Origin of the sequence: Streptomyces amakusaensis, assembly GCF_039532665.1 — a bacterium.
In the GTDB taxonomy this organism is placed as follows: domain Bacteria; phylum Actinomycetota; class Actinomycetes; order Streptomycetales; family Streptomycetaceae; genus Streptomyces; species Streptomyces amakusaensis.
In genome coordinates this window covers 1-56,203 of the sequence record NZ_BAAASB010000015.1, presented here as the reverse complement: position 1 = coordinate 56,203, position 56,203 = coordinate 1, and the positions used below count along the sequence as shown (strand labels likewise).

Sequence of the window (56,203 nt, the reverse complement as noted above, 5' to 3'; positions counted from 1 at the left end):
GGACGAGGAGATCGTCCAGGATCTGATCTCGATCATCGCGGCGGCCCAGCAGCCGACCGCCAACTGGATCTGCAACTCGCTGCGGCTGCTGCTGACCGACGACCGCTTCGCGCTCAATGTCTCCGGCGGCCGGCTCAGCGTCGGCCAGGCGCTGAACGAGGTGCTCTGGCTGGACACCCCCACCCAGAACTTCATCGGCCGGTGGGCGGTGCGCGACACCCAGCTCGGCGGCCGTCAGATCCGGGCCGGGGACTGTCTGGTGCTGGGGCTCGCGGCGGCCAACACCGATCCGCAGATCTGGCCCGAGGGCCATATCGGCGCGGAGAACTCCGCCCATCTCTCCTTCAGCAACGGCGAGCACCGCTGCCCCTACCCCGCGCCGCTGCTCGCCGACGTCATCGCCCGCACGGCGGTCGAGACGCTGCTGGAGCGGCTGCCGGACGTGGTGCTGGCGGTGGAGCCGGAGGAGCTGACCTGGCGTCCGTCGATCTGGATGCGGGGGCTGACCGCGCTCCCCGTGAGCTTCACCCCGGTGGTGCGGTGAGTCTCACGGGGAGCGGCCGGCTCAGTCCCGTACGGGGGTGAACCGCACCGGCAGCGAGGCCGGGCCCCGGGTGAAGACGCCCTGCTCCCTGGGTTCGAAGCCCTCGGCGAGCCGCAGACCGGGCATGGCGTCGAGCAGGCGTCCGACGCCGATCTCCACCTCGGCCTTGGCGAGCAGCGCCCCGACGCAGAAGTGGCGGCCGAGCGCGAAGGCGAGATGGTCGGCGGCGGCGGAGAAGGCCGTGGACGCGGTGAGGTCGTCGCGGAAGATGTCGAAGGAGTCCGGGTCGCGGTAGCGCTCGCCGTCCCGGTTGGCGGAGCCGATCAGACAGGTGACGGTGGATCCGGCGGGGATGACGCCACCGCTGACGGTCACCTCGGCCGCCGTCTGACGCATGATCATATGGACCGGCGGGGTGTACCGCAGCGTCTCGGCGAAGGCCCGGTCGATCAGGCTCCGGTCCTCGCGCACGGCGGCGAGCTGCTCGGGATGGGCGAGCAGATTGGCGAAGATTCCGGCGATCGCCTTGTCGGTGGTCTCGCCGCCGGCCGCGAGCAGCAGGCTGCAGAAGGCCTTGATGTCCTCGTCGTTCATCCGCACCCCGTCGATCTCGGCGGCGCAGAGGGTGGAGAGCAGATCGTCGCCGAGGTTCTCGCGGCGCTCGCGGATGATCGGGAACATGTACTCGGCGAATTCGACGCGGGTGCGCTCGCCCGCAGCCGCGACCTCCGGGTCCCCGGCGAGGTTGCCGAGGAAGGCGATGACGGCGGTGTACCAGCCGTGGAACCGCTCGTGGTCGGCCTTGTCGAGGCCGAGCATGTCGGCGATGACATTGACGGGGAAGCGGGTGGCGAAGGACCGGACGAGATCGGTCTCGCCGCTGTCGCGGAAGGCGTCGATCAGTTCGTCGGCGTTGCGCTCGATGACCGGGAGGAACTTCTCCCGCAGATCCGCGCCCCGGAAGGCGGGGGCGACCAGGGCCCGGCGTACCGAGTGTTCGCGCCCGCTGAGCTGGAGAATCGTTTTGCCGTGGACGGGCTCGATCTGCCAGTCGTAGTTGTCGGTGGTGTAGAGCGACTCCTTGTCCTTGAAGGCGCGCTCGATGTCCGCGTAGCGGGAGAGGAGATAGCTCTGGGTGGGCTCGTGCCACAGGAGGGGGGCGCTCTCGCGCATCGCGCGGTACACCGGGTAGGGGTCCTCGGCGAACTCGGGCGACAGGATGTCCGGAATCTGCTGTGCGGTGACCATGAACGCTCCCTCGGCGGTAACGGAGTACGCACACCACGTTAATGATCATTCATCGGCCACGTATAGAGGGGTCCTGGCCGAATCTGATTGCTTACTGTCGTTTCGGGGCGGCGGGGGCGGCGGCGGGCCGCACCGGGACGGCCTCGCGGTGCGCGGCGGCCAGCTCCCGGTACAGGGCGGCGTTACGGGTGATCCCGGCCCGCTCCTCCTCGGTCAGCTCCCGTCTGACCTTCGCGGGCACGCCCGCGACCAGGGAGCCCGGCGGGACCCGCATGCCCTGCGGCACCAGCGCCTGGGCGGCGACGAGCGAACCGGCCCCGATGTGCGCGCCGTTGAGCACGGTCGCGCCCATGCCGATCAGCACGTCGTCCTCGACCTCACAGCCGTGCAGGACCGCGTTGTGACCCACGGAGACCCGCTCGCCCACGGTCACCGGGAAGCCGGGGTCGACATGGACCGTGCAGTTGTCCTGGATGTTGGAGTCGGCCCCGATGACGATCGGGCCGCAGTCGGCCCGGAGCACCGCGTGGTACCAGACGCTCGCCCCCGGGGCCAGCGAGACCTCGCCGACGACCACCGAACCGTGCGCGGTGAACGCCTCCGCCGCGATCTCCGGCTCCAGCCCGCCCACTCCCGCGATCCACGCACCGGCCGTCATCGTCAGCTCCCCTCCCGGCGCGCGCCCCTCCGGCGCACGCCGGGCAGCCTACCCAGCGGATGATCAGGAGTGCGGGCGCAGGGTCCAGAGGATCGACATCTCGCCGGTCACCGCGCCGTCCGCGCGCCGGATGGCGATGTCGACGGGGAACTCCGGCCGGCCGCCGGCGTCCAGTTCGGCGACGATGTCGGCGATCGGCCTGCCGAGGGTCGCGGTCGCCGTCACCTCGCCCATCGCGAGCTTCTTGTAGCCGATCTCCGCCTTGACGGCGAGCGGCACGGCCCGGTCCAGCAGCTTCCCGAAGGCGGCGAGGACGATCGCGCCGCTCGCGGACTCGGCCAGGGTGAACATCGCGCCGGCGTGCGGCCCGCCGACATGGTTGTGGAAGTCCTTCTGGTCCGGCAGTCTCAGCACCGCGCGCTCGGCCGTGGTCTCCAGGAACTCCAGATTGAGGGTTTTGGCCATGGGGACGGTCGCGGCGAGCATCTCGCCGACGGACATCTGATCAGCGCTCATGGCGGCAGATGTTACCGACGGGTAGTCGACTTGGCCATCCCTTCCCAGGCCCGGGAGGCGGCTGGTACACGGCGAACGGCCGGAACTTCGGCGGCACGAACTATGGTTACTGGCCATGTGGCCAGAACAGCAGCCGCCCGGGGGCCAGAACCCGCAGCAGCCCAACCCGTACCAGCAGCCGGGACAGCCTGCGAATCCCTATCTCCAGCCGGGATATCAGCAGCCCAACCCCTACACGGCGCCGACCGTCGCGCCGTACGGAGCCGGGCCCCCGCCCGGCTCCCCCGAGCCGCCGCGTGAGGGGCGGAGGCGGACCGCGCTGATCGCGGCCGTCGCCGCCACGGCCGTGGTCGCCGCGGCGGCCGTCACCTGGGTGGTCGTGCTCAAGGACGACGGAGCGCCGGACGGGGGGCCTTCGTCCGGCAAGGGCGGCGTCGCGGCGGCCTCGGACCCCGCGCCGTCCGAGCCGTCCGAGCCGGGCGACGGGGGAACCGTCGGCGCCACGGAGGAGAACCCGCGCAGCGCGACGGACGCGGACGCCGTGCCGACGGTCAAGGGCTGGAAGGTCGTCACCAACCCCAAGCACGGCACCCGGTTCGACGTCCCGGCGGAGTGGGAGATCCCCTCGTCGGGGATGAGCACCTTCCTGGAGGACCAGAAGAAGGGCGGCGGCGTTCCGCTGGTCACCATGTCGGCCCCGGCCCATCTCGCCCCCTCGTGGTGCACCGCCGACGCGAACAAGGACGGGGTGCCGGAGACCTCCGGGCTGGCCTCGGCCGGCACCAAGGGCGGCAAGGGGGCCAGGGACACCGGGACCGCCGCCTACAACGAGGCGGGCATCTGGGTGTGGGGCGCGTACGCGCAGAAGGAGCCCAAGGGCACCGTCGACATCACCCCGGCCAAGCCCCACACCACCGCGTCCGGGCTGAAGGGGAGCATCTCCACGGCGACGGCGACCGGGGTGCGGAAGACCTCGAAGTGCGCCACCGACGGCAAGTCGGTCGCCTTCACCTTCAAGGACGCCACGGGCGAGTTCCGGACCTGGGTGCTCTACGCCGCCAAGGGTGTCCCGGACGAGATTCCGGACGCGACGGTCCTGCGGATCCTGAGCACGCTCCGGACGGCGGGAGAGGCGACGAACTGACGGTCGCGGGCGCTGTCGCGGGTCGCGGGTCGCGGGTCAGCCGATGCCGAAGGAGCCGGCGGGCGGCTCCGGCGAGGCCCGCGCGTCCAGATCCACGACGGGGGACGCGCCGCCCGCCAGCCGGGCGATCGCGGGGCCGTCCTCGACCCGCGCCGGGAAGGGGTCGGCCGCGGCGAGGCGGGACAGCGCCGCGAGGTCGACGGGGGCGTGCGAGGCGAGCAGCACGACATTGCCGAAGCGCCGGCCGCGCAGCACGGCGGGTTCCGCGATCAGCGCGAGCTGCGGGAAGACCGCCCCGAAGGTCGCGAGCTGGGACCGGAGGAAGCCGAAGGGCGCGCCGTCGGCGAGATTGGCCGCGTGGACGCCGCCGGGGCGGAGCACCCGGTCGGCGGCGCGCGCGTACTCGACCGAGGTGAGCTGCGCGGGGATCCGTGAGCCGCTGAAGACGTCGGCGACGACGATGTCGGCGGAGTCGGCGGGGGCCCGCTCGATCCACTCCCGGGCGTCGGCGGTGTGCAGCTCGGTCGCCGATCCCCCGGGCAGCGGCAGCACCTCCATGACCAGCGCGAGGAGTCCTCGGTCCGCCTCCACGACCTGCTGGCGGGAGCCGGGCCGGGTGGCGGTGACATAGCGCGGCAGGGTCAGCGCGCCGCCGCCGAGGTGGAGCACGTCGAGCGGCTCTCCGGCGGGGGCGTGGCAGTCGATGACGTGGGCGAGCCGCCGGGTGTACTCGAACTCCAGGTCGGTGGGGTCGTCCAGGTCGACGTACGACTGGGGCGCGCCGTCGACGGTCAGCAGCCAGGCGCGCGCCCGGTCGACATCGGGCATCAGTTTGGCGGTGCCGTGATCCACCGGCCGGGTCACGGGTACGGGCTCGTCCACGGCCCCATTGTCATACGCCGGGCGGCTCCGCCTCCCACGGGGTGCGCGGGAGGCGGAGCGCGTGCCGTCCCCCTCCTACAGGAGCGCGGTGACGGTGCCCGCGCCGACGGTTCGGCCGTCCTCGCGGACGGCGAAGCCGAGTCCGGGCTCCAGGGGGACGGCGCGGTCCAGCTCCACGGTCATCGAGACCGTCTCACCGGGCCGGGCGGTGCCGTTCCCGGCGCTCCCGCCGAGGTCGACGCCGCCGGCGACCCCCGCGGTACGGAGGAGGAACCTCGGCCGGCGGCCGGTGGCGATCGGGGCCGTACGGCCGCCCTCGCGGGCGGAGAGCAGCTGCACCCGCGCGGTGAAGCGCCGGCCGGGGGTGACGCTGCCGGGGGCGGCGACCGTGTGTCCCCGGCTCAGGACGCCCGCGGGCAGGCCGGGGAGGAACAGGGCGACATCGTCGCCCGCCCCGGCGGACTCCACGGGTGTGCCGGAGGTCTCCAGCGCGGTGACGACCGTCTCCAGTCCGGGGCCCAGGAGCTGGACGCGGTCGCCGACGCGGACGGTGCCGCGTTCGACGGCTCCGGCGACGGCGGTGCCGCGCCCGGCGACGGTGAGCGCGCTCTCGACCGGGAGGAGGAAGGGCGCGTCGACGGAGCGCGTCGGGATCGGCACATAGGTGTCGGCGGCGTCGAGGAGCGCCTCGACGGAGGCGGTCCAGCGGGGGTCGCCCTCCAGCGCCCGGAGCGCGGAGACGCGGACCACCGGGGTGGTGGCGCCGCCGTACCCGTGGGCGGTGAGCAGCTCGCGAACCTCCCGTTCGACCAGGTCGGCCGGTTCGTCGTCGGCCGCGTCGGCCTTGTTGAGCGCGACGACCACATGGTCGACGCCGACTTGGCGGGCGAGCAGGACGTGTTCGGCGGTCTGCGGCATGACGCCGTCGGGCGCGGAGACCACGAGGATCGCCCCGTCGAGCCGGGCGGCCCCGGCGACCATGTCCTCGACGAGGTCGGCGTGGCCCGGGAGGTCGATGTGGGTGTAGCGGCGGGTGTCGGTCTCGTACGCGACCCGGGTGATGTCGGTGGTGCCGTCGCGCCGGACCGCCTCGGGGGCCCTTCCGGCCCTCCGGCCGCCGAGGGTTTCGACGATGGCGGCGGTGAGCGCGGTCTTGCCGTGGCTGGCATGGCCGATGGCGCCGATGTTCAGGTGGGGCTTGGCAAGGGCGTGGGCGGTGGTGGACATGGCTCTTCCTCGGATGCGTCGTGCGAAGCGTGCTGAGGACCCCGAGGCCTTGCCGACCCTCCCCCTGTGGGGTCCCGCCGGACGATCCGGAAAGGGTCAGCCTCGGACGGTGGGGGGCAGCGCCTGGGCGAGTGCGGCGGCGACCGCCGTACTGGCGGCGAGGAGGACGGCGGCCTTCGGCGCGTCCGCGACTGCGGATCGCGCTGCGGGGAAGGCATGCCGGGTCATGCTCACGATGATCTCGGACCCGGCGTCGGGCGTCGAGCCGTTTTCCCCGCGGGGCCGCCCGGCCGGAGCCGGCACGTCCGGATTCGGCGCGCCGGGGGTGGGGAGGGGGTAGTGCGGCTCACATTACGGCGATCACATCCGCCTTCGGCTAGTCTCCCCGGATGTTCGAGCCCGTCCCCAGGCCGTCCTCCGGTCTCGCCGTCCGCTGCTCCCGGGTGCTGCTCTCACCCTGGTCGCGATTCTCCCTGCTCATGCTCATGCTGGCGTCGGCCGGGGCGATGGTGCTGCTGTACGAGCCACAGCGGCTGCTCTCGGACGGCTGGCCCGTGGCCCGGCTGAGCGGCGCGGCGGCGGTGGTGCTGTACGCCGTGGCGTACGGGGCGTGCACGGCGGCGTTCGTTCCGAGGCCGCTGCTGAATCTGGCGGCGGGCGCGCTCTTCGGTTCGCAGGCCGGGCTGGTCTCGGCTCTCGCCGGGACGGTGCTCGGCGCGGGGATCGCCTTCACCCTGGGCCGGCTGCTCGGCCAGGACGCGCTGCGTCCGCTGCTGCGCGGAAAGGTGCTGACGGCCGCCGACGGGCAGTTGAGCCGGCACGGTTTCCGTTCGATGCTGGCGATACGGCTCTTCCCCGGCATCCCGTTCGCGGCGGCCAACTACTGCGCCGCCGTCTCCCGTATGGGTTATACGCCTTTTCTGCTGGCCACGGCTCTGGGGTCCATTCCCAATACGACGGCTTACGTGGTGGCGGGGGCCAGAGCGGGATCCCCGACCTCTCCCGCCTTTCTGATCTCCATGGGTTTCATCGTGATCACGGGAATGGCGGCGGCGGTGCTCGCCTGGCGCAAGCGGCAGGCCCTGAGCCGGGGCTGACGGAGGGTCGCTCCCGTCACCCGGTCCGGCTGCGCCCCGTACAGACGACCGCACTCCTCCCGTAGGCAACACGGCACTCCGTGTTCACCTGGGAACGCTACGCTGCCTGACACACTGGCGCATGAACGGGAATCACTACGCGCCGTCAGACATGAACTTTTCTTGGGTGGCGTAGTTTTCCATGTCGTGGTTCGAAGCACTGATCCTTGGGCTCGTCCAGGGGCTGACCGAATTCCTGCCGATTTCCTCCAGCGCCCATCTGCGGCTCACCGCCGCGTTCGCCGGATGGCACGATCCGGGTGCGGCATTCACCGCGATCACTCAGATCGGCACCGAGACCGCCGTACTGATCTATTTCCGCGAGGACATCGCCAGAATTCTGTCCGCCTGGTTCCGCTCGCTCACCGACAAGAGCATGCGGAGCGACCACGACGCCCGGATGGGCTGGCTGGTGATCATCGGATCGATTCCGATCGGGGTGCTGGGCGTCACGCTCAAGGACCAGATCGAGGGGCCGTTCCGCGATCTGCGGCTCATCGCCACCACGCTGATCGTCATGGGCATCGTCCTCGGCGTCGCCGACCGGCTCGCCGCCCGCGACGAGTCGGGCGGGCGGCACCGGGCGGCCAGACCCCGCAAGACGCTCCGGGAGCTGAGCGTCAGGGACGGCCTGATCTACGGCTTCTGCCAGGCCCTGGCCCTCATCCCCGGGGTCTCCCGCTCCGGCGCGACCATCAGCGGCGGACTGCTGATGGGCTACACCCGCGAGGCCGCCGCCCGCTACTCGTTCCTGCTGGCCATCCCGGCGGTGCTCGCCTCCGGCGCGTACGAGCTGAAGGACGCGGGCGAGGGCCATGTGTCCTGGGGGCCCACGATCTTCGCGACAGTTGTCGCCTTCTTTGTGGGATATGCGGTAATCGCATGGTTTATGAAGTACATCACCACCAAGAGCTTCATGCCCTTCGTGATCTACCGGGTACTGCTGGGGATCGCGCTGTTCATCCTGGTCGGAACGGATGTGCTGAGCCCCCACGCGGGCGAGTCGGGCTCACCGGCCTCCCCGTGACGCCACGTCATGTCCGCGTGTCCGCAAGGGGAGACGCGGAGCCGGGGAACCCCGGACCGAGGACACAGTGAGCGAAGCCACAGCAAGCGACCCATGAGTTACATCACCACCGAAAGCCCCGCGCCCTCGGCGATCGGCCGCCCACCGCCGGGAATCCCCCTGTTCACCCTGGTGGGAGCGGGCGGAGCGGCTCACGGCGCGGACGGAACGGGCCGGGACCGGCCGCCGTCACGGGGGAGACGGCTCCACCGGCAGGCCGTAATCTGTTCGCATGTCCCCCCTTCCACGCGAGTCAGAGACTGCTTTGTCCTCCTTGTCCGCAGCCGAGCTCAACGCCCGCATCCGCGAGCTGTGGGCCGACGGACGGCTGCCCGAGGAGCGGCGAGGGGAGTACGAGGCGCTCGTACTGGAGTGGGCGGCGGCGGCGCTGGAGCGCGGCGGGGACGCCACGAGCGTCGAGCGCGCCGCCTGAGGATCCGCCGGGAGCACGGCTCGGGCGCGGCACTCGGCTAGCCTGGCTCACGATGAACCGTTTGAGCACGTCTTGGGGCGACTACACGCTCGCCCGCTTCCCCGAGGATCCCCGCGACGCCCTCCGCGCCTGGGACGCCGCCGACGAATACCTCCTCCGCCGGCTCGACGAGAGCGCCCCGGACCTCTCCGGGACGCTGGTCGTCCTCGGCGACCGCTGGGGCGCGCTGGCCACCTCGCTGGCCGCGCACCGCCCGGTGCAGATCACCGACTCCTTCCTCGCCCAGCGGGCGACCCTGGCGAATCTGGCCCGCAGCGGCGCCGATCCCGGCGCGGTACGGATGCTCTCCGCCCGCGACACCCCGCCCGCGCGGATCGACGTGCTGCTCGTACGGGTGCCCAAGAGCCTGGCGCTGCTGGAGGACCAGCTGCACCGGCTCGCGCCCGGCATCCACCCGGGAACCGTGATCATCGGGGCCGGCATGGTCAGCGAGATCCACACCTCGACGCTGCGGCTCTTCGAACGGATCATCGGCCCGACCAGGACGTCGCTCGCGGTGCGCAAGGCACGGCTGATCTTCTGCACCCCCGATCCGGCGCTCGCCCCCACGCCCAGCCCCTGGCCGCTGCGGTACGCGCTCCCCGCCGACGTCGGCGTCGCCTCGGGCCGGACCGTCACCAACCACGCCGGCATCTTCTGCGCCGACCGGCTCGACATCGGCACCCGGCTCTTCCTGGGCAGCCTGCCCGAGCGGGTCGGCCCCCAGAAGGTCGTGGACCTGGGCTGCGGCAACGGCGTGGTCGGCACGGCCGCCGCGCTCGCCAACCCCGGGGCGTCGGTGACCTTCGTCGACGAGTCGTTCTCCGCCGTCGCCTCCGCCGAGGCGACCTACCGGGAGAACGTCCCCACCGGCCGGGAGGCCGAGTTCCTGGTGGGCGACGGGCTCTCCGGGGTGCCCGACGGCTCCGTCGACCTGGTGCTCAACAACCCGCCGTTCCACTCCCACCGGGCGACGACCGACACCACCGCCCTCCGGATGTTCACCGGAGCCCGCCGGGCGCTGCGCCCCGGCGGCGAGCTGTGGGTGGTCGGCAACCGTCACCTCGGGTACCACCAGCGGCTGCGCCGGATCTTCGGCGGCTGCCAGGTCATGGCGAGCGACCCGAAGTTCGTGGTCCTCAGGGCGGTCAAGCGGTAGCTCAGCCTCCGGCGGTCCGGCACGGCTTCGCCCGTTTGCCCGACACCCGTGCGCGCCGGGCGTGCACAGCTCTTGGCCTGGGGCCCCCGCTGCCGGAAACTGAGCCGATGACGCAGCGCGTGGATCTCGCAACGGTGATGGACCGGCTGGCCATCGATGAACTGGTGACCCGCTACGCGGTGGCCGTGGACGACGCCGACCGGGACGGCTATCTGGCGCTCTTCACGCCACAGGGCCGGGTCGACCATCGCGGCTCGGGCGGGGTCGAGGGCCCGGCGGCCGAGGCCGCCGACCGGCTGGCGGAGACGGCGCGGGCCTTCCCCGTACAGCAGCATCTGATCCTCAACCGGCTGCTGCGCCTCCAGGACCTGGGCGGATACCCGGGCGACGGCGCGGAGGTGCGGGCCGACTACCTCACCACCCTGCGCGGGGACTCTGGCGGCGATCGCGTCCTGGGCGGGCGCTGCGCCTTCGCGCTGCTGCGGACGGACGAGGGCTGGCGGCTGACCGGGGTGAGCACCCGGGAGAAGTGGCGGCGCGAAGGCGTCGGGTAGACCCCGGCGAAGGGCCGCCCCACACTGGAGAGGCACTGCTCGCCGTCCCTTCGAGGCAGGACGAGGAGGCACGGGATGCGGACACCGGCGGACCGGCCCCGACGGCGGGAACCCGGCCCGGAACCGGACACCGGCCCGGAACCGGGCCCGGACACGGCTCCGGACGGCGGCTCCGCGCGGGCGGACCGGGCCTCCCGGCGGCCCCCGGCGCGCGCCGTCGCCGCCCTGCTCGCGGGCGCGCTCCCGGCGCTCGCCTTCCCCGAGCCGTCGCTCTGGTGGCTCGCGTACGCCGCCCTCGTCCCGTGGATGCTGCTGATACGCACCGCGCCGACGGGCCGGCGGGCCGCCTTCGAGGGCTGGCTCGGCGGCATGGGCTTCATGATCGCCGTCCATCACTGGCTGACGCCGAGCCTCCATGTCTTCCTGGTGGTGGTGGCGGCGCTGCTGGCGGTGGCGTGGGCCCCCTGGGGATGGCTGGTCCGCTCGATGACGGGCGGCGTCCCCTCCCCGGCCCGCGCCCTCGCGGCGCTCGCCGTCCTCCCCTCGGGCTGGCTGATGATCGAGCTGCTCCGCTCCTGGGAGGGGCTGGGCGGCCCCTGGGGTCTGCTGGGGGCCAGCCAGTGGCAGGTCTCCCCCGCGCTGAGGCTGGCGTCCGCCGGCGGAGTGTGGCTGGTGAGTCTGCTGGTGGTGGCGGTGAACACGGCGATCGTCCTGCTGATCACGGTGCCACGGGCCCGTACCGCGGTGGTCTGCGGTACGGCCCTGGGCGGGCTGGCGGCAGCGGCGCTCTGGGCCTTCGCCCCGAGGCCCGTGGAGTCGGGTACGGCCAGGGTGGCGATCGTCCAGCCCGGGGTGTTCGAGGGCGCGGGGAGCGTGGAACGGCGCTTCGCCAGGGGTGAGGAGCTGACGCTGGGGCTCGTGGGCCGGGATCTCGACCTGGTGGTCTGGGGCGAGAGCAGTGTGGGCGCGGATCTGCGGGAGCGCCCCGATCTGGCGGCCCGGCTCGCCGCCCTCTCCCGGGCGACGGGCGCGCCGCTGCTGGTGAATGTGGACGCGCGGCGCACCGGGGCCTCGGGCCGGGGCGGGATATTCAAGAGTTCGGTGCTGGTGGGCCCCGAGGGGCCGACGGGCGACCGCTACGACAAGATGCGCCTGGTCCCCTTCGGGGAGTACGTCCCGGCCCGGAAGCTGCTCGGCTGGGCGACCTCGGTGGGCAGGGCGGCGGGCGAGGACCGGCTGCGCGGCGAGCGTCCGGTGGTGATGCGGCTGCCGGACGGCGGGCCGCGCGTCGGTCCGCTGGTCTGTTTCGAGTCCGCTTTCCCCGACATGAGCAGGCGTCTGGTCCGGGACGGGGCACAGCTGCTGGTGGCCCAGTCGGCGACCTCGTCCTTCCAGGACAGCTGGGCCCCCGAGCAGCACGCCTCACTCGCCGCGCTGCGCGCCGCCGAGTCCGGCCGCACCACGGTGCACGCCACGCTCACCGGGGTCAGCGTGGTTCACGGTCCCGACGGCGGCCGGATCGGCCGCGCGCTGTCCACCGCGAGCAGCACGGCCGCCGTGTACGGCGTACCGCTGGCGCACGGGAGCACCGGTCATGTCCGGTTCGGCGACTGGCCGGTGCGCGGCGCGCTCGCCGTGCTGGTGGCACTGGCGGCGGTGCGGGGCTCCGCACTCCTCAGGAGGAGGCCTGCTCCAGGGCGCGGAGAACGACCAGCTCGCACAGCTCATGGGTCTTCAGGGCGTCCTGGGCGCTGAGGAGTTTCCCGGCGCGTACGGCGTCGAGGAAGCCCAGGACGGCCTGCTCGATGCCGCGCTGACGGGCGACCGGCACCCAGTCGCCGCGCCTGCGGACGCTCGGCTGTCCCTTGTGGTCCACGATGTCGGCGAGGTTGCGCACCTCGCGCTTGGTGTCCTGGCCGGAGACTTCGAGGATCTCCTCGGTGGAGCCGCTGCGGTGGTTCATCGAGCCGATGGCGGTGAAGCCGTCGCCGGAGAGCTGGAGCACCACGTGCTGAAGCAGTCCGCCGACGGTCCGGGCGCGGACATCGGTGTGCTCGACGGGCCCGGGGACGAGGAAGCGCAGGGTGTCGACGACATGGATGAAGTCGTCGAGGACGAAGGTGCGCGGGTCCTCGGGGAGCCCGACGCGGTTCTTCTGCATCAGGATCAGCTCGCGCGGGTGGTCCAGGCACTGGGCGTAGCCGGGTGCCAGCCGGCGGTTGAAGCCGACGGTGAGGCTGGTGCCGCGGGCTTCGGCCAGCTCCACGAGCGCCCGGGAGCCGGCCAGTTCGTAGGCGAGCGGCTTGTCGACATAGGTGGGCACTCCCGCCTCGACGAGCGCCGTGGCGATGCCCGCGTGGGCGGCGGTCGGCGCGTGGACGAAGGCCGCGTCGAGCCCCTGGCCGATCAGGGACTCCAGATCGGTGTGGCGGCGCTCCGCCGGGACGTGGTGGGTCTCGCCGACCCGGTGCAGGGTCTCGGGGGTACGGGTCTGGAGGTGCAGCTCGACGTCCGGCAGTGAGCCGAGCACGGGAAGATAGGCCTTCTGCGCGATGTCGCCGAGACCGATGCAGCCGACCTTCACGAATTGCCTCCAGAGTTGTGCCGCGTGCCCCTGCCGGGCCCGGTCAGCATACGGGTGTCCCGGAGGCCCGCGGCGGGAGAGTTCACCGAGCGGTTCGGGGAGGGGCGCTGGGCCGGCCGACGGGATCGGGGTCACCCGTGCGGGCCAACTGGCGTCCATATGACCTTCGGCCGGGCCGGGACACGTCAGAGTGACGCCCGTGCGCCCTGTGAAGATCCCTCCGAGAGTCCCGGTGAAGGTCCTGCTGCTGATGACGGTGTGGGCCGTGTCCTGGCCCGCCCTCTCCGGGTGTGTGACCGTGGAGGCGCGGCCCCGGCACGCGGTCCCGGCCGACGGTCCGCCGCCGGTCGCCCGGCCGCAGATCGCCCGGCAGGGCCCGGCCCGCGAGATGCTGCACGCCCCGCCGGGGAAGCCGGCCGCGCGGCCCGGCCCGGGGACGGCCGGGGCCGCCGAGCCCGGGCGGCCCGCCGCGCCGCCGCCCGTGCCCATGCCCGTACCCCGGGCCGTCGCGCCTCCGGCCGCCGAGCCCCGGGCCCGGCGGCGGGCCGCTCCCCCGGCCGCGCCCGCTCCCGTACCCGTCCGGCGTACTCCGCGGCCCGCGCCGTCGACCAGGAGTGCCGCGCAGCCGGACGTGTGCGCGCTGACCGAGGCGTACGGCGGCTGGCGGCCGGGCGGCGCGGAGTCGCGGATGTGCCGGGAGGCGTACGGGAGATCGGCGGGCGGCGCGGGCGGTCAGGGCCGCTGACTTCGGGGCCCGGCCGGGCGGGGCCGGTGGTGCGGGCCGGGGCTCACTCCGGCCCCAGCGCCCTTTCCAGCCGCTGGAAGGCGCTGCGCACGCCCCGGCCGTATCCGTCGTCCCCCAGGGTGTCCAGCACCCCGCGCGCCCGGTCGAGATGGATCCGGGCGGCGCCGGGCCTGCGGAGCTTGAGGTAGTCGGCGGCGAGGCTGACATGGAGGGACGGGTAGAAGGCCCGCACCGAGGGAGCGGGCTCCCCCTCCTCGCCCGTCCCCTCGGCGCGCAGGCTCTCGGCCGCGGCCAGGGCCCGCAGATCCCAGGCCAGCTCGTCCCCCGGGTCGTCCTGGGTGTCCGCCATGTAGTGCGCGAGGGTGCAGCGGTGCAGGGCGTCGCCCCGCTCGCCGATCTCCGACCAGATGACGCCGAACCGATTCCGCGCCTCTTCCCGGTCGCCGCCGTGCAGCAGCATGACCGCCTGCCCGATCCGCGTCATGAGGGCGTCCTCCGACGCCTTCTGCTGCTCCATCACTGCGGCCTCCCACGTCCATGCGGCGAGCGGCGGCGACGATCCACACCTCACGCGGCTAGGGTCTGTCTGACCCTAGCCCACAACGGACAAACCGGCACAGGCTCGGACGCTGGACCCCGGCCCGTGTCCCGGTGGCGGGCTCAGCCCAGGTCGGGGATGCGCCAGTCGATGGGCTCATGGCCCTGGGCCGCCACCGCCTCGTTGATCTGGGTGAAGGGCCGGGAGCCGAAGAACTTCTTCGCCGACAGCGGCGAGGGGTGCGCCCCCTTCACCACCACGTGCCGGCTCTCGTCGATCAGGGGCAGCTTCTTCTGCGCGTAATTCCCCCAGAGGACGAACACCGCCGGGTCGGGACGGGAGGCGACCGCCCTGATCACCGCGTCGGTCACCTTCTCCCACCCCTTGCCCTTGTGGGAGTTGGCCTCGCCCGCCCGCACGGTGAGCACCGCGTTGAGCAGGAGGACGCCCTGCTCGGCCCAGGGCATCAGATAGCCGTTGTCCGGGACGGGCAGTCCCAGCTCGGTGTGCATCTCCTTGTAGATGTTCCGCAGCGAGGGAGGGGTCCTGACGCCCGGCCGCACCGAGAAGCACAGCCCGTGCCCCTGCCCCTCGCCGTGGTACGGGTCCTGGCCGAGGATGAGCACCTTGACCTTGTCGTACGGCGTGGCGTCGAGAGCGGCGAAGACCTCCTCGCGCGGCGGATACACCGGCCCCCTGGCCCGCTCCTCCTCGACGAACTCGGTCAGCTCCTTGAAGTAGGGCTGCGCCAGCTCTTCGCCGAGGACGCCGCGCCAGGACTCGGGCAGCTTGTCGGTGTCGGTCACGTCAAGAACCTCCGGAAAGCGATCTGTTACCGAACACAGAACCTACCCGGAGGCACTGACAACGGCCGCCCCGAGCGGCCCTTCGGCCCGCTACCAGCTGGCCTTCCGGTACAGCTCCCACATCTGCATGATCGACTGCGGGTCGAAGGCGCGCTCGCCGCCGCCCATCTCCTCGCTGACGGCGATGTACAGCTTGCCCTGCCACAGCGGCAGCAGCCGCACCTCCTCGGCGACGATCTCCTGCACCCGCTGGAAGTTCTTGGCCACCGCGCCGCGGTCGCTCTCGCGCCGGGACGCGGGCAGCAGCTCCTTGGTGATCTCGTCGTTCACATACGGGGTGGCGAGCACGTTGTTCTCACCGACGAAGGGGGCCACATAGTTGTCCGGGTCCGGGAAGTCGGGGATCCAGCCGCGGCCGAAGACCGGGTAGGACCCGCTCTTGTACCCCTTCAGGAACTCGGCCTCCGGCTTGCCCGTCACCTTGATCTTGAACAGTCCCGAGGCTTCGAGCTGGCGCTTCAGCTCCTTGAACTCCAGCGCGGTCGTGGAGCCGTACCGGTCGGTGTGCCAGAGGTCGAGCTGCACGGGCGTCTCGACGCCCCCGTCCGCGAGGATCTTCCGCGCCTTGGCGACATTGGGGTCGCCGTAGTGGTCGAAGAACTCCGTGGTGTGCCCCACGATGCCCTTGGGGACCATGGAGTACAGCGGCTCGGCCGTGCCCTGGTAGACCTTGGAGACCAGTTCGCCCCGGTCGACCAGCTGGGCGACCGCCTGGCGCACGGGGAGCTTGCCCGCGTTCGGGTCCTTGGCGTTGAAGACCAGATAGCGGATGTCCGTGCCGACCGTCTCGATCAGCCGCAGATCCTCGTTCTCCGGCTTCTTCCGCTGGAGCTCCACGACCTCGTTGGCGTCCAGGCCCCGGTAGGTGGCCTGGATCTCCTTCTCCCGCAGCGCGCTCACCATGGAGGCGGAGTCGGTGAAGTAGCGGATGGTCAGGGAGTCGTTCTGGCGCTTCGCGTAGCCGTCGTAGGTCTCGTTGCCGGCCAGCTCGGCCTTCTTGCCCTTGGAGTACGAACGCAGCACATAGGGGCCCGAGCCGACCACCCGGCCGTCGTCGCGGAGCGTGTTGCGGGGGTACTCGCCGGGCGGTACCAGCGAGGCGGCCGGGGTGGCGAGGATGAAGGGGAAGGTGGCGTCCGCGACCTTCAGATGGAACTTCACCGTGCGGTCGCCCACCAGCTCGACGCTGCCGAGCGAGTTGAGCAGACCGCTGGGCCCGTTCGGCACGTCGATCAGCCGGATGCGGTCGATGGAGTGCTTGACGGCCGCGGCATCGAGTTTCTCACCATTGGAGAAGACCAGACCCGGCTTCAGCACGCAGACATAGGTCTTGCTCGCGGCATCCGTGAACTCGCAGCTCTGGGCCGCGTCGGGCTGGGGGGACGTACTCCCGGTCGGGAAACTCAACAACGTCTGAAACACATTCCGGTACAGCTCCCAGGAACTGTCCCAGGCGGCAGCCGGATCAAGTGTCGTGGGCTCACTGGTGGTCCCGACGGAAATCTTCTTCTGGCCGCCCGCTTCCGTATCTGAGAACAGGCCGCAACCCGCCAACAGGGATATGGACGCCAGGGCTGCGCCGGCCCGCAGGCAGGTCCGATAGAACACGTGCACGCTCCTCGTTCAGCCGTGAGTTGGCCGACCATACCGCAGCCCCCCGCCGGGTCAACCTGCGGCCCGGCGGGGGCCCGCTCACAGCCCCGCCTTGAGGAACACCCCGCCGTCGACCACCAGAGTCTGACCGGTGATCCAGTCGGACTGGTCCGAAGTGAGGAACGCCGCCGCGCCGCCGACGTCCTCCGGCATTCCGAGCCGGCCCAGCGGGTAGGCCGCCGCCGCCTCGGCCTCCCTGCCCTCGTAGAGCGCCCGCGCGAATTTGGTCTTGACCACTGCCGGTGCGATCGCGTTGACCCTGACCAGGGGGGCGAATTCATGGGCGAGCTGGAGCGTCAGATTCACCATGGCCGCCTTGCTCATTCCATAGGCCCCGATGAACGGCGAGGGGGCCAGTCCGGCGACGGACGCAATGTTCACGATCGCACCGCCGTTCTCCCTCTGCCAGGCTCGGTAGGTCTGCTGAGCGAAACCGAGCGCCGAGATCACATTGGTCTCGAACACCTTGCGCACCACATTCGGATCCAGCTCCGCCATGGGCGCGAGCACCGGGTTGGTCCCCGCGTTGTTCACCAGGAAATCGACCCGTCCGAAGGTCTCCATGACGCGTTCCACCGCCGCCGCCCGGTGGGTCTCGTCCTGCGCTTTCCCCGGTACGGCGATGGCCCGGTCGGCCCCGAGCCGCTCCACCGCCTCCCTCAGCGCCTCCTCGCCCCGGCCGGTGAGGCACACCCTGTCGCCGCGCGCGACCAGCGCCTCGGCGACCGCGTAGCCGATGCCCCGGCTGCCGCCGGTGATCAGCGCGACCCTGCCGCTCTCCGGCACACGCTCCGTCATCTCGCGGTACCCCGCCCTCAGTTGAGCGGTCCGCCGGCCACGTACAGCACCTGTCCGGAGACAAAGCCCGCGTCGTCGCCCGCGAAGAAGGCGATGGCGTTGGCGATGTCCTCGGGCCGCCCCACCCGCTGGACGGGGATCTGCGCGGCGGCGGCGGTCTGGAACTCCTCGAAGTCCATCCCGACGCGGGCGGCCGTCCGGGCGGTCATCTCGGTGACGACGAATCCGGGGGCGACGGCGTTCGCGGTGACGCCGAACTTGCCCAGCTCCTTGGCGAGCGTCTTGGTGAACCCCTGGAGCCCGGCCTTGACCGCCGCGTAGTTGGCCTGGCCCCGGTTCCCGAGCGCGGAGGACGAGGAGAGCGAGACGATCCGGCCGAAGCCGGCGTCGACCATGTGCCCCTGACAAGCCTTTGCCATCAGGAACGCGCCCTTGAGATGCACGTTCATCACGGTGTCCCAGTCGGACTCGCTCATCTTGAACAGCAGGTTGTCGCGGAGCACACCGGCGTTGTTGACGAGGATCACCGGCGGTCCCAGCTCGGCGGCGACCTTCGCCACCGCCGCCTCCACCTGGGCGCTGTCGGAGACGTCGCAGCCGACCGCGAGGGCCCTGCCGCCGGCCTCCGTGATCCTGCCGACCGTCTCCTGGCAGCTCTGCTCGTCGAGGTCGAGCACGGCGACCGCGCGGCCCTCGGCCGCCAGTCGTACGGCGGTCGCCGCGCCGATGCCCCGGGCCGCCCCGGTGACGACGGCGGTGCGCTGCTCGGTGGTGGACATACTGGCTCTCCTCGCCCTTGAGCGCGGCGCGCACCCGGGGGAGCGGCTCGTCCGGCAGCCCGCACGCCCAGGGATGAGCGACCGCTTAGTACCTTCGGCAGACGAGACGCTAGAAGCCCGGGCACCCGGTGTCAACGGCCCACCGGGTGCGCCGGGCGGCCCGCGCGGAATCACCCGGGGAGGCACACCGGGCGCGGGGCGGGGAGCGGTGCCGGAGAGCGGTCAGCGCACCAGCAGGCCGAGCAGCCGGTCGACCTCGGCCCCGGGGTCGGCGGTCAGCCCCGTGTGCACCGGTCCGGGCTGGACGACGGTGGAACGGGGGGCGATCAGCCAGCGGAAACGCCGCCCGGCATCGTCCCCGGCCGCCTGCCCGGCGACCGCGCCGCCGCAGCACACGGACTCCACGGCGTGGAGCGCGGCGCGCACTCCGGCCACATCGGCCCCGGGGTCCAGGGCCATCAGCTTCGCCTCGTCCAAATGGGTGCGCGCGGCGACGAAGGAGCGGGCGCGGGAGTAGACCAGCACCCCCGCGTTGAAGCACTCCCCCCGCTCGATGCGGGGCACCACGCGCAGCAGCGCGTACTCGAAGACCTCGCGTCCCGTCATGCCCCCGCCTCCTTCTCGTCCGCGTCCGGCAGGCCCGTCAGCCAGCCCGGCGCGCGCGAGGGGCGCGGAGCGGTGGGCTCGCCGAGCGTGATCCTCGCATGGATCGACGCGGCACGCGGAAGCAGGGCTTCCACATAGGCCCGGCGCAGTGCGTCGGTGGTGGCGAAGCCCGGCTCGTCGACCAGCCACTCGTCGGGGACGTCGGCGGCGACCTCGGTCAGCAGTTCCTCGGTGACGAGCGGGGCCAGCTCGGCGGCGGCCGCCCGGATGTCCGGCCGGAAGCGGGCCAGTACATGGTCGGAGGCGTCGTAGGGCTTGGCGGCGGAGGCCGCCGCACCCGGCCAGTTGTGATGCCAGATCATGGTGGCACCGTGGTCGATGAGCCACACATCGCCGTGCCACACCAGCATATTGGGGTTGCGCCAGGAGCGGTCGACGTTGTTGATCAGCGCGTCGAACCAGACGATCCGGCCCGCCTCGGCCGGGTCCACCTCGTACGCCAGCGGGTCGAAGCCGATCGAGCCCGGCAGATAGTCCATGCCGAGGTTGAGACCGCCGCTGGCCTTCAGCAGCTCCTGCACCTCCTGGTCGGGCTCGCCGAGCCCGATCACCGGGTCCAGCTGAATACCGGTCAGCTCCGGGACGCGCAGCCCGAGCCGGCGGCCCAGCTGTCCGCAGACGACCTCGGCGACCAGGGTTTTACGGCCCTGTCCGGCTCCGGTGAACTTCATGACATACGTACCGAGATCGTCGGCCTCGACGATGCCCGGGAGCGAGCCGCCTTCACGCAAGGGCGTGACGTAACGGGTAGCTGTGACTTCTGTCAGCATTTCCCCAGGCTATACGGCGCGGCTCCCTGGCAATCGACGAAATGGATCATTGCCGTGCGAGACCGGGAGGCTCCCCCTGATCGACCCGGGGGGGGATCAGGGGGAGCGCCTCCGCCGGCTTCCGCGCGGCCCGGCCGTCGGGGGGGGCGGCCTGTCCGCCGGCCGCGCGCCGCGGCGGGAGTCAGCGGACGCCGCTGGTCTCCCCGTCGGCGACCTGGGCCGGGGACTCCGCGCCGGGCCCGTCCTCGTCGGAGAGGGACTTCGGGAGCCAGCGCAGGGCGAGGATGCCGAGCGCGGCGTGCAGGACGCTGGCGGTGATGGCGACCACGTGCAGACCGGTGACGAAGGCGGACTTCGCGTCGCTGATCACCGCGGGAACGAGGTCGGGGATCTGGAGCGTCTCGTTGAGGGTGCCCGCGAGGTCCGGGCCCTGGAGCCGGAAGAACAGAGTGGCCAGCGAGCCCAGGAGCGCGATGCCGAGGGCGTTGCCGATCTCGTTGCTGGTCTCGGCGAGCGCGGCCGCGGACCCGGCGCGCTCCGGGGGAACCGCGGCGACGGCGGTGTCGGCGACGACGCTGAAGGAGATGCCGTAGCCGAGGCCCGCGATGATGGTGGACGCGATGTACCAGCCGGTCCCGCCGGAGCCGTCCGCCGGCAGCAGCAGAAGCAGGAGCAGACCCGCGGCGATGCAGAAGTGGCAGGTGATGAGCGCCGCCCGCTTGCCGATGCGCCCGACCAGCGACGGCGTGACGATGCAGGTGACGGTGAGGACCAGGGCGCCGGGGATCGTGAGGAGAGCCGCGTCCAGGACGTCCAGGCCGTGTACGGACTGGAGGTAGACGCTGGCGAGGTAGGCGGTGGCCGACCACGCGGCCAGCGGCAGCAGCCCGGTGATGATCGCGATCGTGAAAACCCGGTCGCGGAAGAGGCTGAACTCGATCAGCGGGTGCTCGAGGCTCTTCTGCCTGCGGGCGAACCACACCAGGCCCGCGAGGCCGACGATTCCGGCGATCACGGTGCCGACCGTCAGCCCCTCCGTGGCGGCGTGCTTGATCGCGTAGATGGCCAGCAGCAGGCCGGCGGCGGAGAGGAAGACGCTCAGGGGGTCGACCCGGCCGGGCCGGGTGGAGCGCACCTCACGGAGCAGGATCGGGGCCAGGATCAGGAACAGCAGGATCACGGGGAGATTGATGAGGAAGACCGATCCCCACCAGAACCTGCTGAGCAGCTGTCCGCCGACGAACGGGCCGATGGCGAATCCGGCGGCGAAGGTGGCCGCGAAGATTCCGATCGCCTTCGCCCGCTGGCGGGGGTCGGTGAACAGCTCGCTGAGCACCGCGAGGGCCGACGGGAGCAGCGTGGCCCCGGCGATACCCATCAGTGCCCGGAAGGCGATCAGCAGTTCCGGGGTGGGCGCGAAGGCCGCTCCGGCCGAGGCGATGCCGAACGCGGCCACGCCGATCATCAGCAGCTTCAGCCGGCCGTACCGGTCACCGATGTTGCCGAAGGCGACGAGCAGCGACCCGACCGCGAATCCGTAGATGTCCAGAGTCCACAGGGCCTGGTCGGCGGTGGGCGACAAGGCCTCGGTGACCTTGGGCATCGCCAGGAAGAGGACCGACCCGTCCATCGCCACGAGCAGTACGGGTCCGAGGGTGGCCAGCAGACCGAGCCACGCCCGCAGCCCGGGCGGTTGAGAAACACGCTGTTCATTCATGTCCCCGACGGTGCGCCTTCGGGCGCTCGCCAACCAGCCCCACGCCATGGGTACACCCCGCAGGGATACCCAGACCCGGACGGTCCTCCCCTACTCTCGGGGCCATGGAACTCGAGAGCCTCGGTGCGTATCTCAAAACCCGCCGCGACCGGGTCACGCCCACCGACGTTGGACTGCGCGCCTACGGCACCGCCCGTCGTGTACCGGGCCTGCGCCGTGAGGAACTCGCCCAGCTGGCCGGCGTGAGCGTCGGCTACTACACCCGGTTGGAGCAGGGGCAGGCCGGCACCGCCTCCCCACAGGTGCTCGACGCGCTCGCCCGGGTGCTCCAGCTCGATCGGACCGAGACGGCCCATCTGCACAATCTCGCCCGTCAGCCCGTCACACCGCGGCTGGTCCGGCCGCTGACGGAGAGCCCGCACTCCCGGGTGCTGGCGCTCCTGTCGTCCCTGGGGGAGAGCGCGCCGGCGGTGCTCCTCGGCCGCCGGGGCGATGTGCTGGCCTGGAACCGCACCGGACACGCCCTCGTCGCGGAGCACCTCGACTTCGACGCTCCCGACGATCTGGCGCGGCGGCCGTCCCTCCCCCGGATGTTCTTCCTCGACTCCTTCACCCGCGATCTCCATCGAAACTGGGATGAACTGGCCAAGATCCATGTCGCGTATCTGCGGCTCACCGCGGGCCGGTATCCCACCGACGCGCGACTGGCCGAGCTGGTCGGCGAGCTGGCGATGCGCAGCAGCGACTTCGCCACGCTGTGGGCGACCGGGGACGTGGCGGACTGCACCGTGGGCACCATGCGCCTGCGGCATCCGACCGTCGGAGGGGTCAATGTCGACTATCAGGTGTGGCTCCAGCCCGACAGCCCCGATCACCGTCTTGAGGTCTACACGCCCAATGACAGCGCCTCGGGCGACGCGCTGCGGCTGCTGTCCAGCCAGGTCACCGGTCAGCGGGTGAGCGATCGGCCGGCCGCCGGAGAGCCGGTCGCCGAACAGCGGGATCCCGGGGCCGCTCTCGTCGAAGCGTCCGCGCGCCTGGACGGATAGCCGGGAGCGGTAGCCAAGAGCAGTAGCCGGGAGTAGCCGGCGCTCGTCGTTCCTGTAACAGAGTTCTCTCTTTCTTCGGGGTGTCAGCAGCGCGCTGCCCCGCCGCGCATGTCCCCGGGACGGATGCGGCGGGGCGGGCTCGCCCTTCTCGTGCGCCGGATCCCGCTCGGCTGACACACACCCCTGCGTCACCACCGAATCTGCGGCAAAGCCTTCACCCATGAAAGTCCCCCTTGAGCATGAGATGTGGAGACCAGAATGCGGCTTGCGCAATTGATGGCAGATGTAATGGAGCGCTACTCGGACCGGCCCGCCGTGGGAGAACGGGCGAAGGAATTCACGCAGGATCCCAGAACGGGACACGTCTCGCTCCGCCTGCTGCCAAGATATGAAACAACCAGTTTCAGCGAGTTGTGGGACCGCGTCCGAGCGGTGGCCGGGGAATGGCATCACCACGCGGAACACCCGCTGAGCGCCGGAGAACGGGTGGCCATTCTCGGTTTCACCAGCCGCGACTACGCGGTGATCGACCTGGCCTGCGTCCATCTCGGCGCGGTGAGCGTCCCGCTTCAGGCCAGCTCCCCCGTGTCCCAGCTGGCATCGATCACCGACGAGACCGAGCCGTTCATGGTCGCGGCAAGTGTCGAACGCCTGGACTCCGCGGTCGAATTAATACTCGGAACTCCGTCGGTCAGACGCCTGGTGGTCTTCGACTACCACCCGGAAGTCACCGACCAGCTGGAGAAATTCTCCTCCGCGCGCGACCGGCTGGCACGGGCCGGCCGCGACCTGGCCGTCGAGCCCCTGCCGGACGTCGTCGGGCGAGGGCAGACGCTTCCCGGCGCGCCGCTGTTCACGCCCGCCGACGACGAGGATCCGCTGTCCATGCTGATCTACACGTCGGGGAGTACCGGCACTCCCAAGGGGGCGATGTACACCGAGCGGCTGTCGAGTGCGATGTGGGGCGGCGAATGGTCCAAGCTGTTCTCCGACGAACACGCGACCAATATCAATTACATGCCGATGAGCCATGTCGCCGGGCACTCCTCGCTCAAGAACACCCTGGCGCGCGGCGGAATCAGCTACTTCACGGCGAGCAGCAATCTGTCCACGTTCTTCGAGGACATAGCGCTGGTGCGCCCCACGGAACTGTCCCTGGTGCCGCGCGTATCAGAAATGATCTTCCAGAAGTACCAGAGCGAACTCGACAGACGGGTGCTGGCGGAAGGCGTCGACCGGGAGGCGATCGCGTCTGAGGTCAAGGCGGACATGCGCGAGAATCTTCTGGGCGGCCGGGTCGGCTGGGCCAGCACGGGGTCCGCGCCGCTCTCCGCCGAGCTGTCGGCTTTCATCGAGTCTCTTCTCGATCTCAAGCTGACCGTCATCTACGGCTCCACGGAGGCCGCCGCCGTCTCGGTCGACCACAAGGTGCTGCGCCCGCCGGTCATCGATTACAAGCTCGTCGACGTGCCCGAACTCGGCTATTACCGGACCGACTTCCCGCACCCTCGCGGAGAGCTGTTACTGAAGACCAGAGCCATCATTCCCGGGTATTACCAACAGCCCGAACTGACGGCGGAGATCATCGACGAGGACGGCTATTACAAGTCGGGTGACATCGTCGCGGAGATCGGGCCGGACCGGTTCACCATTGTGGACCGCCGCAAGAGTGTGCTGAAGTTGTCCCAGGGCGAGTTCGTGGCCACCTCCCGACTGGAAGCCGTCTTCGCCGCCAGTCCTCTGGTCAGACAGATCTTCGTCTACGGCAACAGCGAACGCTCGTATCTGCTCACCGTGGTCGTTCCCACTCCGGACACCCTCCAGGAGTTCGGCGAGGACCGGACAACCCTCAAGCGCCTTCTTGCTGAATCGTTCCAGCAGATAGCGAAGGAAGCGGGGCTGAACTCGTACGAGATTCCACGTGACTTCCTGATCGAGACCGAACCCTTCAGTCAGACGAACGGACTGCTCTCGGACCATCGAAAGCTGCTGCGCCCTCAACTCCTGGCCCGTTACCGAAAGCACCTGGAGGAATTGTACTCCGAGGTCACCACCCGGGAGAACGAGGAATTACTGGAGGTACGCCGCGATGGCGCGAACCGGCCGGTCATGGAGACGATCCAGCGGGCCGTCCGGGCGCTGCTCACCGGCTCGGCGGCCGAGGTGAGCCCCTCGGCGCACTTCCGGGACCTGGGCGGGGACTCGCTCTCCGCGGTGTCCTTCTCCGGTCTGCTCGAAGACATCTTCGGCATCCGGGTCCCCGTCGATGTGATCATCAGCCCGGCGAACGATCTGCGGGAGTTGGCCAATTACCTCGAGTCGAAGCGCGAGACCGGGCTGAGACAGCCGGCCTTCGCGTCGGTGCACCCCGAGGGAGGTGCCGAGGTCCGCGCGGAGGAGCTCACTCTGGACAAGTTCATCGACGAGCGGACGCTCGCCGACGCCCGGTCCCTTCCCCGTCCGGCGGCCGCGCCGAGGACCGTGCTGCTGACGGGGGCGAGCGGCTATCTCGGCCGCTTCCTGACCCTGGAGTGGCTGGAGAGACTGGCGCAGACGGGCGGAAAGCTGATCTGCGTCGTACGCGGGAAGAGCGCGGAAGCGGCGAGGAAGCGGCTCGACGAGGCCTTCGCCGGCGGTGACGAGGGTCTGGTCAGCACATTCCAGGAGCTGGCCGCCGAGCATCTGGAAGTCCTGGCGGGCGACATCGCCGAGCCTCGGCTGGGACTGGACGAACTGACCTGGAAGACGCTGTCCGAGGACGTGGATCTGATCGTCCACGCCGGCGCCCTGGTGAACCACCTCCTGTCGTACCCCCATCTGTTCGAGGCGAATGTCGTCGGCACCGCCGAGCTGATCCGCCTCGGGCTCACCGGACGGATCAAACCGTTCACCTACATCTCCAGCGTGGCCGTCGCCACCTCCCGGATCGGTCTGCCGGCCCTGGACGAGGATTCCGACGTACGGACCGCCCTTCCCGTCCAGCCGGTCGAGGGGACGTACGCCGCCGGTTACGCGACGAGCAAGTGGGCCGGGGAGGTGCTGCTCCGGAACGCGCACGAACTGTACGGGCTTCCGGTCACCGTGTTCCGGTCGAACATGATTCTCGCGCACAGCCGGTACCGCGGACAGCTGAATGTCCCGGACCGGTTCACCCGCCTTCTGTTCAGTCTCATCGCCACCGGTGTGGCGCCGCGCTCCTTCTACCGCTCCGACAGCGGGGAAGACCGCCCGAGGGCCCACTACGACGGGCTGCCCGTGGACTTCACCGCCGCGTCCGTCGTGACACTGGGCGGTCAGACCGAGGAGGGCTTCACGACCTTCAGCCTGGTCAATCCGCACGACGACGGGATATCGCTCGACGTCTTCGTCGACTGGCTGGGCGAAGCGGGCCATCGAATCGAGCGGGTGGACGGCTACGCGGACTGGTTCGCCCGGTTCGAGGCGGCCATGCGCGCACTGCCCGAAGCACAGCGGCGGCATTCGGCGCTGCCGCTCCTCCATGGGTTCAAGGACCCCGAGGACATCATTCTCGGGTCCGCCATCCCGTCCGACCGGTTCCGCGCCGCCGTCCAGGCCGCCAGGATCGGACCGGCCAAGGACATTCCACGGCTGTCGCCGTCCCTCATCAGGAAATACGCCACGGATCTGGAGCAGCTGCTCTCCGCGTAGACCTGAACCCGCTCCGCCCCGGGCCGCCGCTCGTCGCGCCCGGATCCCGATACCGCCGTGGGCGTCGTCCTCACGCCCGGCCGGAAGAAGCCCGCGAGAGACCCGCCCCGGCGGCGAGCACACCTGCCAGAAAACACTGATGCCTCCAAGGGGGAACCATGGATCAGAAGTCCGCACGGTTCGAGGAGCAGTACCGCATCGGCCAGAAGCTCGTCGATCAACTGGGCACCGCCGGAACGGAGTCCACCACTTTTGAACTGCTCGGCAGGGAGTGGGACCTGGTCCCGGGGACGTACGCTCCCGGTGTGGGAGCCGGGGCCGAGTTCTACACCACCGTCATCCCCTACCCCTCGGGCGGGCGCTTCCTGGAGATCGGCTGCGGGGCGGGGGTCACCGCCGTCTGGGCGGCGACGCACGGCTGCGCGCAGGTGACCGCGACCGACATCACCGACACCGCGGTCGAAAGCACCCTCCGCAACGTCAAGCGCCATGGCGTCGAAGGCCGGGTGGAGGTGCTGCGCAGCGATCTCTTCGCGGAGCTGAACCCCCATGACCGCTTCGACACCGTCTTCTGGAACTGCAGCGTCATCGAGGCGCCGCGGAACTTCGAGTTCGCCCAGGACTACGAGTGGGCGATCTTCGACCGCGGCTACACCGCCCTCGGCCGCTATCTCGCCGAGGTCCACGACTGGCTGCTGCCCGGCGGACGCGCGCTGGTCACCTTCAACACCCTCGGCGACGGCGACCGGATCGCCCAGCTCGCCGCCGAGGCCGGGGTGTCGCTGCGACTGCTGGACAGCGCGTCCCGGCGGCTGACCGACGAGGACATCACCTACAAGCTCTTCGAGATCGTCCCGAACGAAAGCTGATCCACCGCACTCCGCACCGCGACGGCCTCCCGGTCCACGCGGTCGCCGGGCCCCGCGCGCGGGAAGGAAATTCGGTTGCGCGCGCGGGGGCCGGGGTGCGAATGATCCCTGATGAACGAGAACAGCACAGTCCGCGAGGACGTCGGCGTCGCCGTCCCCGAATTCACCGAGCAGTTCGCCCGCACCGCCCGATTCGCCCACGGCGTCCCCCGCCGCTTCACCGTCTCGCCGGACGGGCTGCGTGTGCTGTTCGTCCGAAGCGCCGCCGGCGACGACCCGATGAGCGGGCTCTGGCTGTACGAGTCCGGGCAGGAGCGGCTTCTCGCCGACCCCCTGCTGCTGGGCGAGGACCCGGAGAGCGTTCCCGAGGCGGAGCGGGTACGCCGGGAACGCGCCCGGGAGTTCGCCGCGGGGGTGGTGTCGTACGCGGCCGACGCCGGGGCCCGGCTCGTCGCCTTCGCCCTCGCCGGGGAGCTGTGGACCGTCACCACCGACGGCGGCGCGCCCCGGCGGATTCCGGCGGCGGGTCCGGTGGTCGATCCCCGCCCCTCCCCCGACGGCACCTCGATCGCCTATGTCAGCGGCGGCGCGCTCCATGTCGTACGCGCGGACGGAACCGGCGGCCGCGCGCTCGCCGTACCCGAGAGACCCGAGGTGAGCTACGGTCTGGCCGAGCACACGGCGGCCGAGTCGATGGGACGGTCGCGGGGCTACTGGTGGTCGCCCTCGGGAGACGCCCTGCTGGTGGCGCGGGTGGACAACTCCCCCGTACAGCGCTGGTACCTGGCCGATCCGGCCGATCCGGCCCGGCCGCCGAGGGCGGTCCCGTATCCGGTGGCGGGGACGGCGAACGCCGAGGTGTCGCTGCACATCCTGCGGCTGAGCGGCGGGCGGACCCCGGTGGAACTGCCGGCCGCCGCCGACGCCGAGGAGCCTCTCCGCTCCCGGGGCTGGACCGACCGGGCCTTCGAGTACGTGGCATCGGCGGGGTGGGACGCGCACGGCCCGCTGGTGCGGGTGCAGACGCGTGACCAGCGCACCGCCGTGCTGCTGGCGGTCGACCCGTACAGCGGAACGACCGAGACGCTGCACACCGAGCGCGACCCGGTCTGGGTGGAGCTGGTGCCCGGCCTTCCCGGAAGGACCGCTTCCGGCACGGCGGTCACGGCCTTCACGGCGGGCGACGGACTGCGGGGGCTGCGGATCGGCGGAGCGCGGTCGCCGGGCGGGGTGCATGTCCGCGAGGTGCTCGGGACGGTCGGCGAGCGGGTCTTCTTCCTCGCGAACGAGGAACCGACCGAGACCCATGTGTGGTTCCACGACCCCGCCGACGGATTCGTCCGGCTCAGCGAGGGGCCCGGCGTCCACTCCGCCGCGGCCGGGGGCGGCACCGTCGTCCTGGACAGCCTGACCGAGTCGGGGCGTACGGTGACCGTGCTCCGGGACGGCGAGCCGGCCGGGCGGATCGCGGTGCTCGCGGAGGAGCCGGTGGTCACGCCAAAGCCGCTGCTGCTCTCGCTCGGCGAGCGCGAGCTGCGCGCCCAGCTCTATCTGCCCTCCTGGCACGAACCGGGCTCGGGCCCTCTTCCGGTGCTGCTCAACCCCTATGCGGGGGCCGGGATGCAACTGGTGGTGCGGGCCCGTCTGTGGTGGTCCTGTCTCTCGCAGTGGTTCGCGGAGCAGGGGTTCGCGGTCCTGGTGACGGACGGCCGGGGGACCCCGGGACGGGGCCGGGAGTGGGAACAGGCCGTCCACGGCGACCGGCTGGGCCCGGTGCTCCAGGACCAGATCGACGCCCTGCACGACGCGGCGGAGCGGTATCCGGACCTCGACCTCGGCTCGGTGGCGATCCGCGGCTGGTCCTTCGGCGGCTATCTGGCGGCGGGCGCGGTGCTGCACCGCCCGGAGATCTTCCACGCCGCCGTCGCGGGCGCGGCCCCGACCGACCGCCGGCTCTACGACACCCACTGGGAGGAGCGCTTCCTGGGACACCCCGAGGTGTTCCCGGAGGCGTACCGGCGCAGCTCGCTGGTGCCGTACGCGCATCGGCTCAGCCGCCCGCTGCTGCTGGTGCACGGGGTGGCGGACGACAATGTGCTCTTCGCGCACACCCTGCGGCTGTCCGCCGCGCTGCTCGCGGCGGGCCGTCCGCACCAGGTGCTGCCGCTGTCGGGGGCCGGGCACCGGGTCACCGCGCGGGACCAGGTGAGCAGCCTTCTGCGGCTGGAGACGGCTTTCCTCAAGGAGTCCCTGGGCCGGTGAGGCGGGCCGGTGAGGGCGCCCCCTTGCGCTCGGAGGGCCTGACGCCCATGCTTTCTGACACATAGTCAGACAAGGGTGGGAGGCCGCCGTGGCAGCCGTGCAGCGCCGGGGCCGCCGGATCATGATGACGCCCGCCGAGCGGGACGCCTTCCTGTCCGCGCGGCGCACCTGCCGGGTGGCCACCACGGGCCCGGACGGCCGTCCGCACGTCAGCCCGCTCTGGTTCGTCTGGGACGGCGTCTCCCTGTGGCTGTACTCGCTGACCCGCAGCCGCCGCTGGGCCCAGCTGCTCCGCGATCCCCGGCTGTCGGCGGTGATGGACTCCGGCGAGGAGTACGGGGAGCTGCGCGGGGTGGAGCTGTCGGGCTCGGCGGTCCGGGTCGGCGAGGCTCCGCGCACCGGGGAGCCCTGTCCGGAGCTGGAGACCCCGGAGCGGCTGTTCGCCCGGAAGTACTTCGGCCTCGACCGGATGCCGCACGACGGCGGGCACGCCTGGCTGCGGCTGACCCCGGACGCGATCGCGTCCTGGGACTTCCGCAAGCTCTCAGGGCGCTGAGCCCGGCCCGGCCCCCGCCCCGGGCCCCGGACCCGCCGCCGCGCGCAGCGCGCCGACGGCCGCCCTGATCGACGGCCGGCGGTCCGCGTCGGTGCGCCACACCGCGTACACATGGCGCACCACGCGCTGCCGCAGAGGCACGAGCGCCACGCCTTCGGGGACCGGTCCCCGGCCGAGCCGGGGCGTGACGCAGACGCCGAGGCCGGCCGCGATCAGCGCGAGCTGGGTGTGGTGCTCGCCCGCCAGATGGGGGATGCGGGGCTCGATGCCCCGGGAGCGCAGGGTGAACATCAGCCAGTCGTGGCAGAACTCGCCCTCCGGCCAGGAGACCCAGTCGTCGTCGGCGAACTCCTCCAGGTCCGCCTCGGAGCGGCCGGCGAGCCGGTGGCCGGCGGGCATGGCGATGTCGGGCCGGTCGTCGAGCAGATGGGCCTGGGCGAGCCCGCCGGGGACGGGCAGTCGTTTATTGCTCCAGTCGAGCACGACGGCGAGATCGAGATCTCCCCGGACCACGGCCCTCAGCCCCTGCTCGGGCTCCAGCTCCCGGGAGTGGACGCGCAGCTCGGGGTGGTCGGCGCGGAGCGCGGCGAGCGCGGCGGGGAAGAGGCCCCGGGCGGCGGTGGGGAACGCCCCGATCCTGGCCTCGCCGACGACCTGGCCGCGCTGGGCCTCGATGTCGGACTGGGCCAGCTCCACCTGGGAGATGATCCGCGCCGCGTGGTCCGCGAGCAGCCGCCCGGCGTCGGTGAGCCGGACACCGCGCCCGTTCTTGGCGAGCAGCTGCTGGCCGACCTCGCGCTCCAGCTTGGCCAGCTGCTGGGAGACGGCCGATGTCGTCACATGCAGCCCGTCGGCCGCGGCGCTGACCGAGCCGTGGCGGGCGAGCGCGTCCAGGGTCCGCAGGCGCTCCAGATTCAACATGTAAGCAATGCTAATCGAACCATTGAACAAATTCTCGCTTGTTCTACGAGATGGAACGGGTGAGAGTGAGAGCCATGACCTCCGCCGTCCGCGCCCCCGCCACCCCTCCCCCGGTCTCCGCCGAACCGCCGCGCCCCGCCCGCCGACGGCTGGACTGGCGGATCCGCTTCGCGATCGTCTCCCTCATCTGGGGATTCAGCTTCCTTCTCATCAAGGTCGGCACCGAAGGGTTCGCGCCGTTCCAGGTCACCTTCGGCCGGCTGTTCTTCGGTACGGCGGTCCTGGCCGCGGCGATGGCCGTGCGCCGGGAGCGGCTGCCGCGCGGGGCCCGCACCTGGGGTCATCTGACCGTGGCCGCGCTGCTGCTCAACGCCATACCGTTCTCGCTGTTCTCGTACGCGGAACTCACGATCCCCTCGACGCTGGCGGGGATCTGCAACGCCACCTCACCGCTGTGGGGCATGCTGCTCTCCCTGGTCGCGCTCTCGGAGGACCGGCCCACCCGGCGGCGGGTCGCCGGTCTCGGCCTCGGTTTCCTGGGGGTGCTCACCGTGCTCGGGGCCTGGCAGGGGTTCTCCGGGCTCGATGTCCGGGGCACCGCGATGGCGCTGCTCGCCTCGCTGTTCTACGCGATCGGCTGGATCTACGTCCGCCGTACGCTGGCGGACTCCGGCCACTCGCACCTCTCCCTCACCGGGACCCAGCTGGGGCTGGCCACGGTCCAGCTGGCCGTGGTCACCCCGCTGTTCACCTCCGTGCCCGAGTCGTTCGCGGTGGTGCCGCTGCTGGCGGTGGTGGCGCTCGGCGCGCTGGGCACCGGGCTGGCCCTGCTGCTCCAGTACGGGCTGGTGGAGGAGATCGGTCCGACCACCGCGCAGATGGTCACCTATTTCATCCCGGTCATCGCCACGGCGGCGGGCGTCACCCTGCTCGGCGAGGAGCTGGGCTGGAACACCCCGGTGGGCGCGGTGATCGTCCTTGCGGGGGCCGCGCTGACACAGAGCCGTCCCCGCCGGAAGCCGCCCCGCGCCGCCGAGCCGGTCGCGGTCGCGAAGGACCCGGTCCCGGCCGCTCAGCCGTAGCTGCGCGCGGGGGCGGGGCCCGCGGCGGCGGCCAGGGCGTCGGCGATCGGCACGATGTCCGCCGCCGACAGCTGCGAGACGGTGACCCGCACGGCGGGCGGCGAGGCGAGCCGGTACCGCGCGCCGGGGGCGACCGCCCAGCCGGAGCGCAGCAGCCGGGTCACCGCGCCGGTCTCGTCGAGCACCGGCACCCAGACATTCATCCCGCTGCGACCGTGGGCCTCGACGCCCCGCTCGGCCAGGGCGCGCACGAGCGCGTCGCGCCGCTCGCCGTACGAGCGGGCCACGGCGAGCGGATCGACCGCGCCCGAGGTCCAGAGCTGGACGACGGCCCGCTGGAGGAGTCTGCTCACCCAGCCGGGACCCAGCTGCTGACGGCCGGTCACCCGGTCGACGGTGACCGGGTCGCCGGTCAGCAGCGCGACGCGGAGGTCGGGCCCGTACGCCTTGGCGGTGGAGCGGACGAAGGCCCAGCTCCGGGTGGTTCCGGCGAGGGGGTGCAGCGGCTGGTCGACGATGGCGTGCCCATGGTCGTCCTCGATCAGGAGGGTGTCCGGGAAGCGGGCGAGCACCGCGCGCAGCTGCCGGGCGCGGGCGATGCCGATCACGGCCCCGGTGGGGTTCTGGGCCCGGTCGGTGACGATCAGCGCGCGGGCCCCGGCGGCGAGCGCCCGCTTCACATCGGCGGGGAGGGGGCCGTCGTCGTCGACGCCGACGGGGACGGGCCGGAGCCCGAGGGACGGCACGAGGTCGAGCAGACTGCCCCAGCCCGGGTCCTCGACGGCGACCGCGTCGCCGGGCCGCAGATGCGCGGCGAGCACCCGCTCGATGGCGTCGAGCGAGCCGGAGGTGACCGCGACCGGGCCGTCGGGCACACCGTCCTCGTCCAGCGCGGCGCGGGCGAGCCGGGCGAACTCCTCGTCGACGGGGGCCTGTCCGTACAGCCCCGGCCGCCGCTCGTCGCCCAGCGCGGCGGCGGCCAGCGCGTCACGGAGCGGGGGCAGCAGCGCGGGGTCGGGGTTGCCCTCGCCCACGTCGCGCACACCGGGCGGGGCGTCGACCCGGAGGGAGCCGCGCGCGGTGGAGGCGGGCCGGGAGCGCACCCGGCTGCCCCGGCGGCCCGCGGTCTCGATGACTCCGCGCTCGCGCAGGGTGCGGTAGGCGGCGGCCACCGTGTTCGGGTTGACCCCGAGCGAGGTCGCCAGCTCCCGCATCGGCGGCAGCAGTTCGCCGGGCTCCAGCTCCCCCGCGCCCACGCCCTGCTCGATGCTGGCCGCGATCTCCGATGCGCGACGCCCTGCGATCCGATATTCTCCTAGCACAAACAATATTATGCACTAGTGCAATGGAGGGCGCAATGTCGGAGCCGGATGCCTACGAGCCGACCGAACGCACCGTCCCCACCCGCTCCCGCGAGCGCGCCGTGTACGACCGCGCGCAGGTCCACGCCATTCTGGACGAGGCGTACGTCTGCCATCTCGGTTTCCTCCGGGACGGCGCGCCGGTGGTGCTGCCGACGCTCTACGCCCGGGTGGGCGGCCGCGTCTACGTCCACGGCTCGACGGGCTCGCGCCCACTGCGGACGGCGGGCGAGGGCGAGGGCGAGGGCGACCCGGGCCTGAAGGTCTGTCTGACGGTGACCCATGTCGACGGGCTGGTGCTGGCCCGCTCGGCGTTCCACCACTCGCTCAACTACCGCTCGGTGATGATCCACGGCACGGCCCGCCGGGTGACGGACCCGGCGGAGAAGCGGCTGTCCTTCGACGCCCTGGTCGACGCCGTGGTCCCGGGCCGCGCCCGGGACTCCCGCCCGGCCGACGCCCGTGAGCTGGCGGCGACGGGGGTGCTGCGGCTGGATCTGGCCGAGGTCTCGGCGAAGGTCCGGACCGGTCCGCCGAACGACGATCCGCAGGACGCGGAGCTGCCGCACTGGGCCGGGGTCGTACCGCTGGTGAGCGGGTACGGAAGGCCGATACCGGCCCCCGGCCTCTCGCCCTCGGTGGCGCTGCCGGAGTACCTCGCCGCGCTGTGAGCGGGAGTGCGCGCCGACGGCGGCCGGCGCGCACCTCGGGACCCTCGGGCTCCGGACCCTCGGGCTCCGAGCCCTCAGCCGCGGTTTCCCGCCACGGGAAGATCCCCGCCGGGAGCGCTCCCGGCGGCCGGCGCTTCAGGCTGCGGCGTTCCCGAGGCCACCGGCACCGGTGACGGGTTCTTCGGCGCGCGCGACTGGGCGATGAACGCGCCCACCAGCACCAGCGAGCCGCCCAGGATCTGCGGCAGCGACAGATGCTCCCGGAGCAGCACCCACGCCAGCACGGTCGCGACGACCGCCTCGAGGCAGGCCACCACCCCGGCCACCTGCGGGGACAGCAGCCGCACCGCGAGAACCCCGGTGACATAGGCGAACACGGTGGAGATCAGCACCACCCAGCAGAGCAGCAGCCAGGCCGCCACCTCGGTGCCGCCGAGATCGGCGTTCCCGGCGAGCAGCGAGAAGTCCATCCCCCACGGCCGGGCGATCACCGTCAGCACCAGGGCTCCGACGATCAGTCCGTACGCGATGACTCCCAGCGGGTTCGCCGGTTCCGCGCCGTCGCTGCCGTGGTCGGAGAGGACGAAGTAGCAGGCCTGGCAGCAGGCCGCGCCCAGCGCGAGCAGCAGCCCCAGGGCGTCGAAGCTCAGCCCCGCCCACACCTCGACCACGCACGCGAGTCCGGTGACCGCGAGGACCACGCCCACCGCCGCCGCCGGGGTGACGGGCCGGCGCTGGACGAACCGTATCCAGCCGAGCACCAGGGCCGGGCCGAGGTACTCCACCAGCAGGGCGACCCCGACGGGTATCCGGGAGATGGAGGCGAAGTAGAAGGCCTGGACGCCCGCGACCGCGAACAGCCCGAAGCCGAGCAGCAGCATGGGTTTGCGCCGGGGCAGATCGCGGTGGAACCAGGCCAGCGGAAGCAGCACCAGCGCGGCGCCCGCCCCCCTCAGCCACACCACGTGCAGCGGGTCGAGCCCCGCCTCGATCAGCGGCTTGGCCGCGACCCCGGATCCACCGAACGCCAACGCCGAGACCAGGGCGATGCCCAGGCTCGTACTCCTGCTTCCAGACGCGTGCATCGGCACATGATGGCAGGGGCCGGTCAGTACCGTCGAGGCTGTTGCACATGTCGAGACAGTGTCGAGACCGGTCAGGGGCGCACTCGGGGGCGTGCGCCGGTCAGACGGTCCCGATCCGCCCGCCGAGCTGCTCCGTGTCCACCCCGGCCCGGCGCAGCACCTCCACCGCCCGGCAGCCGGAGTCCGCGGCGAGGGCGGCGAGCAGATCGGCCCCCGCGACCCGCGCGTCCCCGCGCGAGCGGGCCCGCCCCACCGCCGCGTCGAGGGCGGCGAGCGCCGAGGGCGACCACCGGGACGCCCCGGCGTCCCTCCCCCGCTCCCGTACGCCGGACGGCGCGCCGGACTCCTCCACGGAACCCCGCCAGCGCAGCCCGTAGCCGATGCTGCGCTGTACGAGATAGCCGAGCACCCGCGCGACCCGGGGGCCGAGCGCGGCGCGGACCCCGGGGTCGGCCTCGACCAGCGAATGCAGCAGATGGGCGGTGTCCGGCTGCCGGTCGCCGTCCCGCGCCGCCCGCCGGCGGGCTCCGTCGATCACCTGGGCCAGCTCGGCCCAGGGTCCGGCGTCGTCTGCGGCCCGGGGGACGGCGGGCCGCTCGGGCAGTCGCCGGGTATGGATCTGCACATCTCCCACTCCATCAGGGAAAGCCGCTCCGTACGTCCCCGTAGAGTGCTATTTGCCCATCCCGCGGAAGGTGGGCACGGCCGACCGGTTCCTCCTCCTTGCGGATGAGATCGGGGCACTTCGGCCTCAGGGGCGCGCGCCGCCTTGCCCTTCACTCCCGTACAGGAGTGCCGACGGCAACCGGGGCTTCCCCCGGTGCGTCCCTTCCGTCATGTTCTGGATGGTCGCTCTGCTCGCAGCCGACGGGCGGCAGTACGTCTACCGGGTGTACGCACCGCTCTCCGCGCTGCCCGCGGACGTGTTCTGGGCGGCCTTCCACTGCCACGACGAGGGGCCGCACCCCCGGGCCTCCGACTCCTTCGACTCGGCCGAGATCTGGTGGCCGCCCATCGGGCGCACCGATCTGACGACCCGCCAGTGCTGAGCCTCCGGCGGGTCGTCGGTCACCGGTCACAGCTCGCCGGTCAGTGCTCGCCGGCGAGAATCAGATAGAGCTTCTTACGGGCCTCGTCGACGACCTCCACGGCCCGGGTCCGCTGCTCGGGCGTGCCGGTCTTCGAGACCTGGCCGAAGGCCTCCATCAGCCCCCAGACCGCCTGCCGGGTCTCATTGACGGCCTCCCAGTCGACACCTCGGCCGGCCTCCTCCCAGGGAGCGTCCGGCCCGGCCTCCGCCTCGGCCGTGCCCTGCTCGGTGAGCGTGAACAGCTTCTTGCCGCCCTCGCTCGCACTGGTGATCAGCCCCTCGTCCTCCAGCAGCTGAAGGGTCGGGTAGACCGAACCGGGGCTGGGCCTCCAGGCCCCGCCGCTGCGCTCGGCGATCTCCTGGATCATCTCGTACCCGTGCATCGGACGGTCCTTGAGCAGCGCCAGGATCGAGGCACGCACATCCCCGCGCCGCGCCCTCCCCCGCCCCCCGTGCCGCCCGCGGCCCCCACCGCCGAACGGAGGCCCGCCGAAGGGCCCGCCCCCGAACGGCGGTCCGAACGGAGGCCCGGGCGGACCGAACGGCCCGAAGGCCCCCCGCCGCCCGTCGAACCCACCCCGACCGGGATGACCGGGACCGCAGTGTCCACCGTCGGGCTCCTGCCCGAAAACATGAGGACGCATGGTTACGCTCCTTCCATCGTTGATCAGTCGCGATACCTCAACGATATATCGGAATAGCTCGCAGAACAATGCCCGTGCGATTCAGCGCGATGCCCCCGCGCCCCGGAGGCGTCCCCGGGCGGGAAGCCCCCGCCAACCGGCGGAGTTTTCGCCCCGGCCCGGCATGGCACCGCACCGGGACGTGACGGGCTCGGATGCTGGGGTCCCCGACCACGCAGGAGCGGCCATGGACGACACCGGCGCGCGGGAAGCCGGACGACCGGCGTCCCGGAGCGCGCGGAGTGACACGCCCGGCCAGCCGGGGGTCATCGGCATCGCGCTCGCCGCCGTGCTGGCCGCCGCGTTCGCGCAGGGCTCCTGGCAGTGGTTCTCGACCTACATCGGGGGGACGCTCATCGTCCTGGTCCTCTGCTTCTACCGGCTGCCGACCCGGACGCCCGGCACCGGTTCCGGTTCCGGTTCCGTGTATGCGCGGAACCTCGTCGCGTACTCGATGGTCGTCGGCCTGTGCGCGGCGATCGCGCTGGCCCCCGCGATACAGCGCTGGGCGTGGCTGTTCCCGATGCCGGGCACCCGTCAGGAGTGTCCTGAGCTGGGCGCGTACGAGGCGATCCGGACGGAGGCCGCGCTGGCGGACCTGGCCGGCCGCGACAGCGCGGCACTGGCCCGGGCGCGGGAGACCAACGGCCGGGAGGCCGCCGCCGACTGTCTGTCGGCCACCACGACCCGGTGGCTGCCGGTGTACGGGGCCGGGGCGGCCCTGCTGGTGGGCCTGGGCGCGTGGTCGTTCGACCGGGCCCGGTCGAGGCGGGTCACGGCGCGCGCCGTGACCCGGCCGAACCCCCCTTCGCGGAGCTGAGGGGAGCGCCGGGCGCGGGTCACGGTGTGGGCAGCCATCCCACCTTGCCCGCCAGCAGCGCGTATCCGACGAAGGCCACGATGTCGAGCAGCGCGTGCGCCACCACCAGCGGCCCGATCCGCCCCCACCGGCGGTAGAGCAGCACGAAGACCACGCCCATGACCATGTTGCCGATGAATCCGCCGATGCCCTGGTACAGGTGGTACGAGCCGCGCAGCAGCGAACTCGCGGCCAGCGCCGCCACCGGGGTCCAGCCGAGCCGGTCCAGCCGGCGCAGCAGATACCCGACGACGATCACTTCCTCCACCACGGAGTTCTGGATCGCCGACAGGATCAGTACGGGGAACTTCCACCACACGTCGGGCAGCGACTCGGGCACCACCGTGAGATTGAAGCCGGAGGCCCGGGCCGCCAGATAGAACGCGAGCCCGGCGCTGCCGATGCCCGCCGCGAGCAGGGTGCCCCGGCCCAGGTCGGACCACGGCCGACGGAGGTCGAAGCCCATCGCCCGCAGCCCGCCCGCGCCCTCACGCGTCAGCAGATGCGCGACCAGCAGGACCGGCACCAGCGCCGACGCGATGCCGAAGAGCTGCCAGGAGAGATCGAGCCAGGGACGGCCGGGCGCGTACGAGCCGTTGAGCGTCGCCGCCTGCTCCTTCAGCCCGCCCGGTTTGGTCAGCGATCCAACAAAACTGATCAGGGCGGAGACCCCGCTCGCGCCCAGCGAGAGGGCGAGCACCAGAAGCGTCTCGGACCGCAGAGTCTTCGGCGACAGCTCCTCGGGGGAGAAGGAGTCCGTCACTCGTCCCGCTGCCGTCTGCACACATGCCTCCAGTCGATCGGTCCCGCCGGACGCCGTCCTCGCCCGGCCCTCCGGATCAGGAGGGGGACGACGACGGCGTGGTGACAGCTTGCCCGACGCCGGGCGGCCGGGCGGAGGCAGGTCCGACGGCGCGTCAGGGGCCGTGCGGCCGGGGCGGGGACCGGAGCGGCGGGCGCGGCCCGCCGGCGAGCCTCACTCCCGCGACCCCGGGAAGCCCACCGGCCAGGTGTGCACCGGCTCGCCCAGGTGCATCAGCTCGCGGTAGCGCCTGGTCATCGCCGCGAGCGCCGCGTCCCGCTCCAGGCCGGCGGCGAGGGCGCGGTGGTACGTCGCGGACTGCCAGGTGGCCCCGTTGGCCCGGCGCACGCACCGCTCCTCGATCACTTCGAGGTACCGGTCGCGGTCGGCGGGTTCCACGTTCCACGCGTCGAGCCCGGCGGCGGCCAGCGGCAGCAGCTCGTCGCGTACGAGATCGACCACCGGCACCCGGGCGACCCCGCCCGCCCGGCCGGGGCGCGGCCAGAGCAGCCGGGCCTCGATGCCGTGGCGGCACGCGGTGTCGAAGTTCTCGGCCGCGGCGGAGAACGGCAGCCGGGTCCAGACCGGCCGGGACTCCTCGGCGAGCGCGCGCACCAGCCCGTAGAAGAAGGCCGCGTTGGCGATCACATCGGTGACCGTGGGACCGGCCGGCAGCACCCGGTTCTCCACCCGCAGGTGCGGCACGCCGTCCACGACCGAGTAGACCGGACGGTTCCAGCGGTAGACCGTCCCGTTGTGCAGGATCAGCTCGCGCAGGGCCGGGACGCCTCCGTCGTCGAGGACCTGGAGGGGATCCTCCGCGTCGTCGCAGATCGGCAGCAGGGCCGGGAAGTAGCGCAGATTCTCCTCGAAGAGGTCGTACGCGGAGTCCACCCAGCGCTCGCCGAACCAGGTGCGCGGCCGGACCCCCTGGGCCTGGAGTTCGGGCGGCCGGGTGTCGGTGGCCTGCTGGAAGAGCGGCGGGCGGGACTCGGGCCACAGCTCCTTGCCGAACAGGAAGGGGGAGTTGGCCCCGACGGCCACCTGCACCGCGGCGACGGCCTGCGAGGCGTTCCACACATCGGCGAACCGCGCGGGCGTCACCTGGAGATGCAGCTGCACCGACGTACAGGCCGCTTCGGGCGCGATCGAGGCGGAAGTGCAGGTCAGCCGCTCCGCGCCGTCGATGTCCAGGGTGAACTCCTCGCCGCGGGCGGCCAGGATCTGTTCATTGAGCATCGTGTAGCGGTCGACGTCGGAGAGGTTCGCGGAGACCAGATCCTCCTGTGCGAGCGTCGGAAGAATACCGATCATCACGATCCCGGCGCCCACCTCCCGCGCCTTCCGGTCGGCGTATCCGAGGCCGGCCCGCAACTCCTCCGCCAGCTGGTCGAGAACGCGTCCGCCGAGCCGGTGGGGGACAATGTTCACTTCCAGGTTGAACATTCCCAGCTCGGTCTGGAAATCGTGACTGGCGATTCTCTCCAGAACTTGAGCATTCATCATGCGTGGAAGTCCGTCCGAACCTGTGAGATTAAGTTCGATTTCGAGGCCCATCAGATTCCTGGGCCGGTCGAACCTTCTCTCGGCCAGCAACCGCGCCAGCCCCGCCAGACACTGCTGGAGCTTTCTCCGGTACCGCTGGCGATCGGAGAGTGCGAACCCTCCCGCCACGACCTTTTCCCCCATCGAAGCGTCCTCCTCGACTGGGCATCGCGCGACATCGGTCACTCACGTACGGACGATAATGCCCAGCCTGACTGATCCATAACGCAGCGGGGACAGCCGGAGACCGATAGGGTGTCAACAGTGGCGCACGACGCCTCGGCCGGTGCGACGCGGCATCGGACCTCAGCAGAGTGCAGTACGCAGATACCATCGCCTGTCGTATGGTGAAAAACACCGACCGGTTTCGGCCTACCACCTCCGGGGGTAATCCCCTGGACGAGATGGAAATTTCCCCGGGAAATGCGACAGATCCCACCTCTTTCAAAGACCTGAACCGACCTTGTGGTTAATGCTGGCGATCGCTAGCGGAAACACCATGAGAAAACGTGTCGTATAAACTTTCCCCAGCAGGCAGAGAGTTGGCGCCCAGTCGCCTTCCCGGCCCTTCTCGCCCGGCACGCTGACAGCGCCGTCCGCATCTGCCTCTGCCTCACCGTGTCTCCCAAGTGAGAGGCGACCCACCATGCCGCTGCACGCTCTTCCGGCCCCCGTGCCCGCACTGCGCAGCGTGCTCACCGCGCTCGGTTCCCCCGGCGTCGTGAGCGAGGAACGCACCCCGGCCCTCAGGTCCGTCCAGGGACCCGTGAGCCCCGAAGCACCGCTTCCCGTCCATGTCCTCGACCAGATCGCCCCGAGTTCGGCCCGCCCCTGCACCCGGCTGGCCGGCTGGCGCTTCCTCCTCCGCGACGGCGACCGTCATGTCGCCGCGGCGGAGACCGTGCTCACCTCCGACGGCTGGGCCTTCTCGCATTTCCTCGAAGGCCCCTACCTGGCCTCCACCGAACGGGCCCTGCGGCACGCGGAGTCGCTCACGGCCCCGTTCCAGCCGCGGCTGCTCTCCATCCCCGAGCTGTACATGCTGACCCTGTGGCTGCACGGGGACACGGCGGCGGACGCCGCGTCAGGAGTGCCGCTCCCCACCGACGTACTGATCCCGCTCGCCCCCGCACCGCCCGGCATCGCGGCCGACCGGCCCCACCGGGTGGCCGACCTGCTGCCGGTGATGACCCTACGGCTCACCCCGGCGCCGCTTCTCGGCTCCCCCGCCTGACCCGGTGCCGGACCGACCCGGCACCCGGCGGATCCCGGAAGAACCACCGTTCACGCCCCGCGACCCATCGGTCGCGGGGCGCATTTCCCTGCCATTGGACTAGTCCGTTCCGGCCCCCTCCAACCCCCCGAAAGGACAGGGGGATCGCAGTGAACCGACCACGCGGATGAGACGTCATTCATCAGTAAGACGAGCTGTCGCGAAATCCCTGCGGGATGACGCCCGTGGGGCAACACTGGGGACCGGACCTACAGATACGGGGGGCGGCCATGAACACCTCATCGAGCCGCGGAACAGTCACCACGACACAGCGAAAGATCCCGCCCATGTGCCAGCACCAGCCAGCCTGCCCGACCTCCGACTCCGCCGACCGGGACGCGGCGCGCCTGGTGGCGCACCACCCCGAGCAGGGCTGGAGCCTGCTGTGCAACGGGGTGCTGCTCTTCGAGGATACGGGCGAGCTGCTGCCGGACGGTCAGATCATCGCACCGCACCGGGTCGGCCTCACGATGACGGTCGCCTAGACCGTCTCCTCCAAGTCCCGCCGTACGGCCGGGGGCCGGCACGGAGAACGCTCTCCGCACCGGCCCCGTACGCCTCAGCGCCTCGCGCGTCAGGCGTCGTACTCGTCCAGCGGCGGGCAGGAGCAGACCAGGTTCCGGTCGCCGAACGCGCCGTCGATGCGGCGGACCGGCGGCCAGTACTTGTCGGCGGGGCTCACTCCGGCCGGGAAGACCGCTTCCTCACGGGTGTAGGAGTGCTCCCACTCGCCACCCAGGGCCGCCGCCGTGTGCGGCGCGTTGGCCAGCGGGTTGTCCTCGATGGGCCACTCGCCCGACGCGACCTTCTCGATCTCCTGACGAATCGCGATCATCGCCTCGCAGAAACGGTCGATCTCGCTCAGATTCTCACTCTCGGTGGGCTCGATCATCAGCGTGCCCGCCACCGGGAAGGACATCGTCGGCGCGTGGAAGCCGTAGTCGATGAGCCGCTTGGCGATGTCGTCCACGCTGACCCCGGTCGCCTTCGACAGCGGACGCAGATCCACGATGCACTCGTGGGCGACCAGCCCGGCCGGTCCGGTGTAGAGCACCGGATAGTGCGGCTCCAGCCGCTTGGCGATGTAGTTGGCGGCCAGCACGGCGACCTGCGTCGCCCGCTTGAGCCCCTCGCCGCCCATGAGCCGCACATACGCCCAGGAGATCGGCAGAATGCCCGCCGAGCCCCACGGCGCGGCGGAGATCGGCCCCACGCCCGTCTCCGGGCCGGCGGTCGGCTGGAGCGGGTGGTTCGGCAGATACGGCGCGAGATGCGCGCGCACGCCCACCGGCCCGACGCCGGGGCCGCCGCCGCCGTGCGGGATGCAGAAGGTCTTGTGCAGATTCAGGTGCGAGACATCGCCGCCGAACTCGCCCGGCTTGGCGAGACCCACCAGCGCGTTGAGGTTGGCCCCGTCGACGTACACCTGACCGCCGGCCTCGTGGACCTGGGCGCAGATGTCGGCGACGTGCTCCTCGAAGACGCCGTGCGTCGACGGGTAGGTGATCATCAGCACCGAGAGCTCGGCGCGGTACTGCTCGATCTTGGCGCGCAGATCGGCGATGTCCACCTCGCCGTCGTCGGCGGTCTTGACCACCACCACCTTCATCCCGGCCATCACGGCGCTGGCGGCGTTGGTGCCGTGCGCGGAGGACGGGATCAGGCAGACCGTGCGCTGCTCGTCGCCGTTGGCGCGGTGGTACGCGCGGACGGCAAGCAGTCCGGCGAGTTCGCCCTGCGAGCCGGCGTTGGGCTGGATGGAAACCTTGTCGTAGCCGGTGACCTCGGCGAGGCGCTCCTCCAGCTCATGGATGAGGGTGAGGTATCCGGCGGCCTGGTCGACCGGCGCGAAGGGGTGGATCTGGCCGAACTCGGGCCAGGTGACCGGCTCCATCTCGGTGGTCGCGTTCAGCTTCATGGTGCAGGAGCCGAGCGGGATCATGCCGCGGTCCAGCGCGTAGTCGCGGTCGGAGAGCCGGCGCAGATAGCGCAGCATCGCCGTCTCGGAACGGTGCTGGTGGAAGACCGGGTGGGTGAGGTAGTCGTCGGTCCGCAGCAGAGCGGCCGGCAGGGTGTCCTCGGTGGTCCCGTCCAGCGCCTCGACGTCCCCGCTCACGCCGAAGGCGGCCCACACCGCGGCGAGATGCGTGCGCAGGGTGGTCTCGTCACAGGCGACGGAGACATGGGAGTCGTCGACCAGGCGCAGATTGACCCCGCCCTCACGGGCGGCAGCGACCACCTCGGCCGCCCGGCCCGGCACCCGCACGGTCAGGGTGTCGAAGTACGAGCCGTGCACGACCTCCACACCGCCCGCCTCCAGACCGGCGGCGAGCAGGGTGGCGTAGCGGTGGGTGCGCCGGGCGATGGTGCGCAGCCCGTCGGGGCCGTGGTAGACCGCGTACATCCCCGCCATCACGGCGAGCAGCACCTGCGCGGTGCAGATGTTGCTGGTCGCCTTCTCCCGGCGGATGTGCTGCTCACGGGTCTGGAGCGCGAGCCGGTACGCCTTGTTCCCGTCGGCGTCGACGGAGACTCCGACAAGGCGGCCGGGCAGGCTGCGGGCGAACTTCTCGCGTACGGCCATGAAGCCGGCGTGCGGGCCGCCGAAGCCCATCGGCACGCCGAAGCGCTGGGTGGTGCCCACGGCGATGTCCGCGCCCAGCTCGCCGGGCGAGGTGAGCAGGGTCAGCGCCAGCAGGTCGGCGGCGACGGTGACGATCGCGCCGAGGCCCTGGGCCTGCTCGATGACCGGCTTGAGGTCGCGCACGGCACCGGACGCGCCCGGGTACTGGAGCAGCACGCCGAAGACGCCGCGCTCGGCGATGTCGGCGGGCACACCCTGGGAGAGGTCGGCGGTGACGACCTCGACGCCGGTCGGCTCGGCGCGGGTCTCGATCACCGCGAGGGTCTGCGGCAGTACGTCGGAGTCGACGAGGAAGACGCCGTTCTTGACCTTGCCGACACGGCGGGCGAGCGACATGGCCTCGGCGGCGGCGGTGCCCTCGTCGAGCAGGGAGGCTCCGGAGGTGGGCAGTCCGGTCAGCTCGGCGACCATGGTCTGGAAGTTCAGCAGGGCCTCCAGACGGCCCTGGGAGATCTCCGGCTGGTAGGGCGTGTACGCCGTGTACCAGGCGGGGTTCTCCATGACGTTGCGCAGGATGACCGGGGGTGTGAAGGTGCCGTGGTAGCCGAGGCCGATCATCGGGGCGAGCACCGTGTTGCGGTCGGCGAGGGTGCGCAGCTCGGCCAGTACCTCGGCCTCGGTGCGCGCCTCCGGGAGCCCCAGCACGCCGGCGGTCTTGATGACGTCGGGGACCGCGGCGGCGGTCAGCTCGTCCAGCGAGCCGTATCCCACCTGAGCCAGCATCTTGGCCTGGGCTCCGGCGTCGGGCCCGATGTGGCGCTGTTCGAACGGGATGCCCTGTTCGAGGCTGGCGAGCGGAATGCGGTTGGCGGTCATGTAGGAGGCCTCCTGGTCTGACGCGACCTGCGAGAGGCACCACCGCACGCGGGGTGCCCTGGACGGGCCTCCCCCTCTGTCATCTCAACCTGAGAGCTTCACCGGAGCGCCCGACAGCGACGCCCCGACTTTCACCGTCGGTGAGAGCGGATGCCGTCCGACGCCCGCCCTGCTTTCCAGAGTGACCTCGTCCACGCGGTACAGGTGCCTGAGAGATTCCGGGGAGGATTTGCTCCTTCGGCGCCACCGTCGTCCTGCCGGTGGACTCTCCCGCGCGGGGTCAGCAGCCGCTTGCCAGCCTACCAGCGTGACCTTTCAACAATCGCTCAAGTGGCCGACAGCTTCGATGTGCCCTTTCGTATGGGTTGAAGACCAGTTGCGACCATATGGAGGGACCGTGCAGACCGATATCGATCCGCGCAGCCTGATCGGCCGCAAGGCGTTCGACCGCGACGGGGCCAAGATCGGCACCATCGACGAGGTGTACCTGGACGACGCGACCGGTACACCCGAATGGGCGGCGGTGCGCACCGGGCTCTTCAGCCGGGACGCTTTCGTCCCGCTGGAGCCGAGCACCTTCGCCGATGACATCCTGCGTGTCCCCTACGAGCGCTCCCTGATCAAGGACGCGCCGGACTTCGGCGTCGGCCGTCATCTCTCCCCCGAGCAGGAGATCCAGCTCTACCAGCACTACGGCCTCGAACTCTCGGCGTCCCCGGAGTCCCCCGCACCGCCCCCGGAGGACCGTTCCTTCGGCCGGGTGGCGGGCGAGGAGGACTGACCCCCGGCGGACTGCTCCCCGGCGGCCGGCTCCGGCGCGGGACCGGCCGGCTCGACCAGGGGAAGCGGCTCGGAGGGCGTCAGCTCCGGATCGTCGATCCGGAAGGTGCGCACCCGGCCGGGGGGCGAGTCCGGGCGCTCGAAGCGCACGGTGACCCGGCCGACGCCGCTGCCCTGCACCCACCCGGGCCCGTACAGGGCGTGGCGCACATCGTCCCCGGGGGACCAGCGCCGCCCGGCGGGTACGGGGGGCTCCTCCGGCCCGCCCTCGGCCGGGGCCGGGGCCGGGGGAGCCTCCGCCGCCTCCGGCCCCGCCGCCGTATCCGTATCCGCCGTATCCGCCGTCTCCGCGTCCACCTCCACCGGAACGGATCCGTCCGGCGGCGGGGCGACCGCCGGGACGCCGACGGCGGCCTGGGCGAAGAGATCCTCCTGGGTGTAGTCGGCGAGGCCGGACACCCCGACGCCCAGCAGCCGGATCCCGCCCGTGGTGTCCACGGACTCCAGCAGTCTGGCCGCCGCCTCGCGGACCACCGCCGGGTCGTCGGTGGGGCCCCGGAGCGTCTCGGAGCGGGTCAGCGTCGAGAAGTCGTACCGCCGCACCTTCAGCACGATCGTCCGGCCCGAGTGCCCGGACTCCCGCAGCCGCCGGACGCACCGCCCGGCGAGCCGCTCCACCTCGCCGCGGATCCGCACCCGGTCGTGCAGATCCACATCGAAGGTGTCCTCCACCGAGACCGACTTGGTGTCCCGCTCGGCCACCACGGGCCGGTCGTCGTACCCCAGCGCCATCCGGTGGAGCGCGGTGCCGTGCGCCCGGCCCAGCAGCCGCACCAGCTCGTCCTCGCCCGCCTCGGCGACTTCGGCGCAGGTGGTCATGCCCGCCCGCCGCAGATGCTCCCCGGTGGCCGGGCCGACACCGGGCAGTGTCCGCACCGACAGCGGCCCCAGCAGCTCGCGCTCCGTGCCCGGCTCGATCACCACCAGCCCGTCGGGCTTGGCCTGCTCGGAGGCGATCTTCGCCAGCATCTTGGACCCGGCGAGCCCCACCGAGCCGGTCAGACCGGTCACCGCGCGTATGTCGGCCCTCAGCCGCACACCGGCGGCCAGCGCCGACGGCAGATCGTCGGCCACTCCCCCGGCCTCCAGATCCACGAAGGCCTCGTCCAGGCTCAGCGGCTCCACCAGCGGTGAGAGCGAGCGCAGCAGGCTCATCACCTGATCGCTGATCGCGCGGTAGAAGGAGAAGCGGGGCACCAGGGCCGCCGCGTTCGGCGCGAGCCTCCTGGCCTGCGCCATGGGCATCGCCGAGTGCACCCCGAAGCGTCTCGCCTCGTACGAGGCGGTGGCGACGACACCGCGCGGGCCGAGCCCGCCGACGATCACGGGTTTTCCGCGCAGGCTGGGCTTCGCCGCCTGCTCCGCGGCGGCGTAGAACGCGTCCATGTCCAGATGCAGAATCGTCGGCGCGGATCTCACGTTCCCGATGGTGCCCCATGCCACTGACATCGCCACCGACATCGACATCGCGGGAGCCGTCCCGTCACCGTCGGCCGGGCCGGTGCCGGGACGGCTCCCGGACCGCCCATCGGCTTCCCCGTGTCAGACGGCCCGGTTCTGCCGGCGTCTGGCCAGCTCATCGGCGGGATTGTGGGCGACGAGCGTCTCCCCGGTGTCGACCCGTTCGCCGTGCAGCAGCGACAGCGCCGCCTCCACATCGCGCCAGACGACCCCGACGGCGATCCCGAAGACACCCTGGCCGCCCTGGAGCAGCTGCACCACCTCGTCGGGCGAGGAGCACTCGTAGACCGTGGCCCCGTCGCTCATCAGCGTCATCCGCTCCAGATCGGCGTAACCGCGGGTCCGCAGGTGCCGGACGGCGGCACGGATGTTCTGGAGCGCCACCCCGGTGTCCAGGAAACGCTTGACGATCTTGAGTACGACCACATCGCGCATGCTGTAGAGCCGCTGCGCACCCGCGCCGTGAGGCGGCCGGACACTGGGCTCGACCAGGCCGGTACGGGCCCAGTAGTCGAGCTGCCGGTAGGTGATCCCCGCCGCCGCGCACGCGGTCGGCCCTCGATAGCCGACGGTGTCCGCCGGCTGATCGACCCCGCTCTCGGGGAGCGGATACGGCCCGCTCTCCCCCAGACCTCGTCCGAGGGCACCCCCCACCGCACCGTCGCCGCTGTTTCTCACGCCGACCTCCGTCCTTGACCTGCCGACTCGACGGTAGGCAGTCACCAGGGGCGCGTCAACGATCGCCACACTCGGCACGCCGAGTGATAATCACCCTGAGAGTGGTTTCCCGTGCCCCATAACGGGGAAAGGGTGCTCGAATGTGCCGAAACGGCCCGCCGAAACCTCTCCGGTGACCGCCGGTCCACCGGCGGCCACCTGCACAGCGGCGGCGGTCACTGACTGTTGGTTCCGAAGTCCTCCGGTGAGATCTGGTCGAGGAACTCGCGGAACTTCTCCACCTCGTCCTCCTGCTCGTCCGGAATCGCGATTCCCGCGTCGTCGAGCACCCCATCACTGCCGTAGATCGGCGTGCCGGTGCGCAGGGCGAGCGCTATGGCGTCGGACGGACGCGCGCTCACCTCGACTCCGCTGGCGAAGACCAGCTCCGCGTAGAAGACCCCTTCACGCAGGTCGGTGATGCGGACCTCGGTGAGTTCCTGCCCCACCGCCTCCAGGACATCCTTGAAGAGATCATGGGTCAGCGGTCTGGCCGGTGCCATGCCCTGCTGGGCGAAGGCAATGGCGGTGGCCTCCCCGGGACCGATCCAAATGGGGAGGTACCGATCGCCTCCCACTTCACGCAGGAGCACGATCGGTTGGTTGGAGGGCATTTCCACCCGGACACCCACAACGTCGAGCTCGTTCACACAGCAACCCTAGGACGTGCCCGGCCCGTTTGGGTAGTCGGGCACGTGGTCGATCAACTGATGATCAACTGATTCGGACCCCGAGGGCCGTCTGCACCAGGGCCGCGTGAAGCCGCACGGACAGGCTCGCCAGCTCCTTCGCCGTGGCCTCCGCATGTGCTCTGGTCTGCGGATTACGGTGCCGGCGCAAGGGTGCGACCACCTGTTCGACCAGCCCGGCGTCCCGCTCGGCCGCGGCCTTCATCGGACGCAGATGGCGTGGTTCAAGACCAAATCTTCCCAAGTCCAGAACAAGCCTGGCCACCGTCACGGACTCGGCGTCGTAGCCGCCGTCGACATGCTGGCCGATCAGCCCGTACGACTCCCACTCGACCAGCTGCTCCTCGCCCGCCCCGGCGGCGGCCAGCAGCTCCGCCCGGCCCATCCTGGCGGCCGTACGGCGCTCACCGGGCGTCTCCCAGGCCCCAGGGCCCCACGCGTCGGCCGCGGGCTCCCTCGGGGCGCTCTGCGCGGGCAGCTGGATCTGCTCGCCCCGGGCGAGGGCGTCCAGATGCTCACGGATCACTTTCAGCGGAAGATAGTGGTCCCGCTGCATCCGCAGCACCTGGGCCAGCCGCTCGACATCGGCGGGAGTGAACTTGCGGTACCCCGACGGCGTGCGCCGCGGCTCCACCAGCCCCTCGGCCTCCAGGAAACGAATCTTGGAAATCGTGACTTCGGGAAACTCGTCACGCAGCTGACCGAGCACCGTCCCGATGCTCATCAGCCTCTCGGCCGCGGAAAGCCTCTCCGCCGCGGTGGCGGTGCCGTGACCGGCACCGCCCGTCGGTGTTCGCATGGTGCCTTCCCTCGCGGGGTTACAGGCCCCGCTGCTGGCTCGCGTAGAAGACCAGCCGGTACTTGCCGATCTGAACCTCGTCACCGTTGTTCAGATAGACCGAGTCGATCCGCTCACGATTGACATAGGTGCCGTTCAGGCTGCCGACGTCGGCGACGCTGAAGCTGCCGTCGGGACCCCGGCGGAACTCCACGTGCCGGCGCGACACCGTCACGTCGTCCAGGAAGATGTCGCTCTGCGGATGACGGCCGGCCGTGGTCAGCTCTCCGTCGAGCAGGAAGCGGCTCCCGGAGTTGGGACCCCGGCGGACCACCAGAAGGGCGGAGCCCAGCGGCAGGGCCTCCACCGCGGCCTGCGCCTCGGGAGAGAGCGACGGAAGCTGCGTCTGCCCCGTCACCTCGGAGTCGTACGCCTCCAGACCCGAGATGGAGATGGTGGAGGTCGTCTCGGACGCCCGCTCGGCGGGCACCCCGCCCCGCAGCGGCGCTCCACAGTTGGAGCAGAACTTGCTGGACTGCGGATTGCGGTTGCCGCACCTCGTACACACCGTCACGGCCGCCATCGACGGATCCTCCTGCCGCGGCTGTCCCCCATGGGGATTGGTCGCATACGGATCGGAGGCAAACCCTCCACCCGTACTTGAGGCTGCTGGTTCCCCGAAACCTATGCGGCCGGGACCCGCAGGGTCAACAGACGACGCGCCCGGACCGGCGACCTCGTCCCGGAAGAGCGGACGCTCGCCGCCCTGCTCCTCCTCCTGGCCCTGACGCCGCGCGCGATGCCTGGCGTTTCCGCCGTCCTCGCGTGCGCTCTTGCCGAACAACTTCGCAAACAACTTCACGGGCGATTCCCCTTGACCGAAATAGACCCGCCCGTGGGGCAGGACGAACCCTCAATGATCACACCTGCCGACCCGGACATTCTCACAACGTCCGTACCCGTCAAACAGTTTCCACCACGCGGCACAGCTTCGATGTGCCGACCCCCCGCAACGTCTCGCTCCGGCCCGCGGGACCTCCCGCACCGCCGCCTCACGAAGCCGACGACCGAGCGTAGCCAGGCCGCTTCACCGGCCGCAAGGCATCCACAATGATCTTCTCCGAGCGAACCACCGTGGCGGTGGCCTGCTCCTTCTCCAGTGTCTGCACGACTCCGCCCGGGATGTTCAGCGCCGGCTCCAGATCCTGCGGCTTACCGATGACCTTGAAGATGTACGGTGCGCCGATCCGGTTCCCGTCCACCTCGATGTCGCCACCCGTCCCGGTGAAATACGTATCCGCGACGACCCGCACATCATTGACCTGGATCGCCTCCGCGCCCGCCGCGCGCAGCTCCTGGATCGCGTCGAGCAGCATGTCCGCCTCCACCGCACCCGAACCGTCGGTGATGGTGAGGGTGATCCCGGGCCCCTGAGCCGCGACAGAACCGGCGAGAACACCCAGTTGCTGCTCCTTCTGCTCCGTCTGCCGCCGCGCCTCCTCCGCCTGGTCCGAGCTGTTCTCCAGCTCGGTGCGCTGCTCCTCCAGCCGCTGCTTCTCGTGCTCCAGGCGCTCGGTACGGCTGTCCAGCTCGCCCAGGATCCGGACGAGGTCCTCCTGCCGGGCCCCCCGGAAGGCGCTGTTGTCGCTGGTCGAACGGACCTGGATGGCGAGCCCGAGACCGAGGACGAACAGCAGCGCCGCGACAGTCAGTTGAGCACGGGTCACCCGGGGCGGCCACAGACCCGCGATCAGCCGCTGCCGCCCCGTCATCTGCGCCCTGGGACCGCCCGGCACCGGCCGCGTCTCCGTTTCCGGCTCCCGCTCAGCCTCCCGCTCCGGCTCCGGCCGGCTCTCGCCGCCGGCGGCCGGGGCATCGCGCTCCGGTCCTTCGTCCCGCGCGTCGCCGCTCCGGGGCCCGGTGTTCTGAGGATCGGTGTTCTGAGGATCGGTGCTCATCGGCCTCACGCCCGGAAGACGTGCCGGCGGATCGCGGCGGCGTTGGAGAAGATCCGGATACCGAGGACGACGACCACACCCGTGGAGAGCTGGGCCCCGACGCCGAGCTTGTCACCCAGGAAGACGATCAGCGCCGCCACCACCACATTGGAGAGGAAGGAGACCACGAAGACCTTGTCGACGAAGATCCCGTCCAGCATGGCGCGCAGCCCGCCGAAGACGGCGTCCAGCGCCGCGACGACAGCGATCGGCAGATAGGGCTCCACCACCGCCGGAACTTCGGGCCGGACCAGAAGCCCGGCCACGACTCCCACGACGAGGCCCAGTACCGCGATCACGATGTGCCCTTCCCTGTATCTGCCGTGCCCTGCCCGGCGCCCTTCCCGGCGGAGGCGGTCCTCGGCTCTGCTGTACGTACGATCAGGCTGGGGGCAGCCGGCAGACGCACCGATTCCTTGACCGAGACGCTGAAACGGATGCCGAAGTTCTCCTTCAGCACCTGGAGATACCGTCCGTCGGCACTGTCCCGGAACGCCGCGTCCAGCTTCTTCCCGTCCCCCACCGCCAGCACCGTATACGGCGGCACCAGCGGCCTGTTGTCAACCAGTATGGCGTCTCCGGCGGCCCGGATCGCCGAGAGGGCCGTCAGCCGCTGCCCGTTGATGGCGACGGCCTCCGCGCCGGACTCCCACAGGCCGTTGACGACCCGTTGCATATCGCGGTCCCGCACCCGGCCGGTGTCGCTGAAGCCGCTGCTCTCGCGCGGTCCGCCGCCACCTGCCTGCTCGGTGCCCTTGCCGTCGTCGACCACGAGCCTGAGCCCCGGGCCCGTCACCTCGGTCGCCCCGGCCAGCAGCGACACCAGCTGCTCCTGGTCACCGCCCGGCGCGTTGAGAGCTCTGCGCTGCCGCTCCCCCACTTCGTCACGGAGCTTTTCGACATCGCGCTCCAGGGCGTCCGCGTCCGCGGTCTCCGCGTCGACGCGGTCGATCAGCTCCTCGCGCTCCTTGGCCAGGACCGGTGCGGATATCCGCGCCTCGGCCGCGCCCACGGTCACGACCAGCGCCGCGAGCACCAGCCCGGCGGCCAGGCCCAGTTTGGCCCTCAGCGGACGGGGCAGCCCACCGCCCTCGGCCCGCCGGCGCGCGGTGGCCTCCGCATAGCCCTCGTCGAGGCTGTGCTCCATCACATTCGTCAGCAGCGACATGGACGCGTCGGGACGCGGGGGCGGAGAGCCAGTGCTCCGAACGGGGTGCTGCTGGGACATGCCGCACATCGTCGCACGCCGTGGCCACTACCGCCGAATGGCCCCACCGGTGTGCCGGAAGCCATGGTTCCAACAGCTCCCGGCACACCGGTCACACGTCAGTGACCTGCGCTGTCCACAACCGCGGACCAGCCGTCGAGCAGCTCCTGAGCCGATGCCTCGTCCGGCCCCTCGGCCCACAAATGGGTGACGGCCTCGGAGGGATCCGGCAGCACCATCACCCACCGTCCATCGGTCTCGACCACCCGCACGCCATCGGTGGTGTCGACCTCCCGCTGATCGGCCTCCTCGACCACCCGCCGCATGACCAGGCCCTTGACCGCCCACGGGGTCGCGAGATCCCGCTTGAGCACATGCGCGCGCGGAATACGGGCGTCGATCTGGCTCAGGGTGAGCTGGGTACGGGCCACCAGCCCCACCAGCCGCACCAGGGCCGCCGTACCGTCGAAGACGCTGCTGAACTCGGGCACGATGAACCCGCCGCGCCCGTCACCACCGAAGATGGTGGTCTCCTCACGGCCCACCCGGGTCAGATCGTCCGGCGATGTCGTCGTCCACTCGACCTGTGTGCCGTGGTACGCCGCCACCTGCTCGGCGATACGGGTGGTGGTCACCGGCAGGGCTACCCGCCCACTGCGGCGCTCCGCCGCGACCAGGTCGAGGAGGACCAGAAGCGCCCGGTCGTCCTCGATGATCCTGCCTCGCTCGTCCACGAGGGAAAGCCGCTCGCCGACCGGGTCGAAGCGCACCCCGAAGGCCGCCCGCGCGGACGCCACCATCTCGCCGAGCCGCACCAGACCGGCCCGGCGGGCGTCGGCCGTCTCGGTCGGCCTCGCCTCGTCCAGACCCGGATTGATGGTCAGGGCATCCACCCCGAGCCGTCCCAGCAGACTGGGCAGCACCAGCCCCGCGCTGCCGTTCGAGGCGTCCACGACGACCTTCAGACCCGACTCGGCGACTCCGGTGGTGTCGACATTGCGGAGCAGTGAGCCGGTGTACGAGTCGAAGACGCTGGCCGGGAAGTGCAGATCACCGATCTCCCCCGGGAAGGCGCGCCGGTACTCCTGCCGCGCGTACACCCGGTCCAGCTTCCGCTGCCCGGCCTGGGAGAGGTCGGCCCCCCGTTCGTCGAAGAACATGATGTCGACGGAGTCGGGAACCCCCGGCGAGGTACGGATCATGATGCCGCCGGCGCTGCCCCGCGCGGTCTGCTGCCGCGCCACGGGCAACGGCACATTCTCCAGGTCCCGCACATCGATGGCGCTGGTCTGGAGAGCGGAGATCACCGCCCGCTTGAGCGCTCTCGCGCCACGGGAGTGGTCACGCGCCGTGGTGACCGTCGCGCCCTTCTTCAGGGTGGTGGCGTACGCCCCTGCCAGCCGTACGGCCAGCTCGGGAGTGATCTCCACATTGAGGATCCCGGAGACTCCCCGGGCGCCGAAGAGATGCGCCTGTCCACGCGCCTCCCAGATGACCGAGGTGTTGACGAACGCACCGGCCTCGATCGTCTTGAACGGATAGACCCGGACGTTTCCCTGGACGATCGACTCCTCGCCGACCAGGCACTCGTCACCGATGACCGCGCCGTCCTCGATGCGGGCGGCCCGCATGATGTCGGTGTTCTTGCCGATCACACAGCCGCGGAGATTGCACTGCTCCCCGATGTACACGTTGTCGTGGATCACGGCCTTGTGGAGAAAGGCCCCGGTCTTGACGACGACATTGGAGCCGACGACCGTGTGCTCCCGGATCTCCGCATCGGCTTCGATCTTCGCGTAGTCGCCGATGTACAGCGGACCTCGGAGCACCGCGTCGGGGTGTACCTCTGCCCCTTCGGCGACCCATACTCCGGGGGAGATCTCAAAGCCGTCGATGTCGACGTCGACTTTGCCTTCCAGGACATCGGCCTGGGCCTTCACATAGCTTTCGTGGGTGCCCACGTCCTCCCAGTAGCCCTCGGCGACATAGCCGAAGATCGGCTTGCCCTCCTTCATCAGCTGCGGGAAGACATCACCCGACCAGTCGACGGGGACATCGGCCTCGACATAGTCGAAGACCTCGGGCTCCATGACGTAGATACCGGTATTGACCGTGTCCGAGAACACCTGGCCCCAGGTCGGCTTCTCCAGGAAGCGCTCGACCTTGCCCTCTTCGTCGACGATGGTGATGCCGAATTCCAGGGGGTTCGGCACCCGCGTGAGACAGACGGTGACGAGGGCGCCCTTCTCCTTGTGGAAGGAGATCAGATCGGTGAGGTCGAAATCGGTGAGCGCGTCGCCGGAGATCACGAGGAAGGCATCGTCCTTGAGCGCTTCCTCGGCGTTCTTCACGCTGCCGGCGGTGCCGAGGGGTTTCTCCTCGTTGGCATAGGTGAGCTCCATCCCGAGTTCTTCGCCGTCGCCGAAGTAGTTCTTGACGAGCGAGGCGAGAAACTGAACGGTTACGACGGTCTCATTGAGCCCATGGCGCTTCAGCAGGCGAAGCACATGCTCCATGATCGGCCTGTTGGCAACCGGGAGCAGTGGCTTGGGCATGCTTGAAGTCATGGGGCGCAGCCGGGTGCCTTCGCCACCGGCCATCACGACGGCTTTCATGTCGGAAGCGTCCTCCTTGAGAGAGACGGTCTAGCCGACTGCGCTCGCCCAAAGAGGCCCTCTGGCGTCATGCTCGGCGTGCGACACTGCACGGCTCGGCATCGACGAGGTCAATCGGCCACGGCATCCGCCTTGACGATTCGGCGGACCTGGACCACATAGAGGATCCCTGCCCACCAATAGAGAGTTGTACCCCATCCGGCGAAGGCCCATCCCAAAATGGCTCCGAGTGACGCAAGCCATCCGGATCCGTCACTGAGCAGTAGCAGCGGGAAGGCGTACATCAGGTTGAAGGTGGCGGCCTTGCCGAGGAAGTTCACCTGGGGCGGCGGATAGCCGTGCCGGCGGAGGATCCCCACCATGACCAGGAGCATCAGCTCCCGTGCCACCAGGGCCGCGGTGAGCCAGAGCGGAAGGATTTCCCGCCAGGTCAGGCCGACGAGGGTGGACAGGATGTACAGCCGGTCAGCGGCGGGGTCCAAGAGCCGGCCAAGGCTGCTGACCTGGTTCCACCGGCGCGCGAGTTTCCCGTCGAGATAGTCGCTGATGCCACTGAGCATGAGCACGAGGAGTGCCCAGCCGTCACAGTTGGGCCCGCCGAAAACGGGCCAGAGGATCAACCACAGGAAGAGCGGTACGCCGACGAGACGCGCCATGCTGAGGATGTTGGGGATGGTGAGTACCCGGTCCGTCTGAACGCGGGTCTCCTGGACCTCCACCCGGGGGCCTCCTGTGTGCAATATGCCAATGACTGTCTCAGACCTTACCGTAAGGGTCTTGAACGCAAAAATGCCTCAGTCCCCGGACACAATGTGTCCGGGGACTGAGGCTAAAAATTGTTCGGCGGCGTCCTACTCTCCCACAGGGTCCCCCCTGCAGTACCATCGGCGCTGAAAGGCTTAGCTTCCGGGTTCGAAATGTAACCGGGCGTTTCCCTAAC

At 71.1% G+C, this 56,203-nt stretch carries 54 protein-coding genes, 1 rRNA gene and 1 riboswitch (1 of these 56 cut by a window edge); of the genes, 21 read left to right on the top strand and 34 right to left on the bottom strand.

Annotation, left to right across the window (positions count from 1 at the left end; all coding sequences use genetic code 11):
* A protein-coding gene (locus ABD371_RS25275; protein WP_344480695.1) for a cytochrome P450 crosses the window boundary here: on the top strand, window positions 1-544 show its end. The gene continues 734 nt to the left of window position 1, outside the view; 544 of the gene's 1,278 nt are visible here — the last part of the coding sequence; its start codon lies beyond the left edge, outside the window; the stop codon is at window positions 542-544.
* A 21-nt stretch (window positions 545-565) separates the two neighbouring features.
* On the opposite strand, the gene ABD371_RS25270 is transcribed toward ABD371_RS25275, so the two are convergent.
* The 3 genes from ABD371_RS25270 to ABD371_RS25260 all read right to left on the bottom strand — a co-directional run bounded on the left by ABD371_RS25270 (window position 566) and on the right by ABD371_RS25260 (window position 2,966).
* Window positions 566-1,792 carry a cytochrome P450 gene (locus ABD371_RS25270; protein WP_344480690.1) on the bottom strand — a complete coding sequence of 409 codons (1,227 nt, stop codon included), beginning with the start codon at window positions 1,790-1,792 and terminating at the stop codon, window positions 566-568.
* A 91-nt stretch (window positions 1,793-1,883) separates the two neighbouring features.
* Window positions 1,884-2,450 carry a gamma carbonic anhydrase family protein gene (locus ABD371_RS25265; protein ID WP_344480683.1) on the bottom strand — a complete coding sequence of 189 codons (567 nt, stop codon included), beginning with the start codon at window positions 2,448-2,450 and terminating at the stop codon, window positions 1,884-1,886.
* Window positions 2,451-2,513: 63 nt separating this feature from the next.
* Entirely contained in the window at window positions 2,514-2,966 is a 453-nt protein-coding gene (locus ABD371_RS25260; RefSeq protein ID WP_229869392.1) for a DUF4442 domain-containing protein, read from the bottom strand.
* A gap of 115 nt (window positions 2,967-3,081) precedes the next feature.
* Here ABD371_RS25260 and ABD371_RS25255 point away from each other — a divergent pair, with 115 nt between their 5' ends.
* Window positions 3,082-4,110 (top strand): DUF8017 domain-containing protein, encoded by a 1,029-nt coding sequence (locus tag ABD371_RS25255; RefSeq protein ID WP_344480672.1) that lies wholly within the window; start codon window positions 3,082-3,084, stop codon window positions 4,108-4,110.
* 36 nt (window positions 4,111-4,146) lie between these two features.
* Here the strand turns inward: ABD371_RS25255 and ABD371_RS25250 are convergent, their stop codons facing one another.
* The 3 genes from ABD371_RS25250 to ABD371_RS25240 all read right to left on the bottom strand — a co-directional run bounded on the left by ABD371_RS25250 (window position 4,147) and on the right by ABD371_RS25240 (window position 6,447).
* A complete protein-coding gene (locus ABD371_RS25250) occupies window positions 4,147-4,992 on the bottom strand; it encodes a spermidine synthase (protein ID WP_344480668.1) in 846 nt (281 codons plus the stop codon).
* A 75-nt stretch (window positions 4,993-5,067) separates the two neighbouring features.
* Entirely contained in the window at window positions 5,068-6,219 is a 1,152-nt protein-coding gene (locus ABD371_RS25245; RefSeq protein ID WP_344480665.1) for a GTP-binding protein, read from the bottom strand.
* Window positions 6,220-6,315: 96 nt separating this feature from the next.
* Window positions 6,316-6,447, bottom strand: coding sequence for a hypothetical protein (locus ABD371_RS25240; protein ID WP_344480662.1), 132 nt, complete (start codon window positions 6,445-6,447; stop codon window positions 6,316-6,318).
* A gap of 161 nt (window positions 6,448-6,608) precedes the next feature.
* Here ABD371_RS25240 and ABD371_RS25235 point away from each other — a divergent pair, with 161 nt between their 5' ends.
* The 6 genes from ABD371_RS25235 (at window position 6,609) to lnt (ending at window position 12,361) form a co-directional block, all read left to right on the top strand.
* Entirely contained in the window at window positions 6,609-7,316 is a 708-nt protein-coding gene (locus tag ABD371_RS25235) for a TVP38/TMEM64 family protein (protein WP_344480659.1), read from the top strand.
* A 181-nt stretch (window positions 7,317-7,497) separates the two neighbouring features.
* On the top strand, window positions 7,498-8,382 hold the full coding sequence (locus tag ABD371_RS25230) for an undecaprenyl-diphosphate phosphatase (RefSeq protein WP_344480656.1): 885 nt from the start codon (window positions 7,498-7,500) through the stop codon (window positions 8,380-8,382).
* 313 nt (window positions 8,383-8,695) lie between these two features.
* Complete coding sequence (locus tag ABD371_RS25225) at window positions 8,696-8,854, top strand: hypothetical protein (RefSeq protein ID WP_344480654.1); 159 nt, start codon at window positions 8,696-8,698, stop codon at window positions 8,852-8,854.
* Between the two features lie 52 nt (window positions 8,855-8,906).
* The gene (locus ABD371_RS25220; RefSeq protein ID WP_344480651.1) at window positions 8,907-10,052 is read left to right on the top strand and encodes a methyltransferase; all 1,146 of its coding nucleotides are present in this window, start codon (window positions 8,907-8,909) and stop codon (window positions 10,050-10,052) included.
* A 107-nt stretch (window positions 10,053-10,159) separates the two neighbouring features.
* Window positions 10,160-10,606, top strand: coding sequence for a nuclear transport factor 2 family protein (locus tag ABD371_RS25215; protein WP_344480648.1), 447 nt, complete (start codon window positions 10,160-10,162; stop codon window positions 10,604-10,606).
* 75 nt (window positions 10,607-10,681) lie between these two features.
* Window positions 10,682-12,361 (top strand): apolipoprotein N-acyltransferase, encoded by a 1,680-nt coding sequence (lnt, locus tag ABD371_RS25210; protein WP_344480645.1) that lies wholly within the window; start codon window positions 10,682-10,684, stop codon window positions 12,359-12,361.
* Here lnt and ABD371_RS25205 read toward each other — a convergent pair.
* Complete coding sequence (locus tag ABD371_RS25205) at window positions 12,282-13,190, bottom strand: Gfo/Idh/MocA family protein (RefSeq protein ID WP_344480642.1); 909 nt, start codon at window positions 13,188-13,190, stop codon at window positions 12,282-12,284. The genes lnt and ABD371_RS25205 overlap by 80 nt on opposite strands.
* Before the next feature lie 199 nt (window positions 13,191-13,389).
* Between ABD371_RS25205 and ABD371_RS25200 the strand changes: the two genes are divergently transcribed.
* On the top strand, window positions 13,390-13,935 hold the full coding sequence (locus ABD371_RS25200; RefSeq protein ID WP_344480639.1) for a hypothetical protein: 546 nt from the start codon (window positions 13,390-13,392) through the stop codon (window positions 13,933-13,935).
* A gap of 43 nt (window positions 13,936-13,978) precedes the next feature.
* Here the strand turns inward: ABD371_RS25200 and ABD371_RS25195 are convergent, their stop codons facing one another.
* From ABD371_RS25195 to ABD371_RS25160, 8 genes are all read right to left on the bottom strand, one after another.
* Window positions 13,979-14,452, bottom strand: a complete 474-nt coding sequence (locus ABD371_RS25195; protein ID WP_344480637.1) for a hypothetical protein — start codon at window positions 14,450-14,452, stop codon at window positions 13,979-13,981.
* 143 nt (window positions 14,453-14,595) lie between these two features.
* A complete protein-coding gene (locus tag ABD371_RS25190) occupies window positions 14,596-15,279 on the bottom strand; it encodes a uracil-DNA glycosylase (protein WP_344480635.1) in 684 nt (227 codons plus the stop codon).
* Between the two features lie 90 nt (window positions 15,280-15,369).
* Complete coding sequence (locus tag ABD371_RS25185) at window positions 15,370-16,947, bottom strand: ABC transporter substrate-binding protein (RefSeq protein ID WP_344480632.1); 1,578 nt, start codon at window positions 16,945-16,947, stop codon at window positions 15,370-15,372.
* Window positions 16,948-17,031: 84 nt separating this feature from the next.
* On the bottom strand, window positions 17,032-17,790 hold the full coding sequence (locus ABD371_RS25180) for an SDR family oxidoreductase (protein WP_344480629.1): 759 nt from the start codon (window positions 17,788-17,790) through the stop codon (window positions 17,032-17,034).
* Window positions 17,791-17,807: 17 nt separating this feature from the next.
* Entirely contained in the window at window positions 17,808-18,569 is a 762-nt protein-coding gene (gene fabG, locus ABD371_RS25175; RefSeq protein ID WP_344480626.1) for a 3-oxoacyl-ACP reductase FabG, read from the bottom strand.
* 222 nt (window positions 18,570-18,791) lie between these two features.
* The gene (locus ABD371_RS25170; RefSeq protein WP_344480623.1) at window positions 18,792-19,175 is read right to left on the bottom strand and encodes a DUF3037 domain-containing protein; all 384 of its coding nucleotides are present in this window, start codon (window positions 19,173-19,175) and stop codon (window positions 18,792-18,794) included.
* A complete protein-coding gene (locus tag ABD371_RS25165; protein WP_344480620.1) occupies window positions 19,172-20,005 on the bottom strand; it encodes a HipA family kinase in 834 nt (277 codons plus the stop codon). The genes ABD371_RS25170 and ABD371_RS25165 overlap by 4 nt, the downstream gene beginning before the upstream one ends.
* 181 nt (window positions 20,006-20,186) lie before the next feature.
* A complete protein-coding gene (locus ABD371_RS25160; protein ID WP_344480617.1) occupies window positions 20,187-21,722 on the bottom strand; it encodes an MFS transporter in 1,536 nt (511 codons plus the stop codon).
* 104 nt (window positions 21,723-21,826) lie between these two features.
* Here ABD371_RS25160 and ABD371_RS25155 point away from each other — a divergent pair, with 104 nt between their 5' ends.
* The 5 genes from ABD371_RS25155 (at window position 21,827) to ABD371_RS25135 (ending at window position 30,127) form a co-directional block, all read left to right on the top strand.
* Window positions 21,827-22,771, top strand: coding sequence for a helix-turn-helix transcriptional regulator (locus ABD371_RS25155; protein ID WP_344480614.1), 945 nt, complete (start codon window positions 21,827-21,829; stop codon window positions 22,769-22,771).
* A gap of 258 nt (window positions 22,772-23,029) precedes the next feature.
* Window positions 23,030-26,440: a carboxylic acid reductase gene (gene car / locus ABD371_RS25150; protein WP_344480611.1), complete on the top strand. Its 3,411-nt coding sequence runs from the start codon at window positions 23,030-23,032 to the stop codon at window positions 26,438-26,440.
* A 158-nt stretch (window positions 26,441-26,598) separates the two neighbouring features.
* Window positions 26,599-27,309: a methyltransferase gene (locus ABD371_RS25145; RefSeq protein WP_344480608.1), complete on the top strand. Its 711-nt coding sequence runs from the start codon at window positions 26,599-26,601 to the stop codon at window positions 27,307-27,309.
* 111 nt (window positions 27,310-27,420) lie between these two features.
* Window positions 27,421-29,571, top strand: coding sequence for a S9 family peptidase (locus tag ABD371_RS25140; protein WP_344480605.1), 2,151 nt, complete (start codon window positions 27,421-27,423; stop codon window positions 29,569-29,571).
* An 88-nt stretch (window positions 29,572-29,659) separates the two neighbouring features.
* Window positions 29,660-30,127 carry a pyridoxamine 5'-phosphate oxidase family protein gene (locus ABD371_RS25135; protein WP_344480602.1) on the top strand — a complete coding sequence of 156 codons (468 nt, stop codon included), beginning with the start codon at window positions 29,660-29,662 and terminating at the stop codon, window positions 30,125-30,127.
* Here ABD371_RS25135 and ABD371_RS25130 read toward each other — a convergent pair.
* A complete protein-coding gene (locus ABD371_RS25130) occupies window positions 30,116-31,048 on the bottom strand; it encodes a LysR family transcriptional regulator (protein WP_344480599.1) in 933 nt (310 codons plus the stop codon). The two genes, ABD371_RS25135 and ABD371_RS25130, sit on opposite strands and share 12 nt — an antisense overlap.
* A gap of 74 nt (window positions 31,049-31,122) precedes the next feature.
* Between ABD371_RS25130 and ABD371_RS25125 the strand changes: the two genes are divergently transcribed.
* The gene (locus ABD371_RS25125; protein WP_344480596.1) at window positions 31,123-32,130 is read left to right on the top strand and encodes a DMT family transporter; all 1,008 of its coding nucleotides are present in this window, start codon (window positions 31,123-31,125) and stop codon (window positions 32,128-32,130) included.
* Here ABD371_RS25125 and ABD371_RS25120 read toward each other — a convergent pair.
* A complete protein-coding gene (locus ABD371_RS25120) occupies window positions 32,121-33,452 on the bottom strand; it encodes an aminotransferase class I/II-fold pyridoxal phosphate-dependent enzyme (protein WP_344480593.1) in 1,332 nt (443 codons plus the stop codon). The two genes, ABD371_RS25125 and ABD371_RS25120, sit on opposite strands and share 10 nt — an antisense overlap.
* Window positions 33,453-33,487: 35 nt before the next feature.
* Here ABD371_RS25120 and ABD371_RS25115 point away from each other — a divergent pair, with 35 nt between their 5' ends.
* Window positions 33,488-34,162 carry a pyridoxamine 5'-phosphate oxidase family protein gene (locus ABD371_RS25115; protein ID WP_344480591.1) on the top strand — a complete coding sequence of 225 codons (675 nt, stop codon included), beginning with the start codon at window positions 33,488-33,490 and terminating at the stop codon, window positions 34,160-34,162.
* A 74-nt stretch (window positions 34,163-34,236) separates the two neighbouring features.
* Here the strand turns inward: ABD371_RS25115 and ABD371_RS25110 are convergent, their stop codons facing one another.
* Both ABD371_RS25110 and ABD371_RS25105 read right to left on the bottom strand, forming a co-directional pair.
* Window positions 34,237-35,247, bottom strand: coding sequence for an EamA family transporter (locus ABD371_RS25110; RefSeq protein WP_344480588.1), 1,011 nt, complete (start codon window positions 35,245-35,247; stop codon window positions 34,237-34,239).
* 100 nt (window positions 35,248-35,347) lie between these two features.
* Entirely contained in the window at window positions 35,348-35,872 is a 525-nt protein-coding gene (locus ABD371_RS25105) for a Clp protease N-terminal domain-containing protein (protein WP_381734490.1), read from the bottom strand.
* 211 nt (window positions 35,873-36,083) lie between these two features.
* On the opposite strand from ABD371_RS25105, the gene ABD371_RS25100 reads away from it, so the two are divergent.
* On the top strand, window positions 36,084-36,296 hold the full coding sequence (locus ABD371_RS25100) for a hypothetical protein (RefSeq protein ID WP_190126180.1): 213 nt from the start codon (window positions 36,084-36,086) through the stop codon (window positions 36,294-36,296).
* A gap of 40 nt (window positions 36,297-36,336) precedes the next feature.
* Here ABD371_RS25100 and ABD371_RS25095 read toward each other — a convergent pair whose 3' ends face one another.
* Window positions 36,337-36,981 (bottom strand): PadR family transcriptional regulator, encoded by a 645-nt coding sequence (locus ABD371_RS25095; RefSeq protein WP_344480582.1) that lies wholly within the window; start codon window positions 36,979-36,981, stop codon window positions 36,337-36,339.
* Window positions 36,982-37,207: 226 nt separating this feature from the next.
* On the opposite strand from ABD371_RS25095, the gene ABD371_RS25090 reads away from it, so the two are divergent.
* On the top strand, window positions 37,208-37,840 hold the full coding sequence (locus ABD371_RS25090) for a hypothetical protein (protein WP_344480579.1): 633 nt from the start codon (window positions 37,208-37,210) through the stop codon (window positions 37,838-37,840).
* A 19-nt stretch (window positions 37,841-37,859) separates the two neighbouring features.
* On the opposite strand, the gene ABD371_RS25085 is transcribed toward ABD371_RS25090, so the two are convergent.
* Window positions 37,860-38,663, bottom strand: a complete 804-nt coding sequence (locus ABD371_RS25085) for a CPBP family intramembrane glutamic endopeptidase (protein WP_381734487.1) — start codon at window positions 38,661-38,663, stop codon at window positions 37,860-37,862.
* 192 nt (window positions 38,664-38,855) lie between these two features.
* Window positions 38,856-40,370: a glutamate-cysteine ligase family protein gene (locus ABD371_RS25080; RefSeq protein WP_344480576.1), complete on the bottom strand. Its 1,515-nt coding sequence runs from the start codon at window positions 40,368-40,370 to the stop codon at window positions 38,856-38,858.
* A gap of 502 nt (window positions 40,371-40,872) precedes the next feature.
* Here ABD371_RS25080 and ABD371_RS25075 point away from each other — a divergent pair.
* The gene (locus ABD371_RS25075; protein WP_344480573.1) at window positions 40,873-41,460 is read left to right on the top strand and encodes a hypothetical protein; all 588 of its coding nucleotides are present in this window, start codon (window positions 40,873-40,875) and stop codon (window positions 41,458-41,460) included.
* A gap of 326 nt (window positions 41,461-41,786) precedes the next feature.
* Entirely contained in the window at window positions 41,787-41,984 is a 198-nt protein-coding gene (locus tag ABD371_RS25070; protein ID WP_308433265.1) for a DUF5999 family protein, read from the top strand.
* A gap of 89 nt (window positions 41,985-42,073) precedes the next feature.
* Here the strand turns inward: ABD371_RS25070 and gcvP are convergent, their stop codons facing one another.
* Window positions 42,074-44,959, bottom strand: coding sequence for an aminomethyl-transferring glycine dehydrogenase (gene gcvP / locus ABD371_RS25065; protein ID WP_344480568.1), 2,886 nt, complete (start codon window positions 44,957-44,959; stop codon window positions 42,074-42,076).
* 186 nt (window positions 44,960-45,145) lie between these two features.
* Window positions 45,146-45,242, bottom strand: a riboswitch (glycine riboswitch).
* A gap of 114 nt (window positions 45,243-45,356) precedes the next feature.
* Between gcvP and ABD371_RS25060 the strand changes: the two genes are divergently transcribed.
* Window positions 45,357-45,740, top strand: coding sequence for a PRC-barrel domain-containing protein (locus ABD371_RS25060; RefSeq protein ID WP_190126077.1), 384 nt, complete (start codon window positions 45,357-45,359; stop codon window positions 45,738-45,740).
* Here ABD371_RS25060 and ABD371_RS25055 read toward each other — a convergent pair.
* The 11 genes from ABD371_RS25055 to rrf all read right to left on the bottom strand — a co-directional run.
* Window positions 45,650-47,218, bottom strand: coding sequence for a DNA polymerase IV (locus tag ABD371_RS25055; RefSeq protein ID WP_344480563.1), 1,569 nt, complete (start codon window positions 47,216-47,218; stop codon window positions 45,650-45,652). The genes ABD371_RS25060 and ABD371_RS25055 overlap by 91 nt on opposite strands.
* A gap of 123 nt (window positions 47,219-47,341) precedes the next feature.
* Complete coding sequence (locus ABD371_RS25050; protein WP_344480560.1) at window positions 47,342-47,938, bottom strand: MerR family transcriptional regulator; 597 nt, start codon at window positions 47,936-47,938, stop codon at window positions 47,342-47,344.
* Between the two features lie 215 nt (window positions 47,939-48,153).
* Window positions 48,154-48,627, bottom strand: a complete 474-nt coding sequence (locus ABD371_RS25045; protein ID WP_006123076.1) for a bifunctional nuclease family protein — start codon at window positions 48,625-48,627, stop codon at window positions 48,154-48,156.
* Between the two features lie 64 nt (window positions 48,628-48,691).
* On the bottom strand, window positions 48,692-49,465 hold the full coding sequence (gene ftsR / locus ABD371_RS25040; RefSeq protein ID WP_344480557.1) for a transcriptional regulator FtsR: 774 nt from the start codon (window positions 49,463-49,465) through the stop codon (window positions 48,692-48,694).
* Between the two features lie 19 nt (window positions 49,466-49,484).
* Window positions 49,485-50,348 (bottom strand): double zinc ribbon and FHA domain-containing protein, encoded by an 864-nt coding sequence (locus ABD371_RS25035; protein WP_229869404.1) that lies wholly within the window; start codon window positions 50,346-50,348, stop codon window positions 49,485-49,487.
* Between the two features lie 148 nt (window positions 50,349-50,496).
* Complete coding sequence (locus ABD371_RS25030; RefSeq protein WP_344480555.1) at window positions 50,497-51,402, bottom strand: DUF881 domain-containing protein; 906 nt, start codon at window positions 51,400-51,402, stop codon at window positions 50,497-50,499.
* A 5-nt stretch (window positions 51,403-51,407) separates the two neighbouring features.
* Complete coding sequence (locus ABD371_RS25025; protein WP_006376801.1) at window positions 51,408-51,740, bottom strand: small basic family protein; 333 nt, start codon at window positions 51,738-51,740, stop codon at window positions 51,408-51,410.
* Entirely contained in the window at window positions 51,737-52,669 is a 933-nt protein-coding gene (locus ABD371_RS25020) for a DUF881 domain-containing protein (RefSeq protein ID WP_344480553.1), read from the bottom strand. The genes ABD371_RS25025 and ABD371_RS25020 overlap by 4 nt, the downstream gene beginning before the upstream one ends.
* A gap of 98 nt (window positions 52,670-52,767) precedes the next feature.
* On the bottom strand, window positions 52,768-55,263 hold the full coding sequence (locus ABD371_RS25015) for a sugar phosphate nucleotidyltransferase (RefSeq protein WP_344480550.1): 2,496 nt from the start codon (window positions 55,261-55,263) through the stop codon (window positions 52,768-52,770).
* A gap of 110 nt (window positions 55,264-55,373) precedes the next feature.
* Window positions 55,374-55,982 carry a cardiolipin synthase ClsA gene (clsA, locus tag ABD371_RS25010; protein ID WP_190126069.1) on the bottom strand — a complete coding sequence of 203 codons (609 nt, stop codon included), beginning with the start codon at window positions 55,980-55,982 and terminating at the stop codon, window positions 55,374-55,376.
* A 119-nt stretch (window positions 55,983-56,101) separates the two neighbouring features.
* Window positions 56,102-56,203, bottom strand: a 5S ribosomal RNA gene (rrf, locus tag ABD371_RS25005); the annotation flags it as partial.

Bases quoted from the DNA above. Each gene is read 5' to 3' on its own strand.
- ABD371_RS25270 (WP_344480690.1), bottom strand. From the start codon at position 1,792: ATGGTCACCGCACAGCAGATTCCGGACATCCTGTCGCCCGAGTTCGCC.
- ABD371_RS25265 (WP_344480683.1), bottom strand. From the start codon at position 2,450: ATGACGGCCGGTGCGTGGATCGCGGGAGTGGGCGGGCTGGAGCCGGAG.
- ABD371_RS25260 (WP_229869392.1), bottom strand. From the start codon at position 2,966: ATGAGCGCTGATCAGATGTCCGTCGGCGAGATGCTCGCCGCGACCGTC.
- ABD371_RS25255 (WP_344480672.1), top strand. From the start codon at position 3,082: ATGTGGCCAGAACAGCAGCCGCCCGGGGGCCAGAACCCGCAGCAGCCC.
- ABD371_RS25245 (WP_344480665.1), bottom strand. From the start codon at position 6,219: ATGTCCACCACCGCCCACGCCCTTGCCAAGCCCCACCTGAACATCGGC.
- ABD371_RS25240 (WP_344480662.1), bottom strand. From the start codon at position 6,447: ATGACCCGGCATGCCTTCCCCGCAGCGCGATCCGCAGTCGCGGACGCG.
- ABD371_RS25235 (WP_344480659.1), top strand. From the start codon at position 6,609: ATGTTCGAGCCCGTCCCCAGGCCGTCCTCCGGTCTCGCCGTCCGCTGC.
- ABD371_RS25230 (WP_344480656.1), top strand. From the start codon at position 7,498: ATGTCGTGGTTCGAAGCACTGATCCTTGGGCTCGTCCAGGGGCTGACC.
- ABD371_RS25220 (WP_344480651.1), top strand. From the start codon at position 8,907: ATGAACCGTTTGAGCACGTCTTGGGGCGACTACACGCTCGCCCGCTTC.
- ABD371_RS25215 (WP_344480648.1), top strand. From the start codon at position 10,160: ATGACGCAGCGCGTGGATCTCGCAACGGTGATGGACCGGCTGGCCATC.
- lnt (WP_344480645.1), top strand. From the start codon at position 10,682: ATGCGGACACCGGCGGACCGGCCCCGACGGCGGGAACCCGGCCCGGAA.
- ABD371_RS25195 (WP_344480637.1), bottom strand. From the start codon at position 14,452: ATGGAGCAGCAGAAGGCGTCGGAGGACGCCCTCATGACGCGGATCGGG.
- ABD371_RS25180 (WP_344480629.1), bottom strand. From the start codon at position 17,790: ATGACGGAGCGTGTGCCGGAGAGCGGCAGGGTCGCGCTGATCACCGGC.
- fabG (WP_344480626.1), bottom strand. From the start codon at position 18,569: ATGTCCACCACCGAGCAGCGCACCGCCGTCGTCACCGGGGCGGCCCGG.
- ABD371_RS25170 (WP_344480623.1), bottom strand. From the start codon at position 19,175: ATGACGGGACGCGAGGTCTTCGAGTACGCGCTGCTGCGCGTGGTGCCC.
- ABD371_RS25165 (WP_344480620.1), bottom strand. From the start codon at position 20,005: ATGCTGACAGAAGTCACAGCTACCCGTTACGTCACGCCCTTGCGTGAA.
- ABD371_RS25160 (WP_344480617.1), bottom strand. From the start codon at position 21,722: ATGAATGAACAGCGTGTTTCTCAACCGCCCGGGCTGCGGGCGTGGCTC.
- ABD371_RS25155 (WP_344480614.1), top strand. From the start codon at position 21,827: ATGGAACTCGAGAGCCTCGGTGCGTATCTCAAAACCCGCCGCGACCGG.
- car (WP_344480611.1), top strand. From the start codon at position 23,030: ATGCGGCTTGCGCAATTGATGGCAGATGTAATGGAGCGCTACTCGGAC.
- ABD371_RS25145 (WP_344480608.1), top strand. From the start codon at position 26,599: ATGGATCAGAAGTCCGCACGGTTCGAGGAGCAGTACCGCATCGGCCAG.
- ABD371_RS25140 (WP_344480605.1), top strand. From the start codon at position 27,421: ATGAACGAGAACAGCACAGTCCGCGAGGACGTCGGCGTCGCCGTCCCC.
- ABD371_RS25130 (WP_344480599.1), bottom strand. From the start codon at position 31,048: ATGTTGAATCTGGAGCGCCTGCGGACCCTGGACGCGCTCGCCCGCCAC.
- ABD371_RS25125 (WP_344480596.1), top strand. From the start codon at position 31,123: ATGACCTCCGCCGTCCGCGCCCCCGCCACCCCTCCCCCGGTCTCCGCC.
- ABD371_RS25115 (WP_344480591.1), top strand. From the start codon at position 33,488: ATGTCGGAGCCGGATGCCTACGAGCCGACCGAACGCACCGTCCCCACC.
- ABD371_RS25110 (WP_344480588.1), bottom strand. From the start codon at position 35,247: ATGCACGCGTCTGGAAGCAGGAGTACGAGCCTGGGCATCGCCCTGGTC.
- ABD371_RS25100 (WP_190126180.1), top strand. From the start codon at position 36,084: ATGTTCTGGATGGTCGCTCTGCTCGCAGCCGACGGGCGGCAGTACGTC.
- ABD371_RS25095 (WP_344480582.1), bottom strand. From the start codon at position 36,981: ATGCGTCCTCATGTTTTCGGGCAGGAGCCCGACGGTGGACACTGCGGT.
- ABD371_RS25090 (WP_344480579.1), top strand. From the start codon at position 37,208: ATGGACGACACCGGCGCGCGGGAAGCCGGACGACCGGCGTCCCGGAGC.
- ABD371_RS25080 (WP_344480576.1), bottom strand. From the start codon at position 40,370: ATGGGGGAAAAGGTCGTGGCGGGAGGGTTCGCACTCTCCGATCGCCAG.
- ABD371_RS25075 (WP_344480573.1), top strand. From the start codon at position 40,873: ATGCCGCTGCACGCTCTTCCGGCCCCCGTGCCCGCACTGCGCAGCGTG.
- ABD371_RS25070 (WP_308433265.1), top strand. From the start codon at position 41,787: ATGTGCCAGCACCAGCCAGCCTGCCCGACCTCCGACTCCGCCGACCGG.
- gcvP (WP_344480568.1), bottom strand. From the start codon at position 44,959: ATGACCGCCAACCGCATTCCGCTCGCCAGCCTCGAACAGGGCATCCCG.
- ftsR (WP_344480557.1), bottom strand. From the start codon at position 49,465: ATGCGAACACCGACGGGCGGTGCCGGTCACGGCACCGCCACCGCGGCG.
- ABD371_RS25030 (WP_344480555.1), bottom strand. From the start codon at position 51,402: ATGAGCACCGATCCTCAGAACACCGATCCTCAGAACACCGGGCCCCGG.
- ABD371_RS25020 (WP_344480553.1), bottom strand. From the start codon at position 52,669: ATGTCCCAGCAGCACCCCGTTCGGAGCACTGGCTCTCCGCCCCCGCGT.
- ABD371_RS25015 (WP_344480550.1), bottom strand. From the start codon at position 55,263: ATGAAAGCCGTCGTGATGGCCGGTGGCGAAGGCACCCGGCTGCGCCCC.